Genomic DNA, 54,780 nt, shown 5'->3' with positions numbered 1-54,780 from the left:
AGCCGATCGACAGCGTTACCAGATCCGAGTCGTGGGCCCGAGCGTCGAGGGCGGCGCAGCCGAGCGCTCCCGAACCTTCCTGACGCTCGCCGAGGCCAAGCGCGAGCTGGCCAAGATGGTCGCCGGCCGCAACCCGAACGGGTCGATGACGCTGGACCAGTGGCATGAGAAGTACTGGCCGGCGATCGAGGCCTCCATCCGACCGGCGACGGCCCGCAGCTACGGCGTAGCCTGGCGAATTCGCGTGAAGCCGAGCCTCGGCCGTCACCGGCTCGAGGACATCACCTCGCCCATGATCGAGTCGGCGATGGTCGCGTGGTCGGGCGGGGCATCGGCCAAGAACGACGCTCTCGCAGTGCTCTCGCGGCTGCTCGACGGTGCCCGCCGCTCTCGGTTCATCGACTACAACCCGGCGCGCGAGGTGAAGCGGCCGAGCATGCGCGAGTCGATTTCGCCAGTCTCACGTGCGCTGACCTTCGACCAGATCCGCATCATGCTCGAGTTGGTGCCCGATGGCGTCTACCGCCGCTACCTCGCGGCGCTGGTGTACACCGGCATGCGAGCGGGGGAGGCCACCGCTCTTCGGGTCGGCGACGTCGACTTCGGCCGCGGTGTCATCCGTGTCAGTCGGTCGTTGAGCCCCGGCATGCGCGGCGAGCTGATCGAGCAATCGCCGAGGAGTCACAAATCGCGGGACGTCCCGCTGATCGACGCGCTACGTCCGTACGCCGAGGCGGCAGCACGCGGAAAGCGTGCGAGCGACTTGCTCTTCGACGGCGCCGACGGCGGACGCCTCACGAGCCACAACGTGCGCCGAGCCGTCGACTGGGACGAGCTGCGCGTCGCGATCGGCAAACCCGACCTGCGCATCCATGACCTGCGCCACACGTTCGCGACGATCCTCTTCGACGCCGGCGCGAGTGCACCCGACGTGCAGGCTACGCTCGGCCACTCGAGCCTCCAAGTCACCGAGCGCTACTCACGGGCCCGAGAGGGGGTCGCGCTCCGCGCCGGCGTCGCCCTCAACGAGGCGATCAGGGCCGACGGTCTCAAGCCCAGCGGCGACCCGGGCATGGTACAAGAGGGTGCCCCGGCCCGGCGTTAATGGCACAACAATGGCACACGCTCACCGCAGGTCCGGCCCAACTGCCAAGTGAGACGACGAAACCCCCGGTCGCCCGGGGGTTTTCGTTGTGGCTCCGACCGGCATCGATCCGGTGACCTTTCGATTTTCAGTCGAACGCTCTACCAACTGAGCTACAGAGCCTCGGGGTGCCGAAACACCTCGATGATAAGGAGAAAGCCCCTTCTCTCGAAAGGGAAAGGGCTTGTCGCCTGAGCGACCCTGACGGGACTTGAACCCGCGACCTCCGCCGTGACAGGGCGGCACGCTAACCAACTGCGCCACAGGGCCTCGTAAAGAAGCTTTTCAATTGTAAACCCATCGTCTGGGTGACCCCAACGGGATTCGAACCCGTGCTGCCGCCGTGAAAGGGCGGTGTCCTAGGCCGCTAAACGATGGGGCCGGAAGGTCGTGCCCGAGGGCTCGACCGCCGAGAAGAAAGCATACGCACACCTCGGCCAGAATCCAAAACGGGGTGGGCAAGACGCGCCACGCGCGGCGGAAATGCCCGATCCGCGGTCGTTCCGAACCTAGTGTGGCAAGGCCACTGCCCGTAGGTGAGGCATGCGAGCGCGTGCCCACGGCCCGCGCGGATGGGGGAACATGTCGCGAATCGCAGGACGCCGAGTCACCCGGGGGTCGCGCATGCGCGCCCTCGCGGGCTCGCTCGTCATCGCGCTCGCGGCGACCGCCGGGGTGGTGGCGAACCCGATCGCCGCGACCGCAGCCGACTACCCCACGTGGGAAGAGGTGCAGAAGGCCAAGGCGAACACGCAGGCCGCGGCGCAGGCCGTGGACGAGATCATCGGCCTCATCGCCGACCTCGAGGCGAACGTCGAGGCGGCGAGGGCCGAGGCGCAGCGTCGGACGGACGAGCTCATCGTGGCGCAGCAGGAGTACGACGACGCCGTGCGTCGCGCCGACGAGATCCAGGCGCAGGCGGACGAGGCGAAGGCCGAGGCCGAGGAGGCCGAGCAGAACGCCGGCCAGCTCGCGGCGCAGCTCTACCGCACGGGCGGATCCGACCTCGGCATGAACCTCATGTTCGACGCGGGCGATGCCGCCCGCACCGACGAACTGCTCGCGAAGCTCGGATCGATGGAGAAGCTCGTCGAGCGCACGGCCGGCATCTACGAGCAGGCAGAGGAGGCGGGCAACACCGCCCAGTCGCTCGCCGACCAGGCCGAGGTGGCGCGTGCCGAGCGCGAGAAGCTGCGGGTCGCCGCGGAGCAGGCGCTCGCGGCCGCGCAGGCGGCGCAGGCCGCCGCCGAGCAGGCGCTGGCCGAGTCCGAGGAGAAGAAGATCGAGCTCGACCAGCAGCTCAAGTTCCTGAAGGACAAGGAGGCCAAGACGGCAGCGGCCTACCAGGAGGGCGAACGCAAGCGCAAGGAAGAGGAGGAGCGCCGGCGACGCGCGGCGGCAGCGGCGGCAGCAGCCGCAGCGGCGGCGGCAGCGGCGGCGGCTGCAGCGGCGGCCGCAGCCGGCGGCGGAGGCGGCGGCGGTGGCGGTGGCGGTGGCGGCCAGACGGTGCCCTCCGGCTGGTCCAAGCCCGCCTACGGCTGGATCTCCGGCACCTACGGTCCGCGCCAGGTGATCTGCAGCGGCGGCTACTGCTCGAACTCGTTCCACTACGCCACCGACCTCGCGACCGGATGCTCCGCGCCGATCTACGCGGCGAACTCCGGCACCGTCGTCTACGCCGGCTGGTCGGGCAGCTACGGCAACTTCATCAAGATCGACCACGGCGGCGGCATCTCGACCGGGTACGCCCACATCCGCCCCGGCGGCCTGTTCGTCGGCTACGGGCAGCGGGTGAACTCGGGGCAGGTGATCGCGTCGAGCGGCACCACGGGCGCGTCGACCGGCTGTCACCTGCACTTCGAGGTCTACAGCGGCTGGAGCCGCATCAACCCGGTCCCGTTCCTGGCCGCGCGCGGCATCTACCTCGGCTGACTCCGACGCACCGCGGGCGGAGACGCGACGAGGGGGCGAGCCGTCGGGCTCGCCCCCTCATCGCGTGCAGGCGGATGCCGCGGCATCCGCTCGGGCTCAGTGACCCGGGTACGCCTCGATGGCCTTCGCGATCAGGCCCTCCGCGTCGGCGGCGTTCGCCCAGCCCTCGGTCTTGACCCACTTGCCGGGCTCGAGGTCCTTGTAGTGCTCGAAGAAGTGCTCGATCTCCTTGCGGGTGTACTCGGGCACGTCCTCGACGTCCTGGATGTCGTCCCAGCGCGGGTCGCCCGCGGGAACCGCGATGACCTTGGCGTCGCCGCCGCCGTCGTCGGTCATGTGGAAGACGCCGACCGGGCGCACCTTCACGCCGACGCCGGGGAACAGCGGGTACTGCGTGAGCACGAGCACGTCGAGCGGGTCGCCGTCGTCGCCGAGCGTGTTCTCGAAGAAGCCGTAGTCGGTCGGGTACACGAAGTTCGTGTAGAGCACGCGGTCGAGGAAGACCCGGCCGGTCTCGTGGTCGACCTCGTACTTGTTGCGGCTCCCCTTGGGGATCTCGATGACGGCGGCGTACTCGCCCATGTGGTTCTCCTCGTTTCGGATGGTGGAGTCTCGAAGGTCTCGCGGGCCGTGACGGCACCGGCGTCGCCGCGCGCCCGATCGGCGCCGCTGACGACGGAATAAGGTTACGTGATGCCCCCCGAGCGCCGTCCCCGCCTGACGCCGCCGATCGCCGACGTGCGACGCGCGGTGCGTGCGGTGCTCGGGCCGCGCGACGACACCCCGCTCGCGCTCGTCGCGCTCTCGGGCGGACCCGATTCGCTCGCGCTCGCCGCCGCCGCGGCGTTCGAGGGGCCGAGGGGCGGATGGCGCGTCGGCGCGATCGTCGTCGACCACGGCCTGCAGTCGGGGTCGGCCGAGCAGGCGGATGCCGCGGCATCCGTCGCCCGCGACCTCGGGCTCGGCCCGGTGCTCGTCGAGCGGGTCGATGCGGAGGCCGCACCGGGCGGCGCCGGACCCGAGGGCGCCGCACGCGCCGCGCGGTACGCCGCGCTCGACGCGGCCGCACGCGCGACGGGGGCCGAGGTCGTGCTCCTCGGCCACACGCTCGACGACCAGGCCGAGACGGTGCTCCTCGGACTCGCCCGCGGCTCGGGGTCGGCGAGCCTCGGCGGCATGGCCCCACGCTCGGGGCGCTACGCCCGGCCGCTGCTCGCCATCCGACGGGCGACGACGCGGCAGGCGTGCCTCGACGCGGGCCTCGCGCCGTGGGACGACCCGCACAACCTCGACCCCGCGTACGCGCGCGTGCGCGTACGCGAACGGGTGCTGCCCGTGCTCGAGGCCGAGCTCGGCCCGGGCGTCGCCGAGGCGCTCGCCCGCACGGCCGAGCAGCTCCGCGAGGACGAGCGGGCCTTCGCCGACCAGATCGACGAGTTCATCGAGGAGATCTGCGAACCCGCCGAGGCCGGCATCGCGATCTCGGCGGCGGCGCTCGCCGCGAACCCCGCAGCACTCCGGCAGCGCGTCATCCGGCACGTCGTCGACAGCGAGTTCGGGGTGTCGCTGAGCCGTGCCCAGACGCTCGAGGTCGCCCGGCTCGTCACGGACTGGCACGGGCAGGGGCCGATCGACCTGCCCCGCGGCATCCGCGCCGCACGCGCCGGCGGGCACGTCGTGCTCTCCACGACCGGCTCGACCGACGTGCTGCCGCACGACCACTAGCGCGCGGCGGCGTAGGCTCGTGGCATCCGTTCGCCCAGACGCACGCAGGAGGAGCTCGGGATGGATTCGCGCGAGATCGAGGCCGACCTGACGGAAGTGCTCGTGACCGAGCAGCAGATCCGCGACAAGCTCGCCGAGCTCGCCCGTCGCATCGAGGCCGACTACGAGGGTCGCGACCTCCTGCTCGTCGGCGTCCTCAAGGGCGCGGTCATGGTGATGGCCGACCTCGCACGCGAGCTGAAGCCGCACGTGAACATGGACTGGATGGCGGTCTCCTCCTACGGCGCGGGCACGACGTCCTCCGGTGTCGTGAAGATCCTGAAGGACCTCGACTCCGACCTCTCCGGCCGCGACGTGCTCATCGTCGAGGACATCATCGACTCCGGTCTCACCCTCAGCTGGCTGACCGCCAACCTCGCCTCGCGCGGCGCGGCGTCGATCGAGATCTGCGCACTGCTGCGCAAGCCGGATGCCGCGAAGGTCGAGATCGACGTCAAGTACCTCGGGTTCGACATCCCGAACCAGTTCGTCGTCGGCTACGGACTCGACTTCGCCGAGCGCTACCGCAACCTGCGCGACGTCGCGATCCTCGCGCCGCACGTCTACAGCTGAGCGCCGTGCGCCCGTAGGCCGGAGGTCGTCGCATGGGTGAGCGCGGGCGTCGCACCAGGCTGCGGGACGCCGGCGCCGCATTCGCGAGCAACTGGCGGAACTCGGACCTGCGCCGCGCCCAGCTCAGCTTCCTCGGCGCGTGGACGGCCGAGTGGGCCTTCACGGTCGCCCTCGGGATCGTCGCGTACCGCGACGGCGGGGCCGCGGCGGTCGGGCTGGTGGGGCTGCTCCGCATGGTCCCCTCCGCACTGCTCGCGCCGCTGCTGTCGCCCATCGCGGATCGGGGACGCCGCGAGCGCGTCCTCGTCTGGGTGTCGGTCGTGCGTGGCCTCGCGACCGCGGCGGCCGCGGTCGTCGTCGCGACGGCGGGCCCGGCGGCGGTCATCTACGTGCTCGCCGTGCTCTCGACGATCGCGGCGACCCTCTACCGCCCGGCGCACTCCGCGCTGCTGCCGTCGCTGTGCCGGACCGGCCACGAGCTCGCGAGCGCCAACATGGTCCGCGGGCTGCTCGACTCGGCCGCCACCCTGGGCGGCCCGCTGCTCGTGGCGGTGCTGCTCCAGTTCACCGGTGTCGACGTCGTCTTCGCCGTCGCTGCCGCCGCGTCGTTCGCGGCCGCCGCGCTGCTCCTCGGGTTGCGCTACGACGCCCCGCCGCGCCCGTCGGCGCCCGACCGGCCGAACATCGGCCGTGAGGCGGTCGAGGGGCTGCGTGCGGTCGCGCGCGATCGGGACCTCGTCCTGATCCTCGGCCTCGCGGCAGCCCAGTCCCTCACGCGCGGGGCGCTCACCGTGCTCTCCGTCGTGGTCGCGATCGAGCTCGTCGGCACCGGCGAGCCCGGTGTCGGCGCGCTCATGACCTCGGTCGGGGTCGGCGCGGTGCTCGGCTCGCTTGGAGCCTCGCTGCTCATCGGCACGGGTCGCCTCGGCGCCTGGTTCGCCGTCGGCGTGGCCCTCTGGGGCCTCCCGATCGCGCTCGTCGGCGTCTTCCCCGAGCAGGCGGTCGCCCTGGTGCTGCTCTCGTTCGTCGGCGTCGGCAATGCCCTCATCGACATCACCGGCTTCACGCTCATCGGCCGAACCGCGCCCGACGAGGTGCTCGCGCGCGTGTTCGGCGTGCTCGAGAGCACGGTCGCGATCTTCGTCGGCATCGGCGGCGTCGTCGCGTCGGCGCTGATCGGATGGTTCGGCATCCAGCCCGCGCTCATTGCGATCGGGCTCCTCTGCCCGGTGCTCGCGGTGGCCTCATGGTGGCGACTTCGCAGGCTCGACCGCGTCGTGGCGGCGCTCGACCGCGAGATCGGGTTGCTGCGCCGCGTCGACATGCTGTGCATGCTGCCCCTGCCAGCCGTCGAGCGGCTCGCGCGAGGGCTCGAACCCGTGTCCGTGGCATCGGGGGCCGTCGTGTTCGCGCAGGGCGACGTCGGCGACCGGTACTACGTCATCGAGTCCGGCGAGGTCGACGTGGTCCACGACGGGCGCGTCGTGGCCGACCTCGGTCCGGGGGAGGGCTTCGGTGAGATCGCGCTCCTTCGGCCGACCGGGCGGATGGCGACCGTGGTCGCCCGGACCGACCTCCGGCTCCAGGCCCTGACGTCCGACCGGTTCCTGCCCGTGGTGCTCGGGTACACGCCGAGCGCGGTCGAGGCGACGGCGACCGTCGACGGGATCATGGCGCAGTACGAGCCGGGGGAGACGCCGGAGGAGGCCTCGGGGGAGACGCCGGAGCAGACCTCGGGGGAGACGCCGGAGGAGGCCTCGGGGGAGACGGACTGAGCGCCGGCCCGCGGCGACGGGGGCTGAGCGGTGACCGCTGGGCGCTGACCGCTTTCAGCGAACAGGCAGCAGGTGCCCAGTGGCCAGAGGGTAGCCTGCTAGCACCATGAACATGAAGAAGCTCCTGCGCGGGCCGATCCTCTACATCGTGCTGGCCATCATCGCGGTGTGGATCGGGTCGACCCTGATCACCCAGTCGGGTTTCCGCGAGGTCTCGACGCAGCAGGGGCTCGAGCTCCTGAACGACGGCAAGGTCTCGGCGGTGAAGATCGTCGACGTCGAGAACCGGGTCGACCTCACGCTCGCCGAGGCTGAGGACGACCTCGGCACGCAGGTGCAGTTCTACTACGTCACGCCGCGCGGCGACGACGTCATCGCGGCGGTCGACGCGGCGAACCCGGCCGACGGCTTCGACGACGAGGTGCCGCAGCCGAACTGGTTCCTCTCGATGCTCGGCATCCTGCTGCCGCTCGTGCTCATCGGCCTCTTCTTCTGGATCATCCTCTCCGGCATGCAGGGCGGCGGCAACCGCGTCATGCAGTTCGGCAAGTCGAAGGCGAAGCTCGTCTCGAAGGAGAGCCCGAAGGTCACCTTCGACGACGTCGCCGGCGCCGAGGAGGCCATCGAGGAGCTCCACGAGATCAAGGAGTTCCTCAAGGAGCCGGCCAAGTTCCAGGCCGTCGGCGCACGGATCCCGAAGGGCGTGCTGCTCTACGGCCCGCCGGGCACCGGCAAGACGCTCCTCGCCCGCGCGGTCGCGGGTGAGGCGGGCGTGCCGTTCTACTCGATCTCGGGTTCGGACTTCGTCGAGATGTTCGTCGGCGTCGGCGCGAGCCGAGTGCGCGACCTGTTCGACCAGGCCAAGCAGAACGCGCCGGCCATCATCTTCGTCGACGAGATCGACGCGGTCGGCCGCCACCGCGGCGCCGGCCTCGGCGGCGGTCACGACGAGCGCGAGCAGACGCTGAACCAGCTCCTCGTCGAGATGGACGGCTTCGACCCGAAGACCAACGTCATCCTGATCGCGGCGACCAACCGCCCCGACATCCTCGACCCCGCGCTGCTGCGCCCGGGCCGCTTCGACCGGCAGATCGGCGTCGACGCGCCCGACCTCAAAGGCCGCCAGAAGATCCTCGAGGTGCACTCGAAGGGCAAGCCGCTCGCCAACGGCGTCGACCTCGAGGTCCTCGCCCGCAAGACGCCCGGCTTCACCGGAGCCGACCTGGCCAACGTGCTCAACGAGGCGGCGCTGCTCACCGCCCGTTCGAACGCGCAGCTCATCGACAACCGCGCGCTCGACGAGGCCGTCGACCGCGTGATCGCCGGTCCGCAGCGCCGCACGCGGGTGATGAAGGACAAGGAGAAGCTCATCACCGCGTACCACGAGGGCGGTCACGCGCTCGCGGCGGCGGCGATGAACCACACCGACCCCGTGACGAAGATCACGATCCTGCCGCGCGGCCGCGCGCTCGGCTACACGATGGTGCTGCCGCTGGAGGACAAGTACTCCGTCACGCGCAACGAGCTGCTCGACCAGCTCACCTACGCGATGGGCGGACGCGTCGCCGAGGAGATCGTGTTCCACGACCCGTCGACCGGCGCCTCGAACGACATCGAGAAGGCCACCGCGACCGCGCGCAAGATGGTCACCGAATACGGCATGTCGGCCAACGTCGGCGCCGTGAAGCTCGGCCAGTCGCAGGGCGAGGTCTTCCTGGGCCGCGACATGGGCCACCAGCGCGACTACTCGGAGGAGGTCGCCGAGAAGGTCGACACGGAGGTGCGCGCACTCATCGAGCAGGCGCACGACGAGGCGTGGCAGGTGCTCAACGACAACCGGGACATCCTCGACCGGCTGGCCGCCGAGCTCATCGAGAACGAGACGCTCGACCACCACCAGATCGCCGAGATCTTCAAGGACGTCAGGAAGCTGCCCGAGCGACCCCTGTGGCTCTCGAGCGACAAGCGACCGGTCTCCGACCGCCCGCCCATCCCGTTCCCGACCCGGAAGGCGCCGATCGACCAGGGCGCCGTCGACGGCGGCGTCGATTCCGGCACGCCCGTCGAGGAGGCGAAGGCGTCCCGCACGCCGAGCACGAAGCCGCGTCCCGCCACGGCGTGAGCCGCGGCACGGAGGACGGCGCAGAGGAGGGTGCCATGACGGGCGTCGACGCCGATCGCATCGAGCGCGCCGTGCGCGAACTGCTCCTCGCGATCGGGGAGGACCCCGAGCGGCCGGGCCTCGAGCGCACGCCGCGGCGCGTGGCCGAGGCGTACGCCGACTACTTCAGCGGCGTCGGTGCGGATCCGCTCGTGCACCTCGCCGAGACGGTCGCGTCGGGCGACACCGCCGCGGGGGTCCCCGCGACCTCCGACGCCGTGGTGCTCCGCGACCTCGCCTTCCGGTCGGTGTGCGAGCACCACCTGCTTCCGTTCATCGGTACCGCGCACGTCGCCTACCTCCCCGGCGAGCGACTCGTCGGGCTCGGCCGCATCCCCGCGGTGATCGACACGATCGCGAGCCGCCCGCAGCTGCAGGAGCGCATCGCGGAGGAGGTCGCCGACGCCCTGGTCGCCGGGCTCGACCCGCGCGGCGTCCTCGTGGTGATCGACGCCGTGCACGGCTGCGTCACGGCGCGCGGAGCGCGGCAGGATCGCAGCTCGACGGTCACGATCGCCAGTCGCGGCGAGCTCGCCGAGCCCGCGGCGCGGGCCGAGATCATCGCCCTCATCGGATCGGGGCGTGGTGCCTGACACGCCGCCCGAAGCGGCGGCCCGGGGGTCGGCGATGCCCGGCTCGTCGTCGGCCGAACCGCTCGTCATGGGCGTGGTCAACGTCACGCCCGACTCGTTCAGCGACGGCGGGCGCTGGTTCGACGCGGATGCCGCGATCGAGCACGCGCTGCAGCTGGTGGCCGAGGGTGCGGACGTGCTCGACGTCGGCGGTGAGTCGACGCGGCCGGGGGCGGCGCGCGTCGACCCCGACGAGGAGCTGCGCCGGGTCATCCCGGTCATCCGCGAGCTCGCAGGGCGCGGCCTCCGCGTGAGCGTGGACACGATGCGCGCCTCGACGGCTCGAGCGGCGGTCGAGGCCGGCGCCGAGATCATCAACGACGTCTCCGCCGGCCTCGCCGACGAGGCGATGGCACGGATCGCCGCCGACTCCGGTGCGACCTACGTCGCGATGCACTGGCGCGGGCACTCCGACCGGATGGACGACCTCGCCGAGTACGACGACGTCGCGCGCGACGTGCGCGACGAGCTCGCCCGCCGCGTGGACGAGCTCGTCGCGGCCGGCGTGCACGCCGATCGGCTGATCCTCGACCCGGGCCTCGGCTTCTCCAAGCGCGCCGGGCAGAACTGGGAGCTGCTCGCCAACCTCGACGTGCTCGCGGAGCTCGGCCTCCCGATCCTCGTCGGCGCCTCGCGGAAGCGGTTCCTCGGCGCGCTGCTGCCCGAGGGCGCCCCGGTCGAGGACCGCGACCTGCCGACTGCTGTCATCAGCGTGCTCTCCGCGCAGGCCGGGGCGTGGGGCGTCCGCGTCCACGACGTCGCGGGCACGCGCGTCGCCCTCGACGTCGCCCGCGCATGGCAGAGTGGACGACGTGGCCAGCACTCGTGATCGGATCGCCGTCACCGGCATCCGCGTGCGCGCGCACCACGGCGTGTTCGACTTCGAACGCGAGCAGGGGCAGGAGTTCGTGATCGACGTGTCCGTCGCAGTCGACCTCGCCGCCGCGGCATCCGGCGACGACCTCGCGCGCACGGTGCACTACGGCGAGCTCGCGGTCGCCGTGGCCCGCGCGGTCGAACGCGACCCCGTCGACCTCATCGAGACGGTCGCCGAGCGGGTGGCCGCGGTCGCCCTGGGCTTCGACGCCGTCGAGGAGGCGACCGTCACGGTGCACAAGCCGCAGGCGCCCATCGAGGTGCCGTTCGACGACGTCGCGGTCACCATCGTGCGGAGTCGCGCGTGACCCGGGCCGTGATCGCGTACGGCGCCAACCTCGGCGATCGCGAGGCGACCGTGGCGTCGGCGACGCGCGCCATCGCCTCGGCCGACGGCGTCGAGCTCGTCGCGGTCTCGCCCGTGTACGAGAGCGCGGCCGTCCGGCTCGACGGCGTCGATCCCGATGCGCCGCGCTACCTCAACGGCGTGATCCTCGTCGACACCGAGCTCGAGCCGCACGCGCTCCTCGACCTGCTCCAGCGCGTCGAGGCCGAACACGGGCGCACCCGTGAGACGCGGTGGGGCGACCGCACGCTCGACCTCGACCTCATCGACGTCCGCGGCATCCGCCTCGCCGACGACCGGCTCGAACTGCCCCACCCTCGCGCGTGGGAGCGGGCGTTCGTCCTGCAGCCGTGGCTCGACGTCGAGCCCGACGCCGAGATCGCAGGTCGCGGGGCGGTCGCCGCCCTCCGCGCCGAGTCGACCGACGAGGTGGTCCGCCGGTGAATCGCACGCACGCCTCGACCCTCGTCGCGTTCGCGGTGGTCGGCCTCGCGGTCGGCTACCTCGGCGAGCTCGCGCTCGTGGCGGGCGGGGCGACCGCGCTCGTGCCGCCGATCTCGCTCGCCGTGACGCTCATCGGCATCGGCGCGATCGTCGTGCTCGTGGCGTGGCCGATCCGACAGGCCGTGCGCGGCGACCGCAGCCGCAGGGTCGACCCGTTCCGCGCGGCCCGCATTGCCGTGCTCGCGAAGGCCAGCAGCGTCACCGGCGCGCTCGTGCTCGGCGTCGGCATCGGCATCACGGTCTTCCTGCTCACGCGAAGCGTCCTCCCGCCCGCCGGGACGATCTGGATGGCGGTCGCCACCGCCATCGGCGCCGCGCTGCTGCTGATCGGCGGACTCGTCGCCGAGCACTTCTGCACGCTCCCGCCCGACGACCCCGAAGAGGAGGGTTCGGCGCATGCCTGACCCCGAGCACGCCGCACCCGACGCACCGGTGTCGAGCGGCGCCGCCGACGTCCCCACGCCCGACGCTCCCGGATCGGGCGTGCCCGCGCCCGACGCTCCCGAGGCGGATGCGCGCGCGCACGTCGACGACGACTGGCGCCGCGTCTCGCCGAAGCACGTGGTGGTCGAGGTCATCGGGTCCGTCATCGGCGCAGGCCTCACGGTCGCCGTGCTCCTCCTCGTCGGGTCGTGGTTCGACCTGCCGTGGGCGACGTGGGCCGGCATCGCGGTCGGCGTGATCGCGCTCGTCTCGATCGCGTTCGAGCCGCGCCGGGTCCGCTCGATCGGGTACCGGCGCCGGGCCGACGACCTCGTCTTCCGGCGAGGCATCATGTTCCAGCGCCAGGTGGCGGTGCCCTACGGGCGCATGCAGCTCGTCGACATCACGCGCGGGCCGGTGTCGCGGGCGCTCGGGCTCGCCGACCTGAAGTTCGTCACCGCCGCCGCGTCGACCGCCGTGACGCTGCCGGGGCTCCCCCTCGACGACGCAGAGGACCTCCGCGACGAACTCGTCGCCCTCGCCGAGACCCGCAGGGCGGGCCTGTGACCGAGCCTGCGGTCCGCACGCCGATCGGCCCGCTCGCCGACGGCGAATGGCATCGGCTCCATCCGGCGAGCCCGCTGCTTCGGGGCGGCCTCGTGCTCATCGCCGTGCTCGGGTTCGTGCTCGCGAACCTGCGGGAGCGCATCGTCGAGGTCTTCGTGCTGTTCTTCGCGCCCGGTGCCGAGGCGCCCGGCGAGACGCCGGACTTCGGCGGTGACTGGGCGGAGGACCCGGTGACCGGGCTGGTCGCGCGCGGGCTCATCGGGTGGGCCCTCCTCGGCCTCGTCGTCGTCATCGTGCTCGTCGTCCTCGCGTTCTGGTTCGCGTGGCGGATGCACACGTTCCGGGTCACCGACGAAGCGCTCGAGGTGCGCAGCGGCATCCTGTTCCGGTCGCACCGCAGTGCACGGCTCGATCGCATCCAGGGCATCAACATCGCACGCCCGGTCTTCGCCCGGATCTTCGGCGCGGCCAAGCTCGACGTCTCGGTCGCCGGGCAGTCGGGCAACGTCGACCTGTCCTACCTGGGCTCGGCGCAGGCCGATCGCCTGCGCGGCGACCTGCTGCGCCTGGCGTCGGGCGCCCGGCGGCAGGAACCCGGTGCGCCGGGCGACACCGAGACAGTCGTCGCGGCCGGGGCGGATGCCTCGGGCGTCGCGCAGCCCGAATCGGGCGCGCCGTCCGTGGTCGATCGCGCGGGCACGGTGGTCGGGCGTCGCGTCGACGAGTTCCTCTCGCCCGAGCTCGACCCCGATCTCGCACCGCCCGAATCGGTGGTGCGGCTCCCGCTGCCGCGGGTGATCGCATCGGCGCTCCTCGGCGGCTCGATGATCTGGCTGGTCGCGATCATCGTGATCATCGTCGTGGCGCTCACGACCGGCACGCTGTGGATGCTGTTCACCTTCGTGCCCGCCGCGATCGGCGTCGTGAGCTACCTGTGGTCGCGGATCACCGGCTCGCTCCGCTACTCGATCGCCGGCACGCGCGACGGCGTCCGCATCGGCTCGGGACTGCTCTCGACCGCGAACCAGACCATCCCGCCGGGCCGCGTGCACGCCATCGAGGCGTCGCAGTGGCTCCTCTGGCGCGCGTTCGGCTGGTGGACCGTGCGCGTGAACGTCGCCGGCCAGTCGGTCGCCCAGGCGGGCGACGCCGCCCGGCGCACGCTCGTGCTGCCGGTCGGCACCGCCGACGACGTCCGACGCGTGATCGGCCTGCTCGCGCCCGACGCGTTCGACGACCTCGTCCCGCTGCTCGACGCCGGCCTCGCCGGCACGGGCCCGGCGACGGGCTTCACCTCGGCGCCGCGGCGCGCGGCGTGGATCCGGCCGTTCTCGTGGCGCCGGATCGGCATCGCGGTCGAGGGCGGCACGGCGGTGCTGCGCAGCGGCTGGCTGCTCCGCCGGCTCGCGTTCGTGCCGCTCGCGCGCATGCAGTCGGTCGCCGTCGCGGCAGGGCCGGTGCGCCGGGGCCTCCGACTTGAGTCGTTGCGCATCCACACGGTGGCCGGACCCATCGCGCCCGAGGTTCCGGCGCTCGACCGCGCAGACGCCGCCGCCGCGTTCACCGCCATCGCGGCCGAGGCGGTCGACCGCGCACTGCGCGACCGGACCGACCGCTGGGGGGTCGAGCATGCGTCCTGACCGGCGGGCCGGGCGCCTCGGCGTCGGCACCATCGGCGCGGGCCGCGTCGGCGCGGTCCTCGCCTCCGCGCTCGGCGGCGCCGGCCATGCGCTCACGGGCATCGCCGCGGTGTCCGACGCGAGCCGCGAGCGCGCCGCCGCGATGCTGCCCGACGTGCCGATCCTCGCGCTGCCCGAGATCGTCGAGCGCAGCGAACTGGTCCTGCTCGCCGTTCCCGGCGACGAGCTCGCCACGCTCGTCGAGGGACTCGCGACCGCGGGAGCCTGGCGACCCGGTCAGCTCGTCGTGCACACCGCGGCCGCGCACGGCGTCGGCGTGCTCGAGCCGGCGATGCGGGCCGGGGCGATCCCGCTCGCGATCCACCCGGCGATGTCGTTCACCGGGACGAGCCTCGACCTGGGCCGCCTGGCCGGCGCCTGGTTCGCGGTCACGGCGCCGGCGCCGGTCCTCCCGATCGCCCAGGCGCTCGTCGTCGAGATGGGCGGCGAGCCGTTCGTCGTCGCCGAGTCCGACCGACCGGCGTACGCCGAGGCGATCGACACCGCGGTCTCCTTCTCCACGGCGATCGTCGACCAGGCCACGGGCATCCTCGAGGGCATCGGGATGCCGCGGGCCGGCGCCGTCCTCGCACCGCTCGTCCGCAGCGCCGTCGAGAACGCGCTCGCCCGACACGACCCGGGCCCCATGATCGACGGGGCGGCTACGATCGACGGGGCCGACGACGATCGGCCGTCGGGAGGTGGCGCGTGACGGACGACGACGAGCGGACCCGCCGCTCCGGCGGCGGGCAGGCGGAGCCGGTGGTGCACGGCACGGTCGCCGGCATCCGCGACGCGGTCGCGGGGCTGCGAGACGCCCGTCGCACGGTCGCCCTCGTCCCGACGATGGGCGCGCTCCACGACGGCCACCTCGCACTCGTGCGCCGTGCGCGCGCGATCGCCGACGCGGTCGTCGTGTCGATCTTCGTGAACCCCCTGCAGTTCGGTGCGGGCGAGGACCTCGACCGCTACCCGCGGACGCTCGACGCCGACGTCGCCGCGCTCGCGCGCGAGGGCGTCGAGCTCGTGTTCGCCCCGTCGGCCGCCGAGATGTACCCGGAGGGCGCCGTCGAGACGAGCGTCGGCGCGGGGCATGTCGGCAGCCTCTACGAGGGCGCCTCGCGTCCCGGGCACTTCGACGGCATGCTCACCGTCGTCGCGAAGCTCTTCCACATCGTCCAGCCCGACACGGCCGTGTTCGGCCAGAAGGACGCCCAGCAGGTCTTCCTCGTGCGCCGGATGGTCGCCGACCTGAACGCGCCCCTGGCCATCGAGGTCGTCCCGACGGTCCGCGAGGCCGACGGCCTGGCGCTCTCGAGCCGCAACCGGTACCTCGACGCCGACGGACGTCGCGCGGCGCTCGCGCTGTCCGAGTCGCTCGCGGCCGCCGAGGCCGCCGCGGGGGAGGGCCTCGACGAGGTGCTCGCCGAGGCGGCCGCCGCGTTCGGCGACCACGAGGCCATCGAACTCGACTACCTCGTCGTCGTCGACCCGGCCACGTTCCTGCCCGTCGACGAGGAGGCGACCGGCGAGGCGACCGTGCTCGTCGCGGCCCGCGTGGGCGGCACGCGGCTGATCGACAACGCCGGCATCGTGCTCGGCTGAGCCGAGGCATCCGGCTGCCCTTCAGGTCGGCGCGTCGCAGCGGGATACGCTGGTGCGTGGCATCCGCTCGGATGCGCACCCCACGAACCCACCCCGACACCGGAGACGCCAATGGCCGACGAGACCACGCACGAGCCGACCGCCGAGGAGATCTCGGAGCAGAAGGCCGTGCGACTGGCCAAGCGCGAGCGGCTCATCGACGGCGCCGCCGACCTCGGCGACGGCGCGTACCCGGTCTCGGTGCCCATCACGACGACCATCCCCGAGGTGCGTGCGCGTTTCGTCGGGCTCGGCGTCGACGAGCGGAGCGGTGAGACGGTCGGCGTCTCCGGCCGCGTCGTGCACCTCCGCAACACGGGCAAGCTGTGCTTCGCGGCCCTGCAGTCGGGCGACGGCGGCCGCATCCAGGCGATGGTCTCGCTCGGCGAGGTCGGCGAGGAGTCGCTCGCGGCGTGGAAGGAGCTCGTCGACCTCGGCGACCACGTGTTCGTGGCGGGCGAGGTCATCACCAGCCGTCGCGGCGAGCTGTCGATCATGGCGACCGAGTGGCGGATGGCGGCCAAGGCCATCAACCCGCTGCCGAACCTGCACAACGAGCTCTCGGAGGAGACGCGCGTCCGGAGCCGCTACCTCGACCTCATCGCGCGCGAGCAGGCGCGCCGCAACGTCCTCGACCGCGCCACGGTCAACGCGAGCCTTCGCTCGACCTTCACGAGCCTCGGCTTCGTCGAGGTCGAGACCCCCATGCTGCAGGTCATGCACGGCGGCGCGTCGGCCCGGCCGTTCGTGACCCACTCGAACGCGTTCGACACCGAGCTGTACCTGCGCATCGCGCCCGAGCTCTACCTCAAGCGCGCCGTGGTCGGCGGCATCGAGCGCGTGTTCGAGATCAACCGCAACTTCCGCAACGAGGGCGCCGACTCGACGCACAGCCCCGAGTTCGCGATGCTCGAGGCCTACCAGGCGTACGGCGACTACAACTCGATCGCCGACCTCACGCAGAAGCTCATCCAGGACGCCGCCTACGCGGTCGCCGGTTCGCACGTGGTCACCTGGGCCGACGGCACCGAGTACGACCTCGGCGGCGAGTGGGATCGCCTCTCGATGTACGACTCCCTCTCCGCGGCGGTCGGGGAGCAGATCACCCCCGAGACGCCGATGTCGCGGCTGAAGGAGCTCGCCGACGCGGTCGAGATCGAGGTCGACCACCCGCTGCCGGGCAAGTACGTCGAGGAGCTCTGGGAGCACCACGTGAAGTCGGGCCTCGTGCGGCCGACGTTCGTCATGGACTTCCCGCTCGACACGTCGCCCCTCGTCCGTCAGCACCGGTCCATCCCCGGCGTCGTCGAGAAGTGGGACCTCTACGTGCGCGGCTTCGAGCTCGCGACGGGCTACTCCGAGCTCGTCGACCCGGTCGTGCAGCGCGAGCGGTTCGTCGAGCAGTCGCGCCTCGCCGCGGGCGGCGACCCCGAGGCGATGCGCCTCGACGAGGAGTTCCTGCGCGCGCTGGAGTTCGGCATGCCGCCGACGGGCGGGATGGGCATGGGCATCGACCGCCTGCTCATGGCGGTCACCGGCCTCGGCATCCGCGAGACGATCCTGTTCCCCCTGGTCAAGTGAGAAGGATGCCGCGATGAACGACTACCTCCCCAAGAAGGACCTCGAGCCCGAGCGCGATCCGCGCCAGCCGTCGTTCGCCCGGATCGCGATCTGGGTGATCGTCGCCGCAGTGGGCGTGTACCTGCTCGGGTCGGGCATCTGGGGCATCATCACCGCCGGTTGAGGAATCCGCGGGTATTCTGGAACGGCTATGGACGATTTCTGGCTGAACGCGATCTGGTCGCTCGCACCGACCGTGCTGATCGGACTCATCTTCTGGTTCGTGATGCGATCGCTGCTGCGCGCCGACCGGACGGAGCGCGATGCGTACGCCAAGATCGAGGCCGAGGAGCGGGCGAAGCTCGCCGACGAACGCCACCGAGCCGCGTAGCCCGGCATGACGTCGGCGCAGATCACGGCGATCATCGCCCTGCTGATCCTCGTCGTGGACGTCGTCGTCCGCATCATCGCGATCATCGTGGTGCCGCGGAACCGCCGTCCCACCGCGGGCATGGCGTGGCTGCTCGCGATCTTCTTCATCCCCTACCTCGGGGTGCTGTTCTTCCTGCTGATCGGCAACCCGAAGCTGCCGAAGGCGCGGCGCGCGAAGCAGGCCGAGGTCGATCGCTTCATCCGCGAGAGCACCCACGGCGTCGAGCAGGCCAGTGACCACAGCGAGTGGCCCGACTGGTTCGAAGGCGTCGTGCGGCTCAATCGCAACCTCGGTGCGATGCCGCTCATCGGCCACAACAGCGCACGGCTCATCGGCGACTACGAGGCCTCGCTCGACGCGATGGCCGATGCGATCTCGCGCGCGACCCGCTACGTGCACGTCGAGTTCTACATCTTCTCGTACGACGACACGACCGCCCGCTTCTTCGACGCGCTGGGTGACGCGGTGGCGCGCGGCGTCGAGGTGCGCGTCCTCCTCGATCACATCGCGTCACGGCGATCGAAGGGGTACCGGCGCACGCTCCGACGGCTGACGGGCATGGGGGTCGAGTGGCGGCTGATGCTCCCGGTGCTGCCGTTCCGCGGCAAGTACCAGCGGCCCGACCTCAGGAACCATCGGAAGATCCTCGTGGTCGACGGCGAGGTCGCGTACATGGGTTCGCAGAACGTCATCGATCGCAGCTACAACAAGCGCGGGAACATCCGCCGCGGCCTGAAGTGGCAGGAGCTCGTCGCCGAGGTCGAGGGCCCGATCGTCTCGGGCCTCGACGCGATCTTCGCGACCGACTGGTACCTCGAGACCGGCGAGGCGCCGTCGCGCGAGGAACTGATCCCGTTCGCCCAGCCGCCCGCCGAGCAGAACCTCGACTGCCAGGTCGTGCCGAGCGGTCCGGGGTATCCGAACGAGAACAACCTCAAGCTCTTCCTCGCGCTGCTCTACGCCGCCCGCGAGAAGATCATCATCACGAGCCCGTACTTCGTGCCCGACGAGGCGATGCTCCGGGCGATCAGCGGGGCCACGCAGCGCGGGGTGCACGTCGAGCTCTTCGTCTCCGAGATCGGCGACCAGGCGCTGGTCTACCACGCGCAGCGCTCGTACTACGAGGCGCTGCTCCGCGCCGGCGTGCGGATCTACATGTACCGCGCGCCGTTCATCCTGCACGCGAAGCACTTCACGATCGACGACGACGTGGCCGTGATCGGCTCGAGCAACATGGACATCCGGTCGTTCGAGCTGAACATGGAGGTGTCGCTGCTCGTGCGCGGCGCGTCGTTCGTCCGCGAGATGCGCGCGGTCGAGGACGGCTATCGCCGCGACAGCCGCGAGCTGACGCTCGAGGAGTGGATGCGGCAGCCGCTGCGGTCGACGGTGCTCGACAACCTCGCGCGGCTCACCTCCGCGCTCCAGTGACGGCGCGATCGCGCAGCATTCTTCACACGAACGCAACGAATCGCTCTGGAGACCGCATGCGTTCGCATGCAAGGCTGGCTGGTACCGCTTTCCAGCGCACGATTCCACCGAGGAATCCTGCGCGGTTCGTCCGCGCCGGCGAGATCCGCCGGAGGCGCGCGGCGAGCCGGTCCCGATCCGAGTCCGCAACCCTACGGAGCACCATGTCGATGCAACGCACCCTTGCGGGCGCGGGCGTCACGGCCGTCCTGGCCGCGACGCTCGTCGCCGGTTCCACCCCAGCGGTCGCCCTCGAGGGCGACCCTGCCGTCCCGATCGTCACCCCCGTCTCGCCGCTCGTCGCGCCGCCGTCGAGCTACCCCCACCAGCCCGAACTCGCCACCGTCGCGGACGACCCGACCGACGCGTCGATCAACCGAGGCGTCATCCCCTACGACGAGATCGCACCGCTCCTCAACGGACTCACCGCCGTGAGCGACCGCATCTCGGTGCAGGTCGTCGGGCAGTCCGCGCTCGGCCGCGACATCCACCTGGTCACGCTGACCGCCCCCGAGAACGCGGGTGAGACCAAGCGCCAGGCGACCTTCCGCGACATGATCAAGCACAACCCGGAGGCGGCGGCGAAGAACGCGTCGCTGATGGCGAACTACAAGGTGCCGATCTGGTTCAACGCGAACATCCACGGCAACGAGTGGGAGGGCACCGACGCGGTCCTCGAGTACATCGAGCACCTCGCGACGGCGCCGTACGACGAGGTGAAGGACGTCCTCGAGCGCAACCGGCTGTACTTCACCGTCACGAACAACCCCGACGGGCGCGCGCTCGGCCAGCGGGCCACGGCCGACGGGTTCGACGCCAACCGCGACATGATCACGGGCGCGACCAGCGAGGCCCGGATCATCCGCGACCTGTCGGGCGTCATCCAGCCGACCTTCTACATCGACCTGCACGGGTACACGAGCGTGCTGCAGGTCGAGCCCTGCGGTCCGCCCCACGGCGAGAACTACGAGTACGACCTCTTCCTGCCGCACGCGTACGCCGCCGCGCTCGAGATCGAGGAGGCCGTCACCGCGGCCGACATCCCCGGCAACACGTACCTCGACCGCACGACGAACCGCGTGACGACCGAGAACACCGGCAACATCCGGATCCCGTACCGCGACATCCGCTCGGGATGGGACGACTGGCCCCCGATCTTCACGCCGCAGTACGTCGCCTACCAGGGCGCCATCACGAACACGGTCGAGCTGCCGCTCGGACGCGTGAACCCGCCCACCGACCCGCGGAACCCCGCGAACTCGGCGGTCAACGTCGAGGTGGCCGGCGTCGTGATCGACACCTCCGTCGACTACGTGATCGAGAACGCCGACGCGCTGCTGTCGAACCAGATCGAGATCTTCCGTCGCGGCGTGGCGGGCGAGCCGCTCGTCGAGATCCCCGCCGACGTCGACCCGGCCGAGGTGGCCGAGCCGAGCCAGTGGGCCGAGATCTGGGACGAGACCGACGTCTACACCGCCGAGTTCCCGCGGGCGTACGTCATCCCGGCCGGTGACGGCCAGCGCTCGGCGACGGATGCCGCGAACCTGGTCGACCAGCTCATCGCCAACGGCGTCGAGGTGCAGCGGGCGTCCGCGGCCTTCACCGCCGGCGGGACCACGTACGAGGCGGGCTCCTACGTGGTGGACATGCACCAGCCGCTGCGCGGAATGGCCAACGTGCTGCTCGCGGACGGCTCGGACATCTCCGACCGCGTGCCCGACATGTACGACATCTCCGCCTGGAGCCTCGCCCTGCTGTGGGGCGCGGACGTCGACGCCGTCGGGTCGACCGGCGACCCGGCCGTCAGGGCCAAGCTGAAGGACGTCGCCGAGGCGGCGCCGACGGGGTCGGTGCCCGCGCAGGGCGGCTACCTCGAGCTCGCGACCTCGGGCGTGGCCGAGTACCAGGCCGTCAACGCGCTGCTCGAGTCGGGCGTGCCCGTCTCGGCGTTCGCGGACGGCACGGTGATCCTCGGTCCGGATGCCGCGAGCCACGCGGCCGCGGTCGAGGTCGCCGACCTCTACGGCGTCTCGTTCACCGCGTCGGACGGTTCACGACTGGCCTCGGAGGAGAGCAGCGGCCTCGACGACCTCACGGTCGCCTACTCGGGCGGCGGCGAGGAGCTGCAGACGCTGCGCAAGCTCGGGTTCGACGACCCGGTCGCGATCTCGTCCGCGACGTTGACGAACGGCACGGCGACCCTCGACGGCGTCGACGTGGTCTGGATCGGGGGCACGCTGAACTTCTCGTCGGCGCAGGCCGCCGGTCGCGCCGTGATGGCGGAGTACCTGGCCGCCGGCGGCGGCGTGGTCGGCGAGGGCACGGCGATCGCGAGCTTCGCGAACTCCTTCGGCCTCGTCTCGTCGACCGCGACGTCGGGCACGGGCGGGTCGAACGGCATCGTGTCGGTCGACCCGGTGGAGGACGGCCTCCTCGGCACGTTCCCGCAGGACACCGCGTTCGTCTACCCGGCCGTCTGGTACACGAACCTCGGCGCGAACGCCGTCGTCGAGCAGACGTACGCCGCGGACCCGTTCATCTCGGGGCACTGGCGCGACTCGGCCGGACGTTCGACCGCGGATGCGGCGGGCCAGGCCTCCGCGGTCTCGGCCGAGACCGAGGCCGGCAACCGGGTGCTGATGTTCGGCACGTCGATGAACTTCCGGACCCACCCGGTCGGGCAGTTCGGCCAGATCGCGCGCGGGCTCTTCTGGGCCGGCACCGAGGGTGCGGAGGTGCCCGCCCCGTAGGTCGACGGATGGCACGGCACGGCGCCGGTCGGGATGCGTTCCCGGCCGGCGCCGTCGTGTGCCTGCGACATCCTTCGCCGAACGGGCCCGTGTGTGGTTTTCTGTGGGAATTTCTGCGAAACGGTTGCATTCCTTGGAAAGAGCGAGATAAACTCACACGAACGCAGGTGATCGAAGATTCGGCAGGGAGGCCGCATGTACGCGATGGAGCGACAGGAGCACATCCTCGACGCGCTCGCACGCACCGGGCGGGTGTCGGTTGCGGGGCTCGCCGACGAACTCGACGTCACTGCGGAGACGATCCGGCGCGACCTCGACGCGCTCGAGCGGGTCGGCCGGCTGCGTCGCGTGCACGGCGGCGCCGTGAGCGCCGGCCGCGCGAGCCTGACCGAGACCACGGTCCTCGAGCGCACCGGCCAGCAGTCCGAGGCGAAGCGGGCGATCGCCCACGAGGCCATGGCGCTCGTGCCGCCGACGTTCACGGGCTCGATCCTCCTCGACGCCGGCACGACGACCGGCGCGCTCGCCGAGGCGCTGGCGGACTGGAAGCCCGCTCCGAACACCCCGCCGCTCACGGTCTACACGAACTCCGTCCCGATCGCCGCGCTCCTCCACGGCAGCCGCGACCTGGTCGTCCGCATCATCGGCGGCACGATCCGCGGCATCACGAGCGCCGCCGTCGGGCCCTCCGCGATGGCCCAGCTCGCCGAGATCCGCCCCGACATCGCCTTCATCGGCTCGAACGGCGTGAGCGCCGAGTTCGGGCTCTCGACGCCCGACGAGCTCGAGGCCCAGGTCAAGCAGGCCATGGTCGACCGGGCACGCCTCGCCGTGGTCCTCGTCGACTCGTCCAAGCACGACGACGAGGCCCTGCAGCGCTTCGCCGCGCTCGACGAGGTCGACGTGCTCATCACCGACGCGCCGCCCGGGCCCGCGCTCGCGGTCGCGCTCGACGAGGCAGAGGTGGAGGTGCGAGTCGCATGATCGTCACGCTGACCGTCAACCCGTCGCTCGACCGCACGGTCGAGCTCGACCGGGAACTCGAGCGCGGCGAGGTCCAGCGCGTCGCCCGCAGCGTCGAGGAGCCCGGCGGCAAGGGCGTCAACGTCACCCGGGCGCTGGTCGCCGCCGGCACCGACTCGGTCGCAGTGCTCCCCGGTCGCGCCGACGACCCGCTCGTCGTGGCGCTCACCGCCGTCGGCCTGCCCGTCGCGACGGTGCCCATCGCCGCGCGACTCCGCTCGAACATCGCGATCACCGAGCCGGACGGCGTCACCACCAAGCTCAACGAGCCCGGTCCCGCGCTCGACGCCGACGAGCAGCGCGCCCTCATCCGCGTCACGGTCGAGCGGTCGAGGGATGCCTCGTGGCTCGTGCTCGCCGGTTCCCTCCCGCCGTCGCTGCCCGACGACTTCTACGTCCGCGTGGTGCACGAGGTGCGCGCCGCCGGAGTCGGCGCGCGCATCGCCGTCGACACGTCGGGCGCCCCGCTCGCCGCACTCGTCGACTCGGGGGAGGAGATCGACCTCATCAAGCCGAACGGCGAGGAGCTCGCCGAGCTCACCGGCGAGACCGACTCCGACGCGCTCGAGGCCGACCCCGAGCGGGTGGCCGCGCTCGCCGCGCGGCTCGCGCCGCGCGGCATCCACTCGGCGCTCGTCACGCTCGGCGCCCGAGGCGCCGTCCACGTCGGGGCGGGGGGCGCCTGGTTCGCCCCCGCGCCGCGCATCGACGCACGCAGCACGGTCGGCGCGGGCGACAGCTCGCTCGCCGGCTTCCTGCTCGCCACGACCGAAGGGGCGACGCCCGACCGGGCGCTCGCCCAGGCGGTCGCGCACGGGGCGGCCGCCGCGTCGCTCCCAGGTTCGGCGGTCCCCACCAGGTCCGACGCCGACGCCACCGCCATCACCGCCATCCGAATCCGGGGCGCCGTCGCCCCGGCCGTCCATTAGGAGGAATCGATGTCCACCGTCATCGACCAACGACTCGTCACCCTCGACGAGCCGATCGGCGCCGACAAGGCCGCCGTCATCCGGGCGCTCGCCGACGCCGTCGTCGCAGCCGGCCGCGCCACCGACACCGATGCGCTGTTCGCCGATGCGTGGGCGCGCGAGGAGAAGGACTCCACCGGCGTCCCGGGCGGCATCGCCATCCCGCACGCGAAGTCCGATGCCGTGACCGAGCCCACGCTCGCCGCGGCGCGCCTGCCCGAGGGGGTCGACTTCGGCTCCTTCGACGGGCCGGCCGACCTGGTGTTCCTCATCGCGGTGCCGACGGCGTCGACACAGGACCACCTCGCGGTGCTCTCGACGCTCGCACGATCGCTCATCAACGAGGACTTCGTCGCCTCGCTGCGATCCGCTCCCGACGTGCCGGCCTTCGTCGCGCTCGTCGAAGGGGCACTGCAGCCGAAGGAGGAGCCCGCCGCCGCGCCCGTGGCAGCCGGGGCCGCCGCTGCCTCCGCCCAGGCCGCGGCCGGGGCGTCGGCCGCACCGGATCACGCGCCCGTGCTCATCGCGGTCACCGCATGCCCGACCGGCATCGCGCACACCTACATGGCCGCCGACGCGCTCGCCGCAGCCGCGAAGAAGGCCGGCGTCGAGATGCACGTCGAGACGCAGGGCTCGTCCGGCTCGACGCCACTGGCGCCCGACGTCATCGCACGTGCCGACGCCGTGGTGTTCGCCGTCGACGTCGACGTCCGCGACAAGAGCCGGTTCGCCGGCAAGCCGGTCGTCCAGGGGCCCGTGAAGCGCGGCATCGACCACCCCGCCGAGATGATCGACGAGGCCGTCGCCGCGATCAGCGACCCGTCGGCGCCGCGCGTCACGGGCGAGGCGACCGCGACCGCGACCGCCGCGGCCGCGAACGAGCACTTCGGCCAGAAGGTCAAGCGCGTCCTGCTCACCGGCGTCAGCTACATGATCCCGTTCGTCGCCGGCGGCGGCCTGCTCATCGCGCTGGGCTTCCTCTTCGGCGGCTACGACATCACCGCGACCGCGGGCGAGATCGTCACGACGAACAGCCTGTTCAACCTCCCCGAGGGCGGGTTCCTCCTCTACCTCGGGGCGGTCTTCTTCCAGATCGGCGCGATCTCGATGGGCTTCCTGGTCCCCGCGCTGGCCGGCTACATCGCCTACGCGATCGCCGACCGCCCCGGAATCGCGCCCGGCTTCGTGGCCGGTTCCGTCGCGGGCCTCATGGGTGCGGGCTTCATCGGCGGCCTCGTCGGCGGCCTGCTCGCCGGCTGGGTGGCGCTGATGTTCGCACGCCTCGACGTGCCGCGCTGGCTGCGGGGCCTCATGCCGGTCGTGATCATCCCGCTCGTCGCGTCGATCGTGGCGTCCGGCCTCATGATCGTGGTCCTCGGCGGACCGATCGCGGCGCTGTCCACCGCGCTGAACGACTGGCTCTCCGGCCTCTCGGGTGCCGCGGCGGTCGTGCTCGGCCTGATCCTCGGCGCCATGATGGGATTCGACCTGGGCGGCCCCGTCAACAAGGTCGCGTACTCCTTCGCCGTCGCCGGGCTCGGCGCCGCGACGGTCGAGAACCAGGCACCGCTCATGGTGATGGCCGCGGTCATGGCGGCCGGCATGGTCCCGCCGCTCGCGATGGCACTCGCCACCGTGCTCGACCGCAAGCTGTTCACGCCGGTCGAGCGTGAGAACGGCAAGGCCGCGTGGCTGCTCGGCGCCGCGTTCATCTCCGAGGGCGCGATCCCGTTCGCCGCGGCCGACCTCTTCCGCGTCATCCCGTCCATGATCCTCGGCGGCGCCGTCGCCGGTGCGATCTGCATGGGCATGGGCGTCACCTCGCAGGCGCCGCACGGCGGCATCTTCGTCTTCTTCGCGATCGGGAACCTGCTCTGGTTCGTGCTCGCGATCGTGGCGGGATCTGTCGTCGGCGCGCTTGCGGTCATCGCGCTGAAGCGCTGGGCCCACCGACGCACGATCCGCGAGGAGGTCGCGGAGGGAGAGCCCTCGATCCTCGCGGCCTGACCGCCCACCGAGCCCCGACGGCCGGTGCCCCGCTCCCGGACACCGGCCGTCGGCGTGCGCGGAGCGCGTGTCAGCGCCGCGGCTTCAACCGCACGGTCGGCAGGTCGGGCGCCGGGAGCGGGTCGCCGTCGTAGCCGGCGACGACCCCGAACGGGCCGTCGGGGTCGTTGCGCGCGATCACGTCGGACTGCCAGCTGCGGCGGAACTCGACGATCTCGTCGTGCGTGCGCCCGATGAAGTTCCACCACATCACGAGCTCCTCCTCGAAGGGCACGCCGCCGAGCAGCACGATGCGGACCGGGTCGGCGTCCGCGCGCACGCGCACGCGCTCGTGACCCCGCTCGAGGTGCGCGAGCTGCGCCCACGGCACCTCGGTGGCCGTCCCGGACTCCGGCGCCTCGACGAAGGCGGGACCGGAGTCCACGAGGATCCCGTGCTCGAACGTGGGGTCGAGCGGGAGGTCGACCGAGCCTCCCGCGGGGAGATCGACCTGCGCGCCGAGGAGTGGTGAGAAGACCGTGATCGACCCGGCCGCGGCATCCGTCGTCTCGCCGTCGCCCGCGAGCTCGCCGACGAAGACGCGCACCGTCGCGTCGCCGAGCCGGAAGGGCGTCGTGTCGGCGTGCTCGAAGAACGGCGCGACCGACCGCGCGTCGTCGGGGAGCGCGACCCAGAGCTGGACGCCGTGCAGGCGCGTCGTGCCCGACGTGGAGACCTCGGAGTGCGAGATCCCTCGTCCTGCGGTCATCAGGTTGACGCCCCCGGGCCGCACCAGTTCGTGGCTGCCCGTGGAGTCGCGGTGCTCGATCTCGCCCTCGAACAGCCAGCTCACGGTCTGCAGCCCCGTGTGCGGGTGCGGCGGGACGACCATGCCGCCCGTCTCCGCGACGTCGTCGGGACCGTAGTGGTCGGCGAAGCACCAGGCGCCGATGGTCGTGCGCCCGCGCTGCGGGAGCGTGCGGCGGACCGGCATCGCGCGCGGACCGCCGAGCGGGACCTCGCGGTACTCGTAGACGGCGACTCCGGGGCCGGTGGTCTCGTCGGGCGGGCAGAGCAGTTCGACGGGATCGCGCTCGAGGTTGCTCATGCCCGAATCCTACGCGCGGGCGCCGACGGTGGGAGGGATCGGCCGTGACGGTCCCGCGCCCACCTCCGACGCGAGGAGGGTAGGGCCGGAGGTCCCGTCCGGCGAGGGCGACCGCGTGGCAGCATGGCGCCATGACTTCGCTCACCGGACCCCGCCGTCTCCTCGTCGCCGGACTCGCGATCGCCTCGGCCCTCGTGCTCACGGGCTGCAACCCGGGCTCCGGCGCGGTCGAGGACTTCCCGGGCCTGCCCGTCGCGGAGGAGGAGGCCGCGGGTGAGGCCGGCGGCGAGGAGACGGACCTCGGCGGGTCGACCGAGGAGGAGACCGACGAGGAGGACGTGGTCGACGCCCCGGAGCCGACCGGCGACGAGCCCTACGTGCAGTACCTCGACGACGGCGGCAAGCTGGCGATCACGATCTGGGGCTCGTCGACGTGCCCCGTCGTGCCGACCGAACTGAAGGTCGTCGCCGAGGCGGGCGAGGGCAACGCGGTCGAGGCGGTGCTGCCGGAACCCGAGACCCGGCCCTGCACGGCCGACTTCGTCCCGCACACCACCGTCTTCTGGACTCCCGTGTACACCACGACGACCGAGCCGCTCGAGGTGACCGTCGGCGACCAGGTCGTCACGGTGCCGATCAAGTAGTCGCCGAGCCGCCGAGTCGCCGCGGTGCAGGGGTCGCCCGGCGTCAGCCGTGCCCGAGCGTGAGGTCGACGAACAGCTCGCTCGCCACGCGCTCCAGGTCGTCGCGCACGTCGGCGGGGTCGCCGCCCGGCGGCACCCGCACGACGAGGTGCGCCTCGAACAGTCGGCCGCCGGCCATCGGCGCGTCGCGCTGGCCGGTCGTGATCGTCTCGATGCTGAGCCCGTGCCGGGCGAGCACCGCCGAGATGTCGCGCACGATGCCCGGGTGGTCGTTGCCGATCAGGTCGATGCGCAGCGGCGTCCAGACGGCGGATGCCCCGGCCTCTGCCGTCGCCTCGACGCCCGGGTGCGCCGAGACCTCCATGAGCCCGTCGAGACCGTCGAGCGCGGCGCGCAGCGCAGCCTCCTGCTCGGCGGGCACGTCGACCACGACGATGCCGGCGAACTGGCCGGCGAGCTCGGCCATCTGGCTCTGCTCCCAGTTGCCGCCGTGGTCGCCGATGACGTCGGCGAGCGCCCCGACGAGTCCGGCGCGGTCGTCCCCGATGACGGTCAGCACGAGTCTGGGCATGCGTGCATCAAACCACGTGCCGGCGGGTGCGGTCGACCCCGCGGCATCCGCCTCGACCGCCGGCCCGAGGCATCCGCCCGCGCCGCCGCGACGAACCACGTCGTGAGCGTGCGCCCGTGGCGAACAGCGGCCCAACGCCGAGCCCCGGTGGTTAACGTGGAACGTAACGACGCCCCTACCCGGCGTCGGCGAGGAGTTGAGATGTTCGAGAGATTCACGGACCGAGCCCGTCGTGTCGTCGTCCTGGCCCAGGAAGAGGCCAAGATGCTGAATCACAACTACATCGGCACCGAGCACATCCTGCTCGGCCTCATCCACGAGGGTGAGGGCGTGGCCGCGAAGGCGCTCGAGTCGCTGGGGATCTCCCTCGATGCCGTCCGCGAGCAGGTGCAGGACATCATCGGGCAGGGCCAGCAGCAGCCGACCGGGCACATCCCGTTCACGCCGCGCGCCAAGAAGGTGCTCGAGCTCTCGCTCCGCGAGGCGCTCCAGCTCGGCCACAACTACATCGGCACCGAGCACATCCTGCTCGGCCTCATCCGCGAGGGCGAGGGCGTCGCCGCCCAGGTGCTCGTGAAGCTGGGGGCCGACCTCAACCGCGTGCGCCAGCAGGTCATCCAGCTCCTCTCCGGCTACCAGGGCAAGGAGCAGGTCCAGGTCGGCGCGAACGAGCAGCAGCAGCCCCAGGGCGGCTCGCAGATCCTCGACCAGTTCGGCCGCAACCTCACGCAGGCCGCGCGCGACTCCAAGCTCGACCCGGTCATCGGCCGCGAGAAGGAGATCGAGCGGGTCATGCAGATCCTCTCGCGCCGCTCCAAGAACAACCCCGTGCTCATCGGCGAGCCCGGCGTCGGCAAGACCGCGGTCGTCGAGGGCCTCGCCCAGGCGATCGTCAAGGGCGAGGTGCCCGAGACGCTGAAGGACAAGCAGCTCTACTCGCTCGACCTCGGCTCGCTCATCGCCGGCTCGCGCTACCGCGGCGACTTCGAGGAGCGCCTGAAGAAGGTCACCAAGGAGATCCGCACGCGCGGCGACATCATCGTCTTCATCGACGAGATCCACACCCTCGTCGGTGCGGGTGCCGCCGAGGGCGCGATCGACGCCGCGTCGATCCTCAAGCCGCTGCTCGCCCGCGGCGAGCTGCAGACCATCGGCGCCACCACGCTCGACGAGTACCGCAAGCACTTCGAGAAGGATGCCGCGCTCGAGCGCCGCTTCCAGCCGATCCAGGTGGCCGAGCCGTCGCTCCCGCACGCGATCAACATCCTCAAGGGCCTCCGCGACCGCTACGAGGCGCACCACAAGGTGTCCATCACGGATGGCGCGATCGTCGCCGCCGCGAACCTCGCCGACCGCTACATCAGCGACCGGTTCCTCCCGGACAAGGCGATCGACCTGATCGACGAGGCCGGCGCGCGCCTGCGCCTGTCGATCCTCTCGTCGCCTCCGGAGCTGCGCGAGTTCGACGAGAAGATCGCCGTGGTCCGCTCCGCCAAGGAGACCGCGATCGAGGAGCAGGACTTCGAGAAGGCCGCGTCGCTGCGCGACGAGGAGAAGAACCTGCTCGGCGAGCGCCTGCGCCTCGAGAAGCAGTGGAAGTCGGGCGAGGTCAAGACGACCGCGGTCGTCGACGAGGGCCTGATCGCCGAGGTGCTCGCACAGGCCACCGGCATCCCCGTCTTCAAGCTCACCGAGGAGGAGAGCTCGCGGCTGGTCTTCATGGAGAAGGCCCTCCATGAGCGCGTCATCGGCCAGGAGGAGGCGATCTCCGCCCTGTCGAAGACGATCCGCCGCACGCGCGCCGGCCTCAAGGACCCGAAGCGCCCCTCGGGCTCGTTCATCTTCGCCGGCCCCACCGGCGTCGGGAAGACGGAGCTCGCCAAGGCGCTCGCCGAGTTCCTGTTCGACGACGAGTCGGCGATGATCTCGCTCGACATGTCGGAGTACGGCGAGAAGCACACGGTCTCGCGACTGTTCGGCGCCCCTCCCGGCTTCGTCGGCTTCGAGGAGGGCGGCCAGCTCACCGAGAAGGTGCGCCGCAAGCCGTTCTCGGTCGTGCTGTTCGACGAGATCGAGAAGGCCCACCCCGACATCTTCAACTCGCTCCTGCAGATCCTGGAGGAGGGCCGCCTCACCGACGGCCAGGGCCGCGTGGTCGACTTCAAGAACACCGTCATCATCATGACGACGAACCTCGGCACGAAGGACATCTCGGGCGGCCCCGTGGGCTTCCAGGTCGAGGGCGACACCCGCACGGGCTACGACCTCATGCGCGCGAAGGTGAACGAGGAGCTGAAGAAGCACTTCAAGCCCGAGTTCCTGAACCGCGTCGACGAGATCATCGTGTTCCCGCAGCTCAGCAAGGAGGAGCTGCTGCAGATCGTCGACCTGTTCATCAAGCGGCTCAGCGAGCGCATGCTCGACCGCGACATGACCGTCGAGCTGACCGTCCCGGCGAAGGAGCGGCTGATCGAGGTCGGGTTCGACCCGGCGCTCGGCGCCCGGCCGCTCCGCCGTGCGGTGCAGCACGAGGTCGAGGACCGCCTGTCCGAGAAGATCCTGCACGGCGAGCTCAACTCGGGCGACCACGTGCACGTGGACTTCAAGGACGGCGAGTTCGTCTTCACGACGACCCAGCGGGCGCTTCCCGTCGGGGTCGGCGTGAACACGGGCGCCGCGATCGGCACCGGGCCGGCGACGCCCGACCTGGCTGCCGGCCAGTAACCCGGAACCACGACAGGGGCGGATGCTGCGGCATCCGCCCCTTCGTCGTTTCGGGCGCGCGACGGCGATATCGTCGAATGGTCGTTCCCCGGACCTGGACTGCGAGGCGAGCCGCCATGAGACATCCGCTGCTGGACTGGGCCGACGCGAGCCTGGCCGAGACCCTCCACGACCTCGAGCGGCTGGTGCTGGTCGAGTCGCCGTCGGCCGACCTCGCCGCGGTCGCGCGGTCCGCCGACGCCGTCGCCGAGATCGGCGAGCGCCGTCTCGGCTTCGCCCCCGAACGCATCGTGGTCGACGGATGCACCCACCTCCGTTGGCACCTCGGCTCCCCGGAGCCCGATGCGCCGCGCGTGCTCCTGCTCGCCCACCACGACACCGTGTGGCCGATCGGCTCGCTCGAGACCCACCCCTTCTCCATCCAGGACGGCGTGGTCCGGGGCCCGGGGTGCTTCGACATGCTGACCGGGTTGGTCATGGCCGTCCACGCCGCGGCCCACCTCGGGCATCTCCCCGACGCCGCCGTCACACTGCTGGTCACCGGCGACGAGGAGCTCGGATCGCAGACGTCCCGGGCTCTGATCGAGCAGGAGGCCGACGGATGCGTCGCCGCCCTGGTGCTCGAGGCGAGCGGCGACGGCGGAGCGTTGAAGATCGGACGCAAGGGCACCTCGAGCTACCGCGTCGAGATCACCGGGCGGGCGGCACACGCGGGCCTCGAGCCCGAGAAGGGCCTCAACGCGACCCTCGAACTCGCGCACCAGGTCGGCGTCGTCGCCGGGTTCGCGGATGCCTCGGTCGGCACGTCGGTCACGCCGACCGTCGCCCGCAGCGGCACGACCATGAACACCGTGCCCGCGCACGCGTCGTTCGAGGTCGACGTGCGCGCCCTCACGGTGGGGGAGCAGGAGCGCGTCGACGCGGCGTTCCGCTCGCTCGTCTCGTCGACCGGAGCGCGCATCGCGGTGCACGGCGGCGTGGGGCGCCCGCCGCTCGAGATCGCCGCCACCGAGGGCGTGTGGCGCCGCGCCCGCGCCGTCGCCGACGGGCTCGGGATGTCGCTGCCGGACGCGATCGTCGTCGGAGGCGCATCCGACGGCAACTTCACCGCGGGGATCGGCGTGCCCACCCTCGACGGCCTCGGCGCGGTCGGCGGGGGAGCGCACGCCGACCACGAGCACGTCATGGTCGCGGACATCCCCGCGCGCACGGCGCTGCTCACCGGTCTCATCCTCGACCTGCTCGGCGTGGACGGGCCCGGCGCGTCCGGCGCAATACGATGAGCGGATGACGCAGCCGCCCATCACCGTGCGCCGGGCGCGCACGCCCGACGTGCCGAAGATCGTGGAACTCGTCGAGCCGCTCGTGGCCCGACGCATCCTGCTCGGCAAGGAGCGCGTCGACCTGTACGGCGCGGTGCAGGAGTTCCGCGTCGCGGAGACGTCCGACGGCACGGTCGTCGGCTGCGGTGCGCTGCACGTCATGTGGGAGGACCTCGGCGAGATCCGCACGCTCGCCGTGGGCGAGGAGTGGCTCGGCCACGGGGTCGGCCACGCGCTCCTCGCCGCGCTCGAGTCCGATGCCCGCGAGCTCGGGCTGAGCCGCCTGTTCTGCCTGACGTTCGAGGTGTCGTTCTTCGGTCGGCACGGCTTCGAGGACATGGGTGCCGAGAGCGTCGATCCAGAACTGTACGCCGAGCTCGTGCGCTCGCACGACGAGGGCGTCGCGGAGTTCCTCGACCTCGCGCGGGTCAAGCAGAACACGCTCGGCAACACGCGGATGCTGAAAGTCCTCTGAGCGTTCCTCATCGGCGTCGGGGCACGCCGCGCGCCCGCGCGTCCCGCTTCGCCGCGCGGCCGTAGCCTGAGCCCATGTCGACCAACCGTCCCGCGTCAGGGCGCCTGCCCGCTGCCGTGTACCGACGCCGTCGGCTCATGGTGCTCCTGGGCCTCGTCGCGGTGATCGTCGCGGTCGTCCTCGTCTTCGTGCGCCCGGGCGCGAGCCAGGGCGACACCGTCGGCGCGACCACGCCCGCGAGCGCGCCGCCGACGGCTGCGGCGACCGACGGCGCGACCGCGACGGATGCCGCCGAGCCGCCGGCGAGCGAACCCGCGGCCGAGCCCGCCGCCGACGGCGACCCCTGCAGGGCCGACCAGATCACGGTGGAGGCCGTCACCGATGCGGCGGTCTATGCCGCGGGCGAACAGCCGAAGCTCTCGGTCACGATCACGAACACGGGCTCCAACTCGTGCGTCATGAACGTCGGCACGGCGGCGCAGGTGTTCACCGTCACGAGCGGGGCGGACACGTACTGGACCTCGACCGACTGCCAGGTCGACCCGGTCGATGCCGAGGTCTCGATCGAGCCCGGCACGCCGGTCTCCTCGAGCGAACCCATCACGTGGGACCGCACGCGGTCGAGCGCCGACACCTGCGGCGGCGAGCGGACGAGCGTCCCCGCCGGTGGCGCGTCGTACCACCTGAACGTCAGCATGAGCGGGTTCGAGTCGTCGACGTCGAAGCAGTTCCTGCTCTACTGACCTGCGCGATTCGCACGCCCGTCGACGCAGGTCGCCGCTGCGCGGATGTGTCCGCGTGTGACGGCCTTCCGTTGATCTCGCGAGGATTGCTCAGCAGGATCGGACGTGGACTAACCATCCTGCGGTCCAAGGGGTCCGCGGCGTTACCTCGCGCCGCGGACCTCCGCCGCGGGGCTGCGCTGCGGGCTCGCGCCGCGGACCTCCGCTGCGGGCCCGGCCGCTGCACCCGCGGCGGTTCGCGTGCACCGGCCTCGGTAGGCTGGGAGGATGGCCGGTGCGAAGCGTTCGAAGCCCAAGCAGCCCCTCGAGTTCCGGTCGCAGGCGCTCGCCGAGGCCCTCGAGCGGCAGGACATGGCGGCGGTCGCGCTGGCCCTCCGCAACGGCAACACGGTCGTTCCGCTCATCAAGCCCGGACCCCGCGACAGGCCGCTCGACGGCGGCGAGGTGTGGACGTATCGTGATCCGAATTCGGGCGAGGTCGCGCTGCTGCTCTTCAGCGACGCCGCGCACAAGCCGGCGAACCTCCCGCCGGCCGTCGGGCTGCAGAGCCCGGCGTGGCTGAAGTCGTTCCTCACCCGATACGAGTCGACGATCACCACGGTGTTCCTCGACATCGCCGGGCCGCACCCGATGCAGGCCTCGCCGGCTGAGCTGCTGAAGGCGCTCTCGGTCTAGAAGGCCGCGTCGAGTTCGCGCTCGCGCGACCCGGAGGCCGCCATCATCGCCCGTTCGACGGCCGCACGCACGCTGCCGAGGTCGTCGTCGAGCAGCGCACGATAGCCGAGGCGCGCCGCCTCGGCGGCGCGCTGCCGGGCCGATGCGACCGGTCGCACCTCGCCGGCGAGGCTGATCTCGCCGACCGCGGCGAGGTCGTGCGGCACCGCGCGATCGCGCATCGCGCTCGCGATCGCCACGGCGATCGCGAGGTCGGCCGCCGGCTCGATGAGGCGCACGCCGCCGACCGTGGAGACGTACACGTCGTGCTCGCCGAGCTGGCGGAGGCCCGCGCGTCGTTCGAGCACCGCGATGATCATGGCGACGCGCGACGGGTCGACGCCGTTCACGACGCGCCGCGGCTGCGGCGCCTTCGTGCCGACGACGAGCGCCTGCACCTCGACGGGCAGCGCTCGTCGGCCCTCGAGCGCGACGGTCACGCACGTGCCGCTCACGGCGTTCCGTGAGCGGCTGAGGAAGAGCCCGGACGGGTCGGGCACCTCGGCGATGCCGTCGCCCGTCATCTCGAAGCAGCCGACCTCGTCGGTCGGCCCGAAGCGGTTCTTCAACGCCCGCACGAAGCGCAGCGCGGTCTGCCGGTCGCCCTCGAACTGGCAGACGACGTCGACGAGGTGCTCGAGCAGGCGCGGGCCGGCGATCGTGCCGTCCTTCGTGACGTGCCCGACGAGGAGCACGGGGAGCTGTCGCTCCTTGGCGACGCGGATGAGGGTCGAGGCGACCTCGCGGACCTGGCTCGGCTGCCCGGGCAGACCGTCGGAGAGCGCGCTGGACACGGTCTGGACCGAATCGACGATGAGCAGCTCGGGGGAGACCTGGTCGACCTGGCCGAGGATCGTGGCGAGGTCGGTCTCGGACGCGAGGTACAGCTCGTCGTGGAGGGCGCCAGTGCGCCCGGCCCGCAGGCGGACCTGCGCGGTCGACTCCTCGGCGCTCACGTAGAGCACGCGGCGGCCCTCCGCGGCGACCCTCGCCGCGACCTCGAGCAGCAGCGTCGACTTGCCGACGCCCGGCTCGCCCGAGAGCAGGATCGCGGCGCCCGCGACGATGCCCCCGCCGAGGACCCGGTCGAACTCGCCCACCCCGCTCGGACGATGGGCCGCGTCTTCGCTCTCGACGATCGCCGAGATGGGTCGCGCGGCACGCCCCGCGCTCGGGGCCACGGCCTGCAGGCCTCGCACGATGCCCGTCTCGACACCGGCCTCGACGACGGTGCCCCACTGCTGGCACTCGGCGCACCGGCCGACCCACTTGACGGTGCTCCAACCGCATTCGGTGCAACGGAACGCGGTCGTGGGCTTCGCCATGCTCCGAGACTAGGCCCGGCCCCCGACATCCGCCGGGACCCCCGCCGCGGCGGCCGGCCCCAGCCCCGGGGCATCCGTCACGGCTGGGCTCGGCTCGGTCTGCGCGACCCCGGCATCGGCGGGGAACCGTGCCGCGAGCGAGGCCAGCACCGCCGGACGGAAGGCGTCGGCCCAGACCTGGTATCCGTGGTCGTTGGGGTGGAACCAGTCGTTGGCGAAGTGCGTGAAGATGCGCCGCCACCCGCGCACGCGGGTCTCCCGGTGCAGTCGGACGACCTCGAGCCCGTGCTCGGCCGCCACCCGGCGGAGGATGAGGTTCGCCACCGCGACCTTCCGCTCGTTGTGCGGGAAGTAGAAGAAGGGCAGGTCCGCGACGAGCGCGTGCGACGGCACGGCGGCGAAGATGGTGTGGAGGTTCTGCTCGAACGACTCCGGATCCCACTTCGCGATGTCGTTCGCGCCGATCGAGACGGTCATCACGTCGGGCCGGAGCTTCGCGAGCTTCGGCAGCTGGTCCTGCACGGCGAGGGTCGTCGTCGCGCCGGAGACGCTCAGGTTCACGACGCGAACGCTCCGCCGCGTGGTGTCGCGGATGAGTCGCGCGAGCAGGCCGACGTAGCTGTGGTCGGGGCGGCTCGCCCCGATGCCCTGGGCTGCGCTGTCGCCGAGCGCGACGTAGAGGATCTCGCCCCGCACCCTCGCGTGGTCGCGCCACCACTTCGAGTGCACGGGCAGGGTCTCGTTCAGGATGAGGCTGTTCGCCGTGATCCGCGCGCGGAACCGTCGCCAGGCCGCGCGGACCGCGAGCACGACTCCCGCGACGAGCGCGATCGGCACCAGCGCGGCGATGACGGATGCCCCGGGCGGACGTTGCTCGACCATGGCGCGACGCTAGGGCCGGTGTCTGAACGGTCGCTGAGCGGACGCCGTCGAGGGGTCGTCGTGCGGCGGGACCATGGTCATGGTCGCGCGCCGGCTCCGCGCCTAGCCTTGGGACGTGCTCGCGGACGTGGACGTCCTCGTGGTCGGTGCGGGCCAGGCCGGTCTTGCCGTCAGTCACGCGCTCACGGCGAACGGCGTCGACCACGTCGTGCTCGACCGCGACCGAGCAGGCGGAGCGTGGGCGGAGCGCTGGGACAGCTTCTGCCTGGTCACGCCGAATCACACCATCCGCCTTCCCGGTGGCGAGTACCGGGGCGACGACCCGGCCGGATACCTGACCCGGGCCGAGGTCATCGCGCACCTGCGCGCCTATGCGGAGTCGTTCGGCGCCCCCGTGGTCGAGCACGTCGGGGTGGATGCCCTCCGCCCGACCGACGGGGGATTCGTCGCCGACACCACTGAGGGAGAGGTCCGGGCCCGACGGGTCGTGGCGTGCACCGGCGCGTTCCAGCGCGAGCGGCGACCGCCGATCGCGGACGTGCTCGCGGTCCACCTGCCGGTCATCGGATCGGCCTCCTATCGATCGCCCGACTCGGTGCCCGGTGGCCGGGTCCTCGTGATCGGGGGCGGGCAGACCGCCGCGCAGATCAGCGAGGAACTCCTGCTCGCGGGCCGGGAGGTGGTGCTCGCCGCGGGACGCGCGCCCGCGATGCCGCGGCGGGTCGGCGACCGCGACGGCGTGGACTGGCTGATCGACGCGGGCTTCTTCGAGCAGACGGTCGCCGACCTGCCGGGTCCGGCCGCGCGCCTCGGCGCGAATCCGCTCGTGACCGGCCAGCGCGGCGGGTACGACCTCAACCTGCGCACCCTCGCAGCCCATGGAGCCCGACTCACGGGACGCGTGCGGGGTGTGGACGCCGGTCGGCTGGTGGTCTCCGAGGGCCTCGAGGAGGCGATCGCGTCGGGCGACGCGGGCTGGGCCGCGGTCTGCCACCTGGTCCGCGTGGCCGCGGAGCGGATCGGGGTGCCGGTGCCCGACCTGCCCGAGATGCCCGGCGAGCCCATCTCCGCGGCCCCGCCGCCGCGCATCGACGAGCTCTCCGCCGTGATCGTCGCCTGCGGGTTCCGTTCGGACTACGGCTGGATCGGATCGCCCGACCTCGTGGACGACCTCGGGTTCCCCGAGCAGCACGACGGCGCCAGCGACACGGTGCCCGGGCTGTACTTCGTGGGTGTGCCCTGGCTCCGGACGCGGAAGTCGCCGCTGCTCATGGGCGTCGGGGAGGACGCCGACGTGGTGGTCGCGCAGTTGGCCGGCTAGCGGCATCCCCTCGTTTTGGCGCCTCGCGCGGAGGCCGCTATCATCGATCTCGGTACCGTGTCCGAGCGGCCGAAGGTGCAACTCTCGAAAAGTTGTGTGCGTGAAAGCGCACCGTGGGTTCAAATCCCACCGGTACCGCCAACCGAACGCCCCGCATCTTCGTGATGCGGGGCGTTCGTCGTGGTGGCCCCTGAACGGGTCCTTGCGCCTGTCGGCGACCTCTCAATACCGTGGCCCGCGAACTGGGTGACCGAACCTCTTGTGCGTCGGGAACGACTGCTCGCGGAGCCTCGGGGTGCGGTGATACGCGCGTGAGGATGATCGATGACTGGTGTGAAGAGGTTCCTGAGCCGAGTTCGAGCGGAAGCCGCCGCCGCGGCGAGTCACCGCCATCGCCACCACGACCGCCGGCCCAGGCGGAGCAGCGGGGCACGGCCATCGGCCATCGGCCTCGTCGCGGTCGCCGCGCTGGTCGTCCCGGTGGCCGTGGGCTCACCGGCCGTGGGCGCGCCCGTGGTGGCGAAGCGGCCTCCCCTGGGTGACCCGGGCTGCGCATCCGCGCCGTCGGCCGGAACGCCGGTCAGCCCGATCGCCGCTGGATCGCCGTCCGGTCCGTACGCGACACCGGGGCTCGCGCTGCCGACCTGGTCGGACACGCAGTGGGCGCCCGCCGAGTACAACGACACCATCCAGCTCGGCGACGTCGACGGCGACGGGCTCTCCGAGCTGTTCGGCCGGACGGCGAACGGCCTCGACCTGCAGGGGTTCGACCACGACACGGGCCAGTGGCTGCCACTGGGTTCCCTGGACGCGGCACCGTTCAGCGACGCCGACGGCTGGACCGAGGCACGCTACTACGAGACCATCCAGACCGGCGACATCGACGGCTTCGCCGGCGTGGAGGTGTTCGGTCGCAGCGCGCACGGCGTCGTCGTCCAGTCCTTCGATCCGGACTCCCACTCGTGGGTGTCGTACCCGACGCTGGACCGGTTCACCGACTCCCAGGGGCTCGACCGGGCCGAGTACTACAGGACGTTGCAGTCGGCCGACATCGACGGCTCACAGCGTGCATCGGTCCTCGGCCGCACCCCCGGCGGCGTGAAGGTGTTCCAGTACCAGCCGTCGCCGGCCGAGGCATCCGCGGGCACGTGGGCGGAGCTGCCGACGCTCGACACGTTCATCACGCCGCACTGGGACGAGCCCGAGTACTACTCGACGTTGCAGGCGGCGGACCTCGACGGCGACGGGCGCGACGAGGTGCTCGCGCGCAACCGCGGCGGACTGGAGGCGTACACGTACGATCCCGTCGCGAAGTCCTGGACGGAGCTGCCGGTCCTCGGCGATCTCAGCGACGCCGACGGCTGGAAATCGGAGGCGCGCTACTCGACGATCCAGACGGCGGATCTCGACGGCGACGGGGCCGCGGACGTGCTCGGTCGCGGGAAGGACGGCATCGTCGCGTGGCGGTTCGTCGACGGCTCCTGGGTTCCGCTGCCCGACCTGACCACCGACTTCACCGATGCGGGGGGATGGAATCAGGCGAAGTACTACGTCACGATCCAGACCGGAGACATCGACGGCGACGGCGCCGCCGAGCTGATCGGTCGCGCCTCCGACGGCCTGCACACCTGGTCGCTGCACACCTCGAAGCGCAAGTGGGTCGAGCTCGGCGCCTCCGGCCCGTTCCCGGACGACGCCGGATGGCACCGGGAGATGTCCTACTCGACGATCCTCGTCGGCGAGATCGGCCTCACGTCGCAGGTCGGCGGCTCCTCCCACATCCCCGACCCGCGTGCCGAGGTCATCGGGCGCGGGCCGACGGGCGTGCAGACGTACCGTTGGAACACGAAGGGCCTCGCGTGGGAGAGCCCGTCGGCCGTGTTCCCCGACTACAGCACTGGGGCGGCGGGCAAGGCCTACGACCAGCTGAACTCCATGTTCGGCGGCACGATCGACCCCGGCTTCGACCTCCGCACCGCCTATCAGACGGCCGATGACGGGGCGTTCACGTGCTGGACGACCACGATCACAGCGCTCACGGCGAGCCAGCTCGGCGTGGCAGCGAGCGTCTGGACGCCCATGCAGGCGCAGTTGCTCGCCGAGATCGGTGCCGCGAAGGGTGTGGCGGACTGGTTCGAGGTCGTGCGCGGCCGGATCACCGACATGATCGCGCTCAAGAGCTTCGACGCGACGACCACGCGCCTGCAGTATTCCGAGAGCTCCAAGGCGAGCCTCGAGGCTTCCGTCTTCAACATCTTCGGGGGAGTCATCAGGTCGGCGGCGGTCGCGGGCGGACCCGCAGGTTCGGCCGTGGGTGGGCTCGTCGCTACGGCGATCTCGGCGGGCGTCGGATTCGCGACATCACCGACCACGGGCGAACTGCAGGGCGACTACCTCAAGATCGAGGCCGGCCTCGAGACGTCGTACCAGGACGCCCTCACCGGCAACGGGAACGCTCGCGCGGCCGTCGCCGCCGACTACGGCCGCCTGACGGCCGGCGACCTCCTCATCGAGGCCCTCGTCTGGGCGGAACCGCAGGCGGACGTCGAGGCCCGCATGACGGCCGCGTCGCTGCGCTCCTACACGATCTCGACGTGGCAGATGCTGACGCCCGCGATCTGGAACGTGTACGCGGCCGGCGACGACACCGAATACTGCTCGAATGCGCAGGGTGCGTGCTGGGGACTGTACGACGGCCTGTTCCTCCACGTGAAGGACGAGTTCGTCCACCAGTTGTTCCATTCGCCCGCCTCCAGCTGCGCGACGACCTGGAATTTCGATACCTGCAACCTGGATCAGAGCAAGGAGGACGTCTTCCGCGGGCTCGACGGGTGGGACATCCCCTGCCGATCCGACGAGTACTCGGCCGCTGGGTGCCCGCCCGGGGCGTGATGCGGGTCACCACCCGCTGCGCCTCGGCGTGTGCCCGTCGCGGGCGTCCTCGGGCATCGGCATCTCGGCGCGGAGGCCGAGCAGCCGCACCGCCCGCGAGGCGTCGCGCTTGGCCGCGAGCTCGAGCACGTGCGCGAGCACCTCGTCGGGGTCGGTCGTGGGCGGGCTGATGCGCCGGCTGAACGTCTTCGTCGTGAACGGGACGTAGCGCACCTTCAGGGTGAGGCCGATGACCGGGCGACCCTCCGCGGCGACGTCGGCCATCACCCGCGTGACGAGGTCGCCGAGCGCGGACTCGACCTGCTCCGGCTCGGTGAGGTCCCGCTGGTACGTGGTCTCGCGGCTGTGGCCGCGGGCCACCCACGGGGTGTCGTCCACCACGCGCGTGCCCTCCCCGCGACCGAGCTGCCGGTACCACGGCCCCATCCGCGGACCGAACTCGGCGACGAGCACCTCCGGGTCGGCGTCGGCGAGCTGGGCCACGGTCTCGATGCCGTGCGCGGCGAGCCGCTTCCCGATGCGTGATCCGATGCCCCACACGGCCGTCGCCGGCCGCTCGCCCATGACCGCCATCCAGTTCGCCGCCGTGAGTCGGAACACGCCGCCGGGCTTGCCGAACCCCGTCGCCACCTTCGCGCGCAGCAGCGTGTCGCCGATGCCGACGCTGCAGTGCAGTCCGGTTCGCTCGAGCACCTCGCGCTGCAGGTCTCGCGCCGTCGCCTCGGGGAAGGCGACGTCCACGCCGACGAACGCCTCGTCCCACCCGAGCACCTGCACGACGGCGCCGGGGTGCGCCCGCAGCGTTTCCATGACCTCGGCGGATGCCGCGGTGTACGCGGGCGCGTCGACCGGCAGGATCACCGCGTCCGGCGCCTTCCGGGCGGCGATCCGCAGCGGCATCCCCGATCCGACGCCGAACTCGCGGGCCTCGTACGACGCGGTCGAGACGACGGCGCGCTCGGTCGGGTCGCCGCGCCCGCCGACGATCACGGGCCGGCCGGCGAGCTCCGGATGCCGCAGCACCTCGACCGCGGCGATGAACTGGTCGAGGTCGACGTGCAGCACCCAGGCGTGCGCGCGTGCCCCCATGCAGCCAGACTCGCGCCGCTCGGGCGCGGCCCGCAAGTACAGGAGGTCGACACACCCGCACAACCTCTTGCACTCAGGAAGCATTCAGGAGGACAGTTGGCAGCAACGGAAGGAGAATCGATGAGTTTCCTCGCATTCCTGCTCCTCGGCCTCATCGCTGGAGCGATCGCCAAGCTGATCCTGCCCGGAAAGCAGGGCGGCGGCTGGTTCATCACCCTCTTGCTCGGCGTCATCGGCGCCCTGCTCGGCGGATGGCTCGGCAGCGTGCTGTTCGGCGTCGGCCTCGAGGAGTTCTGGGACCTCAGCACCTGGCTGCTCGCCATCGGCGGCGCCATCATCGTGCTGCTGATCTACGGACTCATCGTCGGTCGGAAGAAGTCCTGACCCACGAAGCTCCACCGGACGGCCCGGTCGACCTCGCGTCGACCGGGCCGTCGGACGTCCGGAGGGCCCGTTCGGCGCGGTCAGCCGGCGGGTGACCGGGATCCGTGCGTCGGCGGCACGACGATGGTGGGGCAGCGCGCGTTCGTGACCACCGCGTGACTGACCGATCCCAGGAACAGCCGGCGCACGGGGCCGAGCCTGCGCGAGCCCACGATCACGGCGTCGTGATCCTGCGCCCGCCGGAGGAGCATCGCCGCGACGGGACCGGATTCGACGTGCGTCACGATCTCGAGGTCGGGGTGCTCGTGCCGGGCGGGGGCGAGTGCCTCCTCGAGCTCCTCGACGTCGTCGCCGACCGTGTGCGATCGGGAGCCGACGTGCATCGCGTGCAGCGCTTCGCTGACGGAGACGGCGTACGCCGCAGCGAACCGGCACAGGTCCCGGGCGGCCGGCCCGTGGTCGACGGCCACGAGGACTCCCGAGCGGGGCCGCACGTCGCCGGTGGGGATCACCGCGACGGGGCCGCCGGCCATGCCGCAGAGCCGCACCCCGAGGCGAGAACTGTGCCAGAACTCGTCCGTCCGGCCGTTCTCGGCACCGACGACGACGAGCCGGTCGTCGCCCGTGCGATCGCAGAGCGCGTCGCCCGGCTCATCACGCAGCACCTCGAACGCGACGTCGAGCGAGGGATGCTCCGACCTGACCCGCGCAACTGCGGCCGCGGCCTCGGTCTCGGCGACCCTGACGAGCTCCGCGGTCTCGCGATCGTCCCCGGCGATGGAGTTCGGGTCGACTGCGCGCAGGAGCTCGAGGGACCGCGCGCCCTCCGGTTGCCGCTCCGCTCGGCCGATGGCCCAGGCCAGCGCCGTCTCGGCGGTCTCGCTTCCGTCCCATCCGACGACCGTCGTCTCGTGCATGTCGCGCCTCCGATCCGCGTTCCACTCCGAGGCTGCCCGATCCGGCCCGCCGACGGGGAGCCGAAGGTCCGCCGGGTCGCGGACCGGTCAGCCCGCGGTGCGGGCGTCGGCGAGTTCGACGAAGCGGCGCAGCATCCGCTGCGGTTCGGTGACGGATGCCGAGTTCACGCGGTCGCGCAGCGTCTCGAGTTCGTGCGCCGGGAAGTAGCCGTGGTGCCGGTACACCCGGGCGCGGGCGATGAAGTCGGCCGCGGAGACCTCCGGGTGGAACTGCGTGGCGTACACGCTGGTCCCGGCACGGAAGACCTGCACCGGACATCCCGCCGAGCGGGCGAGGTGGACGACGTCGTCGGGCAGGCGGCTCGTGGCCTCCTTGTGGCCGACGAGGGCGTCGAATCGCGCGGGCAGCACGCCCACGAGCGGGTCGCTCCGGCCGGCGTCGGTGAGCGTGACCTCGACAGGGGCCGCCTCCTCGCCGTAGAGCGTCCCGACCTCGCCGCCGAGGACCCGGGTCAGGATTCCGATGCCGTAGCAGGTGAACAGCACCGGATGGTCGGCGGCCAGCGCGCGCTCGGCGAGGCGGGCCAGGTCGGCCTCGACCCGGAGCTGCGTCGGATGCTTGCCCTGCTCGGGTGTGGTCACGTTGTACGGGCTGCCGCCGACGACGATGCCCGCGTACCGGCGCGGATCGAGGTCGCCGATCGACTCGACGTCGAGTCGCACGTGGTCGAGCCGGCCCGCGTCGAGGCCCGACGCGCGGCGCACCGACTCGTACTCGGGGCCGACCGCCTCGACCTCGGGTCGTGCGGAGAGGAACAGGAAGTCGCGCGGCCCGGTCATCGGCGCTTGCCGCCCTTCCGCCGACCCTGGGCGCCCGCCCTGCGGGCGCCGCCGGCTCCGCCACCGTGCCTCCCACGTGCGGTGCGTCCCGATCCGCCGGCGCCGCGCTTGTCGCCGCCGCGGCGATCGGTCCGCGCATCGCCGGACGGGCCCGTGGCCTCCACCTGCCCGCCGCTCCGCGAGCTGCGCGCGGTGCGGCCGCGGACGACGCCCACGAACTCCTGGATGTCCTCGTCGTCGCGGGCGACCCGCCAGACGAGCGCGATGCGCGTGGTCGGCGCATCCGTCACCGGGACCGCGACCACGTCGCGGCGATGGTGCAGGCGGGCGACGCCGTGCGGCATCATCGCCCATCCCGTCCCGGCCGCGACGAGCTCGACGGTCATCGCCGGGTCCTCCTGCTCGGGGGCCCGCGGCTCGTCGGCGAGGTCGGCCAGCACGAGCGACTCCGCCTCCGCGAACGCGTGGTCCTTGGGGAGCACCGCGACGGCGACCTCCTCCCACAGCGGGATGACGTGCAGCTCCTCCTCGTCACCGTCGACGGGCAGGCGAACGAACGCGAGGTCGGCCGCTCCGGCGCGCAGCTCGAGCAGCTGACCGGCCTCGTCGACCCGTGTCGCCTCGAGCGGAAGGTCGGGCCGTCGGTCGGCCCAGGCCCGGAGCCACTTCGCGGGGCTCACCCCCGCGACGTACCTCAGCCGCAGCGACACGTTCGTCCTCATTCCCGCCGCGTGCGCGGCCCTCTCAGGCTAGCGCCGGGCGGGCCGAGCCGACGTCCCGATGCGCGCCCGGACGCCGACGCGACTAGCGTGGAGGGGTGAACGCCGACAAGCCCCGCCAGTCCCAGTCGATGAAGCCGGAGACGGCGGCCAAGAAGCTCGGCGTCCTGCTCGATGCGACGCCCGATGACTTCCGCGCCTCGCCGGTCACGCGCGACGAACTCGCCGCCCTGCAGGCCGACCCGCCCGAGTGGCTCGCGACCCTGCGACGCGAGGGCCCGCACCCGCGGGGCGTCGTCGCCGCGAAGCTGGGCGTCTCGAACTCCGGTCTCGCCCGCGCCGGCATCACCGACCCGCTGACCACCGCCGAGATCAAGGCGCTGCTCGAGGCGCCGCCCGCGTGGCTCGTCGAGGAGCGTTCGCGTCAGGCCGGCGTGCGCGCCGAGAAGCGACGCATCGCGGAGCGCGACGCCGAGCGTGCCGCGCGCGGCGACGAGGGTCGCGGCGGCGGCGGAGGCGGCGCCGGCGTCTGAGCCCGAGGCCCGCGGTCCGAGGCCCGAGGCCCGAGGCCCGAGGCCGGGCAGCCGCGACGCGACGTGACCCGACGCGGGTCAGGCGGCGTAGCGCGCCGCGAGGAACGCCCGGACGTCGCCGATCTCGCGGTCGGACACCGAGTGGCCGAGGCCCTCGTACACGCGCTGGTCCAGCGACGCGTGCGCGGGCAGCCACTCCTGCGTGCGCACCACCGACGTCGACGGGATCACCTCGTCGACCGTGCCGCGCCCCCAGAAGACGGGCGGCGCGAGCGCCGCCATCCGCTCGTCGCCCTCACGCGTGCCCGGCAGCGCGAACCCGGCGAGGCTCACCGCGAACGCGAACCGCTCGGGCGCTCGGCGCAGCAGCTCGAGCGCCATCGCCCCGCCCTGCGAGAAGCCGAGCAGGCCCACGGATGCCTCGCCCGGCGCGACCCGGTCGAGCCACTCGATCACGGCGGTCGTCGCCTCCTCGGCACCGGTCATCGCGAACTCCTCGCCCTGCGCGAGGAGCGGGAACCAGGCGTGGCCGTAGCCGGTCGAGATCGGGGCGCGGAGCGAGGCGATCGCGGGCTCGAGCGGCAGGTACGGGCTCAGGCCGAAGAGGTCGCCCTCGTGCGAGTTGTAGCCGTGGAGGAGCACCAGGAGGGGCCGGCCGGCCCGGTCGGCCGGCGATGCCGACCACATCACCGCCTCGTCGTCGATCCGCATCCGGGCATCGTACCCCGGCGCGAGAGCCCCACTCGTCGCGGCTGACGCCGCGGTTCCCGCCGCTCTCGCGACACGTGGGGCAGAATCGACCCATGGCCGTACGCACCCCGGACCCGGACTGGAACCCCGACGACGAACCCGCCGTCCAGCCTCCCGCCAATCCCGGCTGGCTCTCCGACCTCGAGCTCGCCGAGATCCGCGGCCGCCTGCCGCTGCTCTACGTCGAGGCGGTGCCCGTGCGCGTCGACGGCGTCGGCCAGGTCACCGAGGTGGGCGTCCTCCTCCGTGCGAACGCGGTCGGCGAGATGACGCGCACGCTCGTCTCCGGGCGCGTGATGTACGGCGAGACGATCCGCGACGCGCTGTTCCGCCACCTCGAGAAGGACCTCGGTCCGATGGCGTTCCCGCAGCTGCCGGCGAGCCCGGTGCCCGCGACGGTCGCCGAGTACTTCCCGATGCCGGGCATCTCGCCGTTCACGGACGAGCGCCAGCACGCCGTCTCGCTCGCCTACGTCGTGCCCGTGACGGGCACGTGCGAACCGCGCCAGGACGCGCTGGAAGTCACGTGGGTCTCGCCCGCCGAGGCGGCGAGCGAGACGTTCGGTGCCGAGATGGAGGGCGGGCGCGGCGCACTGCTGCGTCGCGCGCTCGCCGCGGTCGGCGCACTCGACTGAGCGGATGCCGCGAGGCGGGTGCCGCCGGCGCCGCCTCCGGTGGCGGGCTGCGCGTCAGCGCACCAACCGCACCTCGTGGATGCTCTCGCCGAGGAACGGCTCGTCGTGGGAGACGCCGTCGGCCGTGAAGCCGTTGCGCTCGTAGAAGTGGACCGCGCGCTCGTTCGCCGACGGCACCCAGAGGTAGACGGAGCCCTCGCCGACGGTCGCGTCGAACAGCTTCTGCCCGATGCCCTTGCCGTGGTGCGCGTCGAGGAGGTGGATGAAGAACAGCTCGCGCTCGCGCGGAGCATCCTCGTCGCGGGCGGGGCCCGCCCCGGCGAACCCGACGATCTCGCCGTCGACGAGTGCGGCCACGTGCGTGAACTCGTCGCCCTGGCTCATCCAGTGGGTCCAGAGCTCGGCCATCCGGCGCGGCGAGAGGTTCTCGAGCGTCGCCGCGCTCACCAGCTGGTCGTAGTCCTCGTGCCAGCACTGCGCGTGGACCCGGCCGAGCGCCTCGGCGTCGGAATCACGGATGGGGCGGATGACGACATCGGCAACGACTTCGGTGCTCATGGGGCTCAGGCTAACCCGGCCCGCCACCACGGGCGAAATCGACGACGGCCCCGCCACCCGAGTCGGGTGCGGGGCCGTCGAGGAGTTCGGGGCTCAGCCCTGGGCGCGCCGGTTCGTCCGGGTGCTGCGGTTGGGCGAGACGAGGCTGCCGACCCGCAGCGGCTGCTTCTGCGACCCGTGGGCGGATGCTCCGCGCTGCGCGCCGGCCGCCTGGCCGCCGCGGGACTGGCCGGAGCCCTGCTTCGGCGCGTGCGACCTGGCCTCGGCGGGGCGACCCGAACGGTCGCGTCGAGGCGCGGCGGGCGCGACGTCGGACTGACCCCCGCGGCCTCGGCTGCGGCGACCCTGGCCGGACGGCTGTGCGCCGCCCGCCGCCCGGTCGTCGCGTGCGGCGCGCTTGCGCTGCGCATTCGCGCCCTGCGAGCGGCCACCGCCCTGCTGCGGCTTCGCGTCGCGCGGCGCGGGCTTGACGTACGGGGCGACCTCGCCGACGAGCGCGACGACGTTGGGGGTGGTCGGCACGACCTTCTCGGGCGTCACGCGGATCTCCGCCTTGCGGAGGAGCTTGCCGAGGTCGTCCATCTGGGCGGGCAGTGCGATCGTCACGACGTCGCCCTCGCTGCCGGCACGCGCGGTGCGGCCCGAACGGTGCAGGTACGCCTTGTGCTCGGTCGGCGGGTCGACGTGGATGACGAGCTCGATGTCGTCGACGTGCACGCCGCGCGCGGCGACATCCGTGGCCACCATGACCTTGACCGAGCCGTCGCCGAACGCGGCCAGGTTGCGGTCGCGCTGCGGCTGCGAGAGGTTGCCGTGCAGGTCGACCGCGGGGATGCCCTGCTCGGTGAGCTTCTTCGCGAGCTTCTTCGCGTGGTGCTTGGTGCGCATGAACAGGATGCGGCGGCCGGTGCCCGACGCGAGGGTCTTCACGAGCTCGTGCTTGGCGTCGGTGTCGGGGACCTGGAACACGTGGTGGGTCATCGCGGCGACGGGCGAGTGCACCTCGTCGACCGAGTGGAGCACCTCGTTCTGCAGGTAGCGCTTCACGAGTCGGTCCACGCCGTTGTCGAGCGTCGCCGAGAAGAGCAGGCGCTGCCCGCCCGACGGGGTCTTGTCGAGGATGCGCGTCACGACCGGCAGGAAGCCGAGGTCGGCCATGTGGTCGGCCTCGTCGAGCACCGTGATCTCGACCGCGTCGAGGTGGGCGAAGCCCTGCTTCATGAGGTCCTCGAGGCGACCCGGCGTGGCCACGACGATGTCGACGCCCGCGCGGAGCGCGTCGGTCTGGCGCTTCTGGCTGATGCCGCCGAAGATGGTCGTCGCCTTCAGGCCGTAGGCGGCGGCGAGGGGCTCGATGGTCGCCGTGATCTGGGTGGCGAGCTCGCGGGTGGGGGCGAGCACGAGGCCGAGGGGCCGACCGGCGCGGCGACGGCCGCCGGCGAGCGTCGTGCCGAGGCGCGCGACCATGGGCAGCGCGAACGCGATGGTCTTGCCGGAGCCGGTCTTGCCGCGGCCGAGGACGTCGCGTCCGGCGAGCGTGTCGGGCAGGGTGTCGGCCTGGATGGGGAAGGCGGTGGTCTTCCCGTCCGCCGCGAGGGCGGCGACGAGGGGTGCGGGCACGCCGAGCGCGCCGAAGGTGATGTCGGTCAAGGGGGTCCGTTTCGGGAGGGCACGGCCGGATGCGCCGGTGCACAATGCGGCAGCGGCGGATGGACCCGGCGGTGGGTGGTGGCGAAGACGCCGGGCGGCGAATCCGTTCGCCGTATGAAGTCAACGGGCTCGAGGCCCGGAAGCGTGTCTACGACGCAGGCGGCGCGTTCATCGCGCTCGCCGACGCCAACCATAGCAGGAGGTGGATCCGGAAGGCTGTGCGAGCACTCAGCGCGGCATCCGCTCGCCGACCGGCACGGGCTCGCGGAGCGTGTTCCCCGGAGGCGCGAGCGGGCACGACCACGACGGGTCGTACGCGCACGACGGGTTGTACGCGAAGTTGAAGTCGACCACGAGGCTGTCGTCGTCGCCGGCCGAGCCGAGGTCGGCGCCCTTGACGGTGTCGAGCAGGTAGCGGCCGCCACCGTAGGTGCCGCCGGGCATGCCCGCGAGGCCGTCCTTGACCGGCAGGAACAGCCCGCCGCCGTACGCGGCGAGCCGCCACACGTCGAGCGTGCCGAGGTAGGGCAGCCGCACCGTGCCGACCAGCGAGAACGGGATCTTGCCGTCGGTCGAGCTGTCGACCACCATCCGCTGCGGTTCGTCGGGCCGGCGCACGTCGAGTTCGAACCGCCAGTCGGGGTCGTAGGGTGCGATGTCGAGTCCGGTGAAGCCCGCCCGGTCGTCGGGCAGCAGCGGCGACTGCGGGTGCCCCGCGAACAGCTCGTCGCGGCCCGAGCGCCACAGCTCGTGCCCCGCCGCCGGGTCGTGCACGCTGAGGTGCCGGACGCCCGCGTACAGCGCGAACACGTGCCGGCGCCAATCGGCGAGCTGCAGCGCTCCGATCGACGCGGTCACGATCCGGCGCCCCGGGCGATCGACTCGGCGGCGTCTCCGCCACGAGCGGCCCGCGCGGTCCTCACCGCCTCGGTGCGCTCGGCATCGGCCGTGCCCGGCGGGTCGTACGCCCACGTCGGCGCGAGCTGCCGCAGCCGCCGGCCGCGGTACTGCCAGAACGCCCACGTCGGGTACCAGTAGAGGGCGTCGAGGGCCCCGGCGCTCGCGCGCAGCTGGTCGCGGTAGAGCGTCCGCCCGTCGGGAAGCGGCGAGATCGCCATGCGGTGGTCCCAGTGCCGGAACGCCGAGAGCGGCCCGGTCACGGCGCCGCCCCCGTCGCGGAGCATCCGCACGCCGGGAGGCAGCCCGCCCGGGTACGACACGTCGACGTACTCCTCGCCGCTCGGGGCGATGCCGAACGCGAGCGCGCGCATCCGGTGCGGCCCCTCGGGCCACGTCGCCGGGAAGCCCTCGGCCTCGAGCGACTCGAAGTCGAGCCACGGCGCGACCACCTCGCGCAGCACGGCCGGGCTGCGGATCGCGCGCCACGCGGCATCCGCATCGCAGTCCAGGGTCAGCTTCAGCAGCACCCGCATGGCACGACCATAGGGGGCGACGGATGGCGCGTCCAAGTGGCCGCGCCGGATTCACGGGCGTCGCACGGCGACCGCTCGGCGAGGTCGCCGACGGTCCCGGTAGGCTCCCGACCATGGCCGACGCCGCCGATTGGCTGCCCTCCCTCGTCGTGTTCGGCACCGCCGCGCTCGCGTTCGTCGCCGGCGTGATCGGGTTCCGCCGGCTCGGCGCGCGACGCGAGGCGCGCGATGCCGCGGCGGCGCGCGAACTCGAGACGTCCGCCAAGGCGCGCCTGGTCGGCGCCGACGAGGCCGTGCGCGACGCGGTGCAGGAGATCCGGTTCGCGGAGGCGCAGTTCGGGCCCGAGGCGGCCCGCGGACTGGGCGAGACGGTCGACCGTGCGCGCGGATGGCTGCGCGAGGCCTTCCTGCTGCAACAGCGCATCGACGACGGCGGTCGGGCCACGGCGGCGGAGCGCCGCACCTGGAGCTCCCGCATCGCGTCGCTGTGCGACTCCGTCGAGCGCGCGCTCGCCGACGCCGAGGCGGAGCTCTCCGCGCGGCGCGCCGCCGAACGCGGTGCGGCCGACGATACCCCGGTGCTCCGCGAGCGCGAACGGCGGCTCCTCGCCAGGCGCGCGGATGCCGCATCCGCCCTCGAACGCCTCGGCACCCGGTTCTCGGCGTCGGCGCTCGCCGGGGCGCACGGATCGTTCGCTCGGGCCGAGCAGGACCTGTCGGCGGCCTCCGCCGCACTCGACGAGGGCGCACGGCGGATCGCCGAGGCGCCGGGGGAGCCCGTCGCGGGCCTCCTCGACCGCGCCGCCCACGCGCTGCAGCGCGCCGAGGGCGAGCTCGACCGGGTGGAGCACGTCGAACTCGACCTCGCGGCCGCGGCGCACGACGCCGAACGCGAGGCGGCCGGACTCGACGAGGAGCTCATCGCCGCGCGCCGCGAGCGCGACGGCGCCGCCGACCCGGAGGCGGGTGCCGCGCTCGCCGCGACGATCGGCGACCTGTCGCCCTTGCTCGTCGGCCGAGAGCACCGTGCCGACGACCCGTTCGCCGAACGCGACCGGCTGCGGGCTGCCCGCGACCGGCTCGAGGCGGTCCGCGCCACGGCCCGCCGCGCCCACGACCGGCTCGCCGGCGCGCGCGGCGCGCTGCCCGGTGCGATCGCCATCGCCGAGAGCCAGGTCCGCGTCGCGGGCGAGGCGCTCGAGCGGGCCCGAGCGTTCGCCGGAGCGGACGCGCGCACGCGGCTCGCCGAGGCGGAACGCCAGCTCGGCATCGCCCGGCGCGAGTCCGATCCGGTCGCCGCCCTCGACGCGGCACGACGTGCGGCGTCCAGGGCGAGCGACGCCGAGGCGCTCGCGCACTACGCGGCGCTGCACCGCTGACGTCCGCGGGACGCGCGCCCTCCTACTTGCCGCCGGCGATCAGGATGTCGGCACCCGACGTGTACGACGCGTCGTCGGAGAGCAGGTAGGCGACGGCGCCGGCGATCTCGTGCGGCTCCCCGGGGCGGCGCATCGGGATGTTGCCCGCGCGCTCGTCGGGCGCGTTCGGCCGGCCCGCTGCCGCGTGGATCTCGGTCCGGGTGGTACCCGGCGAGACCGTGTTCACGCGCACGCCGACCGCCGCGAACTCCTTGGCGAGGCCGGTCGTCATCGCGTTGAGCGCGGCCTTGCTCGCGGCGTACGGGATGTAGGTGTTCGGCGCGCCGTGCGTCGCCGCGCCGGAGGAGATGTTCACGATCGAGCCGCCGACGCCGCCGGCGGCGGTGGACATGTGCGCGATCGCGGACCGGCAGAGCACCATCGGGGCGAGGACGTTGATGCGGAACACGAGCTCGGCCTCCTCGATCGACCCGTCGAGGAAGGGCCCGATCATGCCCGTGATGCCCGCGTTGTTGACGAGGCCGGTCACGCGTCCGAACAGCCGGACGGCCTCGGGCACGATCTCGGCCGCGCGGTCGAGGTCGGCGAGGTCGAGCTGGAGGAGCTCGACGCGGGCGCCCATCGCGCGACATCCGTCGGCCGCCGACTCGGCATCGTCGCGGCGTTCGCGGTAGGTCAGCACCAGGTCGTGCCCGTCGGCCGCGAGCCGATCGGCGATCGCACGGCCGATGCCCCGGCCGCCGCCGGTGACGATCGTGACGGGCCGGTCATCGACATCCGAGGTCATGCATCCACCTTACGAGTGGGCGGTGCCGCGGCCATCGCGTAGCCTGACGCGGTGAGCGAGACGACCACGACCGACTCCACGACCGCGAACGCAGCGGTGCCCCCTTCGGCGCAGTCGAAGTACCAGGTGCGATTCGACCACGGGACGGGCGGCGTGCGCCGGATCGCGCGGGAGGCCGACGTCCTCGTGTGGGTCGACCAGGTGACGGATGCCGCGGGCGGCGCCGCCACGGACGGCGGGGCGCCCGGACTCCTCGTGCCGCGCGACGTGCTCGCCGACACCCCCGGCGCAGTGCTCGTCGCGGGCCTCGCCGACGCCGCGGCCGCCGCGGCGTGGATCCTCGCGGAGCAGGAGCGCCTGGGGCGCCGCGCCTTCCTGGCGATCGTCGCCGCCGGGCGCGCCGACGGCGGGTTCGCAGCCGACGACCTGCTCGCAGCGGGCGCCGTGATCGATGCGCTCGCCGAACTCGGCATCGACGACACGTCGCCGGAGGCGGCAGTCGCCTGCGCGTCGTACACGGGGCTCCGCCGCGCCGTCGCGCACCTCGCGACCGCGTCGGTCGGCGGGCGCGAGGCCATCGCGGCGGGGATCGACCCCGTGGTGCTGCGCCGGGCCGCGACCCGGGATGCGGGAGCGACTGCGCGGGTCGTCAGGCGGCGCTGAGCGCGACCTTCCCCGACTTCCGAGCGCGATGCGCGCGGACCTTGGCCCGGTTGCCGCAGCGCTGCATCGAGCACCACCTGCGGCTCGCCGCGCGCGAGGTGTCGAGGTAGACGATGCCGCAGTCGCCGGCGCAGATTCGCACCCGGCCGTGGTTCGACTCGCCGAAGCAGTCGACCGCATCGCGCGCGATCGTGGAGAGCGCCTGGCCGACGGTCTGGACCGACCGACCGGCCTGCCGGGAGCCGCCGTCGAGCGTCGGCGGGATGTCGGGCGTCGCGGCGTACAGGTTCACGACGTCGATGTCGGCCGTGGCCGGCGTCCCGCCGCGACCGGCGGCGAGCGCCAGGCGCGCGATCGCGTCGCGGAGCGAGGTCGCGTCGAACAGGTCGCGGGAGCGCGCGGGCGCGACGGGCATCGGGAAGCGGTCGCGCATCCACGCGGTGAGGTCGTCGGGGGAGTTCAGCCGTGCGGGGGCGACGGCGACGGCGACGGGGATCCCTCCGGTGTAGGCGAAGTCGAGCGCGAACGAACCGGAGTCGAACCACCACCGCCCGCTGTCGTCGGTGAACCACTGGCCGACGGGGATCGAGACGGTCGAGACGGGCACCGGACCAAACTACCGGCTGCGCGCGGTCGCGATCGCCACGATCGGGTCACGGTCACCGACCCGATCGCCGGGCTCGCGGTCCCGAGTCGCGGCTCAGTCGGCGGCCGCGCTCGCGGCCGCGCGCCGCATTGCCGCGGTGATCTCGCGCCGGTGCCACACGATGAGGTTCCGTCGGTCGAAGCCCCTGCGGCAGAGCCCGCAGCTCAGGGGTCGACTCGGCTCGCGGTAGCGGTAGTGCTCATGCCCCACCGGGCAGCGCCCGACCCAGGGGGCGAGTTCGTCGGCGACGGCGCCGTCGTGCGTGCGCCGGCCGACGTAGCCGATGTCGGCGGCGATCGTCGCCCACCGCGGCCCGTGGCCCGCGCGCGGGCCGGCGATGGCGTGCGCCACCTCGTGCAGCAGGATCTGGTGGATCTCGTCGTCGTCGTACCGGGACGCGAGGTAGCGCGAGACCGAGATCCGCCTGGCGGTGTAGTTGCAGAGGCCCGCCCGCTTCTTGGCGTTGTCGAAGGCGAAGCTCCACACGGCGGGGTCCAGGTGCAGGGCGATGAGCGCCTCAGCCCAGATCCGAACCCTCGCGAGATCCGCCATGCGATCGAGGATATCCCCGGGAGGTCTGCCGGGGGCCGATCCGGTGGTCCCCCGAACGGGGGCCGCTCAGTCGGCGTCGACGAGCGGGATCCGCACCAGGCGGTCGTCCCCCTCGCGCGGCGACCCCCGCCCGTCGGTGTTGTTCGTGAGCGCCCACAGCTCGCCGTCGGGCCCCGGGACCACGTCGCGCATCCGCCCGAGCTCGCCATCGAACGCGGCGTCGACCTCGGTCGGGGACGTCAGCGCCGGCGACGCGAACCACAGTCGCTCGCCGCGGAGCGCCGCGAGCACCACCGTGTCGCCGACGATCGCGA

54 protein-coding genes and 4 tRNA genes (1 of these 58 cut by a window edge) are annotated in these 54,780 nt (G+C 72.5%); 37 read left to right on the top strand and 21 right to left on the bottom strand.

The window, feature by feature from the left end; all coding sequences use genetic code 11:
* Positions 1–31: 31 nt before the first annotated feature.
* Positions 32–1,105, top strand: a complete 1,074-nt coding sequence (locus ACFVHK_RS06640; RefSeq protein WP_376928112.1) for a tyrosine-type recombinase/integrase — start codon at positions 32–34, stop codon at positions 1,103–1,105.
* Between the two features lie 89 nt (positions 1,106–1,194).
* Here ACFVHK_RS06640 and ACFVHK_RS06635 read toward each other — a convergent pair.
* The 3 genes from ACFVHK_RS06635 to ACFVHK_RS06625 all read right to left on the bottom strand — a co-directional run bounded on the left by ACFVHK_RS06635 (position 1,195) and on the right by ACFVHK_RS06625 (position 1,526).
* Positions 1,195–1,267 (bottom strand) — tRNA-Phe (locus tag ACFVHK_RS06635).
* Positions 1,268–1,340: 73 nt separating this feature from the next.
* A tRNA-Asp gene (locus ACFVHK_RS06630) sits at positions 1,341–1,414 on the bottom strand.
* A 39-nt stretch (positions 1,415–1,453) separates the two neighbouring features.
* Positions 1,454–1,526, bottom strand: a tRNA-Glu gene (locus ACFVHK_RS06625).
* Positions 1,527–1,768: 242 nt separating this feature from the next.
* On the opposite strand from ACFVHK_RS06625, the gene ACFVHK_RS06620 reads away from it, so the two are divergent.
* Positions 1,769–3,076, top strand: a complete 1,308-nt coding sequence (locus ACFVHK_RS06620) for a peptidoglycan DD-metalloendopeptidase family protein (protein ID WP_376928111.1) — start codon at positions 1,769–1,771, stop codon at positions 3,074–3,076.
* A 96-nt stretch (positions 3,077–3,172) separates the two neighbouring features.
* Here ACFVHK_RS06620 and ppa read toward each other — a convergent pair whose 3' ends face one another.
* Complete coding sequence (ppa, locus tag ACFVHK_RS06615; protein ID WP_277985248.1) at positions 3,173–3,679, bottom strand: inorganic diphosphatase; 507 nt, start codon at positions 3,677–3,679, stop codon at positions 3,173–3,175.
* 90 nt (positions 3,680–3,769) lie between these two features.
* Between ppa and tilS the strand changes: the two genes are divergently transcribed.
* The 21 genes from tilS to ACFVHK_RS06510 all read left to right on the top strand — a co-directional run bounded on the left by tilS (position 3,770) and on the right by ACFVHK_RS06510 (position 26,231).
* Entirely contained in the window at positions 3,770–4,801 is a 1,032-nt protein-coding gene (gene tilS, locus ACFVHK_RS06610; protein ID WP_376928110.1) for a tRNA lysidine(34) synthetase TilS, read from the top strand.
* Positions 4,802–4,861: 60 nt separating this feature from the next.
* Positions 4,862–5,413 carry a hypoxanthine phosphoribosyltransferase gene (hpt, locus tag ACFVHK_RS06605; RefSeq protein WP_129235415.1) on the top strand — a complete coding sequence of 184 codons (552 nt, stop codon included), beginning with the start codon at positions 4,862–4,864 and terminating at the stop codon, positions 5,411–5,413.
* Between the two features lie 32 nt (positions 5,414–5,445).
* Positions 5,446–7,188: an MFS transporter gene (locus ACFVHK_RS06600; protein WP_376928109.1), complete on the top strand. Its 1,743-nt coding sequence runs from the start codon at positions 5,446–5,448 to the stop codon at positions 7,186–7,188.
* A gap of 106 nt (positions 7,189–7,294) precedes the next feature.
* The gene (gene ftsH / locus ACFVHK_RS06595; protein WP_376928108.1) at positions 7,295–9,310 is read left to right on the top strand and encodes an ATP-dependent zinc metalloprotease FtsH; all 2,016 of its coding nucleotides are present in this window, start codon (positions 7,295–7,297) and stop codon (positions 9,308–9,310) included.
* A 35-nt stretch (positions 9,311–9,345) separates the two neighbouring features.
* Complete coding sequence (gene folE / locus ACFVHK_RS06590) at positions 9,346–9,942, top strand: GTP cyclohydrolase I (protein ID WP_129235413.1); 597 nt, start codon at positions 9,346–9,348, stop codon at positions 9,940–9,942.
* Positions 9,943–9,976: 34 nt separating this feature from the next.
* Complete coding sequence (folP, locus tag ACFVHK_RS06585; RefSeq protein ID WP_376928319.1) at positions 9,977–10,810, top strand: dihydropteroate synthase; 834 nt, start codon at positions 9,977–9,979, stop codon at positions 10,808–10,810.
* Positions 10,794–11,165 (top strand): dihydroneopterin aldolase, encoded by a 372-nt coding sequence (gene folB / locus ACFVHK_RS06580; protein ID WP_207207143.1) that lies wholly within the window; start codon positions 10,794–10,796, stop codon positions 11,163–11,165. Before folP ends, folB begins: the two co-directional genes overlap by 17 nt.
* The gene (gene folK, locus ACFVHK_RS06575) at positions 11,162–11,647 is read left to right on the top strand and encodes a 2-amino-4-hydroxy-6-hydroxymethyldihydropteridine diphosphokinase (protein WP_376928107.1); all 486 of its coding nucleotides are present in this window, start codon (positions 11,162–11,164) and stop codon (positions 11,645–11,647) included. The genes folB and folK overlap by 4 nt, the downstream gene beginning before the upstream one ends.
* On the top strand, positions 11,644–12,111 hold the full coding sequence (locus tag ACFVHK_RS06570; RefSeq protein ID WP_376928106.1) for a DUF3180 domain-containing protein: 468 nt from the start codon (positions 11,644–11,646) through the stop codon (positions 12,109–12,111). The genes folK and ACFVHK_RS06570 overlap by 4 nt, the downstream gene beginning before the upstream one ends.
* Positions 12,104–12,697: a PH domain-containing protein gene (locus ACFVHK_RS06565; RefSeq protein ID WP_376928105.1), complete on the top strand. Its 594-nt coding sequence runs from the start codon at positions 12,104–12,106 to the stop codon at positions 12,695–12,697. The genes ACFVHK_RS06570 and ACFVHK_RS06565 overlap by 8 nt, the downstream gene beginning before the upstream one ends.
* The gene (locus ACFVHK_RS06560; protein ID WP_376928104.1) at positions 12,694–14,337 is read left to right on the top strand and encodes a PH domain-containing protein; all 1,644 of its coding nucleotides are present in this window, start codon (positions 12,694–12,696) and stop codon (positions 14,335–14,337) included. The genes ACFVHK_RS06565 and ACFVHK_RS06560 overlap by 4 nt, the downstream gene beginning before the upstream one ends.
* Positions 14,327–15,088: a Rossmann-like and DUF2520 domain-containing protein gene (locus ACFVHK_RS06555; protein ID WP_376928103.1), complete on the top strand. Its 762-nt coding sequence runs from the start codon at positions 14,327–14,329 to the stop codon at positions 15,086–15,088. Before ACFVHK_RS06560 ends, ACFVHK_RS06555 begins: the two co-directional genes overlap by 11 nt.
* A gap of 50 nt (positions 15,089–15,138) precedes the next feature.
* Positions 15,139–15,981: a pantoate--beta-alanine ligase gene (gene panC / locus ACFVHK_RS06550; RefSeq protein WP_376928318.1), complete on the top strand. Its 843-nt coding sequence runs from the start codon at positions 15,139–15,141 to the stop codon at positions 15,979–15,981.
* A 111-nt stretch (positions 15,982–16,092) separates the two neighbouring features.
* On the top strand, positions 16,093–17,601 hold the full coding sequence (gene lysS, locus ACFVHK_RS06545; protein WP_376928102.1) for a lysine--tRNA ligase: 1,509 nt from the start codon (positions 16,093–16,095) through the stop codon (positions 17,599–17,601).
* 13 nt (positions 17,602–17,614) lie between these two features.
* Entirely contained in the window at positions 17,615–17,764 is a 150-nt protein-coding gene (locus ACFVHK_RS06540; RefSeq protein WP_165307422.1) for a hypothetical protein, read from the top strand.
* Between the two features lie 27 nt (positions 17,765–17,791).
* Entirely contained in the window at positions 17,792–17,971 is a 180-nt protein-coding gene (locus ACFVHK_RS06535; RefSeq protein ID WP_376928101.1) for a hypothetical protein, read from the top strand.
* A 6-nt stretch (positions 17,972–17,977) separates the two neighbouring features.
* On the top strand, positions 17,978–19,444 hold the full coding sequence (gene cls, locus ACFVHK_RS06530; protein WP_129234169.1) for a cardiolipin synthase: 1,467 nt from the start codon (positions 17,978–17,980) through the stop codon (positions 19,442–19,444).
* 209 nt (positions 19,445–19,653) lie between these two features.
* Positions 19,654–22,233, top strand: coding sequence for a M14 family zinc carboxypeptidase (locus ACFVHK_RS06525; RefSeq protein WP_376928100.1), 2,580 nt, complete (start codon positions 19,654–19,656; stop codon positions 22,231–22,233).
* A gap of 195 nt (positions 22,234–22,428) precedes the next feature.
* Positions 22,429–23,217 carry a DeoR/GlpR family DNA-binding transcription regulator gene (locus ACFVHK_RS06520; protein ID WP_129234167.1) on the top strand — a complete coding sequence of 263 codons (789 nt, stop codon included), beginning with the start codon at positions 22,429–22,431 and terminating at the stop codon, positions 23,215–23,217.
* On the top strand, positions 23,214–24,185 hold the full coding sequence (locus tag ACFVHK_RS06515; RefSeq protein ID WP_376928099.1) for a 1-phosphofructokinase family hexose kinase: 972 nt from the start codon (positions 23,214–23,216) through the stop codon (positions 24,183–24,185). The genes ACFVHK_RS06520 and ACFVHK_RS06515 overlap by 4 nt, the downstream gene beginning before the upstream one ends.
* Positions 24,186–24,194: 9 nt before the next feature.
* Complete coding sequence (locus tag ACFVHK_RS06510) at positions 24,195–26,231, top strand: PTS fructose transporter subunit IIABC (RefSeq protein ID WP_376928098.1); 2,037 nt, start codon at positions 24,195–24,197, stop codon at positions 26,229–26,231.
* Positions 26,232–26,301: 70 nt separating this feature from the next.
* Here the strand turns inward: ACFVHK_RS06510 and ACFVHK_RS06505 are convergent, their stop codons facing one another.
* Entirely contained in the window at positions 26,302–27,318 is a 1,017-nt protein-coding gene (locus ACFVHK_RS06505; RefSeq protein ID WP_376928097.1) for a pirin family protein, read from the bottom strand.
* A gap of 131 nt (positions 27,319–27,449) precedes the next feature.
* Here ACFVHK_RS06505 and ACFVHK_RS06500 point away from each other — a divergent pair, with 131 nt between their 5' ends.
* Complete coding sequence (locus ACFVHK_RS06500) at positions 27,450–27,962, top strand: hypothetical protein (RefSeq protein WP_376928096.1); 513 nt, start codon at positions 27,450–27,452, stop codon at positions 27,960–27,962.
* 43 nt (positions 27,963–28,005) lie between these two features.
* Here the strand turns inward: ACFVHK_RS06500 and ACFVHK_RS06495 are convergent, their stop codons facing one another.
* Complete coding sequence (locus tag ACFVHK_RS06495) at positions 28,006–28,533, bottom strand: glycine cleavage system protein R (RefSeq protein WP_376928095.1); 528 nt, start codon at positions 28,531–28,533, stop codon at positions 28,006–28,008.
* Positions 28,534–28,734: 201 nt separating this feature from the next.
* Here ACFVHK_RS06495 and ACFVHK_RS06490 point away from each other — a divergent pair, with 201 nt between their 5' ends.
* The 5 genes from ACFVHK_RS06490 to ACFVHK_RS06470 all read left to right on the top strand — a co-directional run bounded on the left by ACFVHK_RS06490 (position 28,735) and on the right by ACFVHK_RS06470 (position 34,472).
* On the top strand, positions 28,735–31,257 hold the full coding sequence (locus ACFVHK_RS06490) for an ATP-dependent Clp protease ATP-binding subunit (RefSeq protein WP_129234413.1): 2,523 nt from the start codon (positions 28,735–28,737) through the stop codon (positions 31,255–31,257).
* Between the two features lie 116 nt (positions 31,258–31,373).
* A complete protein-coding gene (locus ACFVHK_RS06485; RefSeq protein ID WP_376928094.1) occupies positions 31,374–32,540 on the top strand; it encodes a M20 family metallopeptidase in 1,167 nt (388 codons plus the stop codon).
* A 4-nt stretch (positions 32,541–32,544) separates the two neighbouring features.
* Positions 32,545–33,054, top strand: coding sequence for an amino-acid N-acetyltransferase (locus ACFVHK_RS06480; protein ID WP_129236015.1), 510 nt, complete (start codon positions 32,545–32,547; stop codon positions 33,052–33,054).
* Between the two features lie 74 nt (positions 33,055–33,128).
* Positions 33,129–33,797: a hypothetical protein gene (locus ACFVHK_RS06475; RefSeq protein ID WP_376928093.1), complete on the top strand. Its 669-nt coding sequence runs from the start codon at positions 33,129–33,131 to the stop codon at positions 33,795–33,797.
* Positions 33,798–34,064: 267 nt separating this feature from the next.
* On the top strand, positions 34,065–34,472 hold the full coding sequence (locus ACFVHK_RS06470) for a dehydrogenase (RefSeq protein ID WP_376928092.1): 408 nt from the start codon (positions 34,065–34,067) through the stop codon (positions 34,470–34,472).
* Here ACFVHK_RS06470 and radA read toward each other — a convergent pair.
* Positions 34,469–35,836 (bottom strand): DNA repair protein RadA, encoded by a 1,368-nt coding sequence (radA, locus tag ACFVHK_RS06465; RefSeq protein WP_376928091.1) that lies wholly within the window; start codon positions 35,834–35,836, stop codon positions 34,469–34,471. The genes ACFVHK_RS06470 and radA overlap by 4 nt on opposite strands.
* 9 nt (positions 35,837–35,845) lie before the next feature.
* A complete protein-coding gene (locus ACFVHK_RS06460; RefSeq protein WP_376928090.1) occupies positions 35,846–36,718 on the bottom strand; it encodes an SGNH/GDSL hydrolase family protein in 873 nt (290 codons plus the stop codon).
* A gap of 115 nt (positions 36,719–36,833) precedes the next feature.
* Between ACFVHK_RS06460 and ACFVHK_RS06455 the strand changes: the two genes are divergently transcribed.
* The 3 genes from ACFVHK_RS06455 (at position 36,834) to ACFVHK_RS06445 (ending at position 40,931) form a co-directional block, all read left to right on the top strand.
* On the top strand, positions 36,834–38,039 hold the full coding sequence (locus tag ACFVHK_RS06455; protein WP_376928089.1) for a flavin-containing monooxygenase: 1,206 nt from the start codon (positions 36,834–36,836) through the stop codon (positions 38,037–38,039).
* A 51-nt stretch (positions 38,040–38,090) separates the two neighbouring features.
* Positions 38,091–38,180, top strand: a tRNA-Ser gene (locus tag ACFVHK_RS06450).
* A 183-nt stretch (positions 38,181–38,363) separates the two neighbouring features.
* Positions 38,364–40,931: an FG-GAP repeat domain-containing protein gene (locus ACFVHK_RS06445; RefSeq protein ID WP_376928088.1), complete on the top strand. Its 2,568-nt coding sequence runs from the start codon at positions 38,364–38,366 to the stop codon at positions 40,929–40,931.
* Between the two features lie 6 nt (positions 40,932–40,937).
* On the opposite strand, the gene ACFVHK_RS06440 is transcribed toward ACFVHK_RS06445, so the two are convergent.
* On the bottom strand, positions 40,938–42,020 hold the full coding sequence (locus tag ACFVHK_RS06440; protein WP_376928087.1) for a DNA polymerase IV: 1,083 nt from the start codon (positions 42,018–42,020) through the stop codon (positions 40,938–40,940).
* A 120-nt stretch (positions 42,021–42,140) separates the two neighbouring features.
* Here ACFVHK_RS06440 and ACFVHK_RS06435 point away from each other — a divergent pair, with 120 nt between their 5' ends.
* Positions 42,141–42,404: a GlsB/YeaQ/YmgE family stress response membrane protein gene (locus ACFVHK_RS06435; RefSeq protein ID WP_129234808.1), complete on the top strand. Its 264-nt coding sequence runs from the start codon at positions 42,141–42,143 to the stop codon at positions 42,402–42,404.
* Between the two features lie 80 nt (positions 42,405–42,484).
* Here the strand turns inward: ACFVHK_RS06435 and ACFVHK_RS06430 are convergent, their stop codons facing one another.
* The 3 genes from ACFVHK_RS06430 to ACFVHK_RS06420 form a co-directional block, all read right to left on the bottom strand.
* The gene (locus ACFVHK_RS06430; protein WP_376928086.1) at positions 42,485–43,321 is read right to left on the bottom strand and encodes a universal stress protein; all 837 of its coding nucleotides are present in this window, start codon (positions 43,319–43,321) and stop codon (positions 42,485–42,487) included.
* 87 nt (positions 43,322–43,408) lie between these two features.
* Positions 43,409–44,161: a glutamine amidotransferase gene (locus ACFVHK_RS06425; protein ID WP_376928085.1), complete on the bottom strand. Its 753-nt coding sequence runs from the start codon at positions 44,159–44,161 to the stop codon at positions 43,409–43,411.
* Positions 44,158–44,883: a LysR family transcriptional regulator substrate-binding protein gene (locus ACFVHK_RS06420; protein WP_376928084.1), complete on the bottom strand. Its 726-nt coding sequence runs from the start codon at positions 44,881–44,883 to the stop codon at positions 44,158–44,160. The genes ACFVHK_RS06425 and ACFVHK_RS06420 overlap by 4 nt, the downstream gene beginning before the upstream one ends.
* Positions 44,884–45,011: 128 nt before the next feature.
* On the opposite strand from ACFVHK_RS06420, the gene ACFVHK_RS06415 reads away from it, so the two are divergent.
* Positions 45,012–45,413, top strand: coding sequence for a DUF5997 family protein (locus ACFVHK_RS06415; protein WP_376928317.1), 402 nt, complete (start codon positions 45,012–45,014; stop codon positions 45,411–45,413).
* A gap of 78 nt (positions 45,414–45,491) precedes the next feature.
* Here ACFVHK_RS06415 and ACFVHK_RS06410 read toward each other — a convergent pair whose 3' ends face one another.
* The gene (locus tag ACFVHK_RS06410) at positions 45,492–46,124 is read right to left on the bottom strand and encodes an alpha/beta hydrolase (RefSeq protein WP_376928083.1); all 633 of its coding nucleotides are present in this window, start codon (positions 46,122–46,124) and stop codon (positions 45,492–45,494) included.
* A 92-nt stretch (positions 46,125–46,216) separates the two neighbouring features.
* On the opposite strand from ACFVHK_RS06410, the gene ACFVHK_RS06405 reads away from it, so the two are divergent.
* Positions 46,217–46,798: an NUDIX hydrolase family protein gene (locus tag ACFVHK_RS06405; RefSeq protein ID WP_376928082.1), complete on the top strand. Its 582-nt coding sequence runs from the start codon at positions 46,217–46,219 to the stop codon at positions 46,796–46,798.
* Positions 46,799–46,852: 54 nt separating this feature from the next.
* Here ACFVHK_RS06405 and ACFVHK_RS06400 read toward each other — a convergent pair whose 3' ends face one another.
* The 4 genes from ACFVHK_RS06400 to ACFVHK_RS06385 all read right to left on the bottom strand — a co-directional run bounded on the left by ACFVHK_RS06400 (position 46,853) and on the right by ACFVHK_RS06385 (position 50,439).
* Complete coding sequence (locus ACFVHK_RS06400; RefSeq protein WP_129235811.1) at positions 46,853–47,356, bottom strand: GNAT family N-acetyltransferase; 504 nt, start codon at positions 47,354–47,356, stop codon at positions 46,853–46,855.
* Positions 47,357–47,449: 93 nt separating this feature from the next.
* A complete protein-coding gene (locus tag ACFVHK_RS06395) occupies positions 47,450–49,006 on the bottom strand; it encodes a DEAD/DEAH box helicase (RefSeq protein ID WP_376928081.1) in 1,557 nt (518 codons plus the stop codon).
* Positions 49,007–49,234: 228 nt separating this feature from the next.
* Positions 49,235–49,867 (bottom strand): DUF1684 domain-containing protein, encoded by a 633-nt coding sequence (locus ACFVHK_RS06390; RefSeq protein WP_242492411.1) that lies wholly within the window; start codon positions 49,865–49,867, stop codon positions 49,235–49,237.
* Positions 49,861–50,439, bottom strand: a complete 579-nt coding sequence (locus tag ACFVHK_RS06385; protein ID WP_376928080.1) for a hypothetical protein — start codon at positions 50,437–50,439, stop codon at positions 49,861–49,863. The genes ACFVHK_RS06390 and ACFVHK_RS06385 overlap by 7 nt, the downstream gene beginning before the upstream one ends.
* 113 nt (positions 50,440–50,552) lie before the next feature.
* Between ACFVHK_RS06385 and ACFVHK_RS06380 the strand changes: the two genes are divergently transcribed.
* Positions 50,553–51,818: a hypothetical protein gene (locus ACFVHK_RS06380; protein WP_376928079.1), complete on the top strand. Its 1,266-nt coding sequence runs from the start codon at positions 50,553–50,555 to the stop codon at positions 51,816–51,818.
* Positions 51,819–51,840: 22 nt separating this feature from the next.
* Here the strand turns inward: ACFVHK_RS06380 and ACFVHK_RS06375 are convergent, their stop codons facing one another.
* Positions 51,841–52,605: an SDR family NAD(P)-dependent oxidoreductase gene (locus ACFVHK_RS06375; RefSeq protein WP_376928078.1), complete on the bottom strand. Its 765-nt coding sequence runs from the start codon at positions 52,603–52,605 to the stop codon at positions 51,841–51,843.
* A gap of 51 nt (positions 52,606–52,656) precedes the next feature.
* On the opposite strand from ACFVHK_RS06375, the gene ACFVHK_RS06370 reads away from it, so the two are divergent.
* Positions 52,657–53,268, top strand: coding sequence for a hypothetical protein (locus ACFVHK_RS06370; protein WP_376928077.1), 612 nt, complete (start codon positions 52,657–52,659; stop codon positions 53,266–53,268).
* On the opposite strand, the gene ACFVHK_RS06365 is transcribed toward ACFVHK_RS06370, so the two are convergent.
* The 3 genes from ACFVHK_RS06365 to ACFVHK_RS06355 all read right to left on the bottom strand — a co-directional run.
* Positions 53,255–53,875: a CGNR zinc finger domain-containing protein gene (locus tag ACFVHK_RS06365; protein WP_376928076.1), complete on the bottom strand. Its 621-nt coding sequence runs from the start codon at positions 53,873–53,875 to the stop codon at positions 53,255–53,257. The genes ACFVHK_RS06370 and ACFVHK_RS06365 overlap by 14 nt on opposite strands.
* Before the next feature lie 93 nt (positions 53,876–53,968).
* The gene (locus ACFVHK_RS06360) at positions 53,969–54,466 is read right to left on the bottom strand and encodes a SprT-like domain-containing protein (protein WP_129235868.1); all 498 of its coding nucleotides are present in this window, start codon (positions 54,464–54,466) and stop codon (positions 53,969–53,971) included.
* A gap of 66 nt (positions 54,467–54,532) precedes the next feature.
* Positions 54,533–54,780, bottom strand: the final stretch of a protein-coding gene (locus ACFVHK_RS06355; protein WP_376928075.1) for a PQQ-dependent sugar dehydrogenase. Its footprint extends 925 nt past the window's final position; only the last 248 of its 1,173 coding nucleotides appear in the window; its start codon lies beyond the right edge, outside the window; it ends in the stop codon at positions 54,533–54,535.

It is taken from the genome of Agromyces binzhouensis, from assembly GCF_042672355.1.
Taxonomy (GTDB): Bacteria; Actinomycetota; Actinomycetes; order Actinomycetales; family Microbacteriaceae; genus Agromyces; species Agromyces binzhouensis.
Note: the sequence above shows the minus strand (reverse complement) of the source record. Positions and strands in the feature narration are given on the sequence as shown.

What these genes read in the sequence shown, in the direction of transcription:
- ACFVHK_RS06380 (WP_376928079.1), top strand. Translation starts at nt 50,553, where the DNA reads ATGGCCGACGCCGCCGATTGGCTGCCCTCCCTCGTCGTGTTCGGCACC.
- ACFVHK_RS06620 (WP_376928111.1), top strand. Translation starts at nt 1,769, where the DNA reads ATGCGCGCCCTCGCGGGCTCGCTCGTCATCGCGCTCGCGGCGACCGCC.
- folE (WP_129235413.1), top strand. Translation starts at nt 9,346, where the DNA reads ATGACGGGCGTCGACGCCGATCGCATCGAGCGCGCCGTGCGCGAACTG.
- ACFVHK_RS06565 (WP_376928105.1), top strand. Translation starts at nt 12,104, where the DNA reads ATGCCTGACCCCGAGCACGCCGCACCCGACGCACCGGTGTCGAGCGGC.
- ACFVHK_RS06480 (WP_129236015.1), top strand. Translation starts at nt 32,545, where the DNA reads ATGACGCAGCCGCCCATCACCGTGCGCCGGGCGCGCACGCCCGACGTG.
- ACFVHK_RS06445 (WP_376928088.1), top strand. Translation starts at nt 38,364, where the DNA reads ATGACTGGTGTGAAGAGGTTCCTGAGCCGAGTTCGAGCGGAAGCCGCC.
- ACFVHK_RS06540 (WP_165307422.1), top strand. Translation starts at nt 17,615, where the DNA reads ATGAACGACTACCTCCCCAAGAAGGACCTCGAGCCCGAGCGCGATCCG.
- ACFVHK_RS06460 (WP_376928090.1), bottom strand. Translation starts at nt 36,718, where the DNA reads ATGGTCGAGCAACGTCCGCCCGGGGCATCCGTCATCGCCGCGCTGGTG.
- ACFVHK_RS06555 (WP_376928103.1), top strand. Translation starts at nt 14,327, where the DNA reads ATGCGTCCTGACCGGCGGGCCGGGCGCCTCGGCGTCGGCACCATCGGC.
- ACFVHK_RS06475 (WP_376928093.1), top strand. Translation starts at nt 33,129, where the DNA reads ATGTCGACCAACCGTCCCGCGTCAGGGCGCCTGCCCGCTGCCGTGTAC.
- ACFVHK_RS06405 (WP_376928082.1), top strand. Translation starts at nt 46,217, where the DNA reads ATGGCCGTACGCACCCCGGACCCGGACTGGAACCCCGACGACGAACCC.
- ACFVHK_RS06360 (WP_129235868.1), bottom strand. Translation starts at nt 54,466, where the DNA reads ATGGCGGATCTCGCGAGGGTTCGGATCTGGGCTGAGGCGCTCATCGCC.
- ACFVHK_RS06470 (WP_376928092.1), top strand. Translation starts at nt 34,065, where the DNA reads ATGGCCGGTGCGAAGCGTTCGAAGCCCAAGCAGCCCCTCGAGTTCCGG.
- ACFVHK_RS06490 (WP_129234413.1), top strand. Translation starts at nt 28,735, where the DNA reads ATGTTCGAGAGATTCACGGACCGAGCCCGTCGTGTCGTCGTCCTGGCC.
- ACFVHK_RS06515 (WP_376928099.1), top strand. Translation starts at nt 23,214, where the DNA reads ATGATCGTCACGCTGACCGTCAACCCGTCGCTCGACCGCACGGTCGAG.
- radA (WP_376928091.1), bottom strand. Translation starts at nt 35,836, where the DNA reads ATGGCGAAGCCCACGACCGCGTTCCGTTGCACCGAATGCGGTTGGAGC.
- ACFVHK_RS06495 (WP_376928095.1), bottom strand. Translation starts at nt 28,533, where the DNA reads ATGCCCAGACTCGTGCTGACCGTCATCGGGGACGACCGCGCCGGACTC.
- ACFVHK_RS06420 (WP_376928084.1), bottom strand. Translation starts at nt 44,883, where the DNA reads ATGAGGACGAACGTGTCGCTGCGGCTGAGGTACGTCGCGGGGGTGAGC.
- ACFVHK_RS06485 (WP_376928094.1), top strand. Translation starts at nt 31,374, where the DNA reads ATGAGACATCCGCTGCTGGACTGGGCCGACGCGAGCCTGGCCGAGACC.
- cls (WP_129234169.1), top strand. Translation starts at nt 17,978, where the DNA reads ATGACGTCGGCGCAGATCACGGCGATCATCGCCCTGCTGATCCTCGTC.
- ACFVHK_RS06535 (WP_376928101.1), top strand. Translation starts at nt 17,792, where the DNA reads ATGGACGATTTCTGGCTGAACGCGATCTGGTCGCTCGCACCGACCGTG.
- ACFVHK_RS06400 (WP_129235811.1), bottom strand. Translation starts at nt 47,356, where the DNA reads ATGAGCACCGAAGTCGTTGCCGATGTCGTCATCCGCCCCATCCGTGAT.
- ACFVHK_RS06430 (WP_376928086.1), bottom strand. Translation starts at nt 43,321, where the DNA reads ATGCACGAGACGACGGTCGTCGGATGGGACGGAAGCGAGACCGCCGAG.
- ftsH (WP_376928108.1), top strand. Translation starts at nt 7,295, where the DNA reads ATGAACATGAAGAAGCTCCTGCGCGGGCCGATCCTCTACATCGTGCTG.
- ACFVHK_RS06435 (WP_129234808.1), top strand. Translation starts at nt 42,141, where the DNA reads ATGAGTTTCCTCGCATTCCTGCTCCTCGGCCTCATCGCTGGAGCGATC.
- ACFVHK_RS06415 (WP_376928317.1), top strand. Translation starts at nt 45,012, where the DNA reads ATGAAGCCGGAGACGGCGGCCAAGAAGCTCGGCGTCCTGCTCGATGCG.
- ACFVHK_RS06410 (WP_376928083.1), bottom strand. Translation starts at nt 46,124, where the DNA reads ATGCGGATCGACGACGAGGCGGTGATGTGGTCGGCATCGCCGGCCGAC.
- ACFVHK_RS06525 (WP_376928100.1), top strand. Translation starts at nt 19,654, where the DNA reads ATGCAACGCACCCTTGCGGGCGCGGGCGTCACGGCCGTCCTGGCCGCG.
- ACFVHK_RS06375 (WP_376928078.1), bottom strand. Translation starts at nt 52,605, where the DNA reads ATGACCTCGGATGTCGATGACCGGCCCGTCACGATCGTCACCGGCGGC.
- lysS (WP_376928102.1), top strand. Translation starts at nt 16,093, where the DNA reads ATGGCCGACGAGACCACGCACGAGCCGACCGCCGAGGAGATCTCGGAG.
- tilS (WP_376928110.1), top strand. Translation starts at nt 3,770, where the DNA reads ATGCCCCCCGAGCGCCGTCCCCGCCTGACGCCGCCGATCGCCGACGTG.
- folP (WP_376928319.1), top strand. Translation starts at nt 9,977, where the DNA reads ATGCCCGGCTCGTCGTCGGCCGAACCGCTCGTCATGGGCGTGGTCAAC.
- ACFVHK_RS06520 (WP_129234167.1), top strand. Translation starts at nt 22,429, where the DNA reads ATGTACGCGATGGAGCGACAGGAGCACATCCTCGACGCGCTCGCACGC.
- ACFVHK_RS06510 (WP_376928098.1), top strand. Translation starts at nt 24,195, where the DNA reads ATGTCCACCGTCATCGACCAACGACTCGTCACCCTCGACGAGCCGATC.
- ACFVHK_RS06505 (WP_376928097.1), bottom strand. Translation starts at nt 27,318, where the DNA reads ATGAGCAACCTCGAGCGCGATCCCGTCGAACTGCTCTGCCCGCCCGAC.
- ACFVHK_RS06600 (WP_376928109.1), top strand. Translation starts at nt 5,446, where the DNA reads ATGGGTGAGCGCGGGCGTCGCACCAGGCTGCGGGACGCCGGCGCCGCA.
- hpt (WP_129235415.1), top strand. Translation starts at nt 4,862, where the DNA reads ATGGATTCGCGCGAGATCGAGGCCGACCTGACGGAAGTGCTCGTGACC.
- ACFVHK_RS06425 (WP_376928085.1), bottom strand. Translation starts at nt 44,161, where the DNA reads ATGACCGGGCCGCGCGACTTCCTGTTCCTCTCCGCACGACCCGAGGTC.
- ACFVHK_RS06500 (WP_376928096.1), top strand. Translation starts at nt 27,450, where the DNA reads ATGACTTCGCTCACCGGACCCCGCCGTCTCCTCGTCGCCGGACTCGCG.
- ACFVHK_RS06385 (WP_376928080.1), bottom strand. Translation starts at nt 50,439, where the DNA reads ATGCGGGTGCTGCTGAAGCTGACCCTGGACTGCGATGCGGATGCCGCG.
- ACFVHK_RS06440 (WP_376928087.1), bottom strand. Translation starts at nt 42,020, where the DNA reads ATGGGGGCACGCGCGCACGCCTGGGTGCTGCACGTCGACCTCGACCAG.